Genomic DNA, 57,269 nt, shown 5'->3' on the forward strand with positions numbered 1-57,269 from the left:
CCGTTCCGTTTCGGTGAGGCGGTATCTAGGCCCCACAAAACAAACCCGCAAGTGCCTTTTTCACTGAAGTCACAAAATACTCGTGAAGATATGCGAAAAGCGTAATGAAATAAGGCAGATAATTCTGCGGCGCCGATCAGACCAAACCGGCCACAGCCCCGGCGCCAGACAGAAAGTTGCGCAATCAACCCCAGGTTCTGAAAGAAAAATCGGACGACTGGCAGATCTCGCCGAATCCCCGCCCCGGACAGACCGATGCCGGCGATCAGAGAGCCGTCAGTTCATCGGAGCTCCACCCTCAGCCTTGCGGCGACTGACGAAGCTGTTCAACGCCTCAAGAATACCGGCATCCATCGGCGGCGCCTCATAGTCCCCCAGCATCTGCTTCCACAATGTATTTGCGCGCTCGCGGGTCTCGACGGCACCGCGCTCAAGCCATTGTGGGTGATTGTCCCAGTTGGAGACCAGCGGACGATAAAAGGCCCGCTCATATCGCTCCATCGTGTGAGAAGTGCCGAAGAAGTGGCCGCCGGGGCCGACCTCGGCGATGGCGTCAAGCGCCAGAGTCGCCGGGCTGACCTCGATCGGGCGGAAATACTCTGCCATCATCTGAAGCATTTCAGCATCGAGGATCAGCTTTTCAAAGCTTGCAGTCAGCCCGCCATGCAGCCAGCCCGCGGCATGGTTCACCAGATGCGCGCCGCCCATCAGGGCCCCCCAGAGCGACATTTGCGATTCATACGCCGCCTGAGCATCGACCGCATTGGCAGCACAGACATTGGAGGAGCGGAACGGCACCCCGATATGGCGTGCCAGCTGGCCCGAGGCCTGGGCCGCGCGGGTATATTCCGGCGTGCCAAAGGCCGGCGCCCCCGAACGCATGTCAACATTCGAGGTGAAGCCGCCATACATCACCGGCACGCCCGGTCGCACCAGCTGGGTCAGCGCGATCCCGACCATCGCCTCGGCATGCTGCAGCGTCAGCGCACCCGCCAGCGTCACCGGGCTCATGGCGCCTGCCAGCGTGAAGGGGGTGATCACATTGACCTGGCCATGTTCGGCCATGGTGATCAGCCCCTCGCCCATCGGGATATCAAGCTGCAGGGGCGAGTTGGTATTGATGATGCCAAGCAGCGTCGGCACCCCGGTCAGCCCGTCGGGCGTGGTGCCCAGTGACAGCGCGGCCATTTCGATCCCGTCCATGGTGCGCTGGCGGCCAAGGGTCTGGGTCTGCCAGTTCTTGTCGAGGATGGTGATCTGCGCGAGGCAGATATCGAGGTGTCGGGTATGGGCGGGCAGGTCCAGCGGCTCGAACGGGCCGCCGCCCTCCTGGTGCAGGACATTGATCTGCTGCACGAGTTTGAGGAAATCACACATCTCGGCAAAGGTGCCGTCGCGCCGGCCGCGATCATTGTCCATCACATAGGCCGGTCCACCGACCGAGGCGAAGATATGATCGCCGCCGCCAAGCCGCAGATTGCGCGCCGGGTTGCGGGCGCGCAGCGTGAAATGCTCAGGGGCGGTTTTCAGGGTCTCTTCGATCAGGCCGGGCGGAAAGCGCACCGTCTCATCTTCGATCAGGGCACCGGCCTCGCGGAACCGCTCACGCGCGCCGGGCTCCAGCACCCGCATGCCGATATCGCGCAAGACGCTCAGCGCCGCCTCATGGATCTGCGCGACCTGATCGTCGGATATCACCCGGACCGGGTCATAGCTCCGGGGCTGCTGGCCGAAAGGCGGCTGGTCAAGCGCTCCGATCTGGCGGGCGGCGCGGCGGGTGCGGCGGGGGGAGGGGGTGGCATCGGTCATTCCGCAGCATCCGCCAGAAAGTCGCGCGGGGCAAAGGGCGCGTCGCGGCCCACCACTATCTGATGCGCCCCAAGGCCCAGCTCGCGCGCGGTGCGGTGCCCCTGATATGTCGCATGCGCAATCGCGCCCGGCGCATTGGCATCGCCGGTGAGATGCAGGCTGCGCACCCCCGCCGCCGCCAGGTCCGAAGCCGCGAGCGCTTCATGCAGCGCCGAGCCGCCCTCGCGCAGGCCAGCGATCACCAGCGACCGCGCGGCGATCCGGCTTGTTGCGCCGCTGAAGGTCTGGGCAAGGGTCAGGGTCTCGCCGTCAAAACCCGTCACCACCTCAAGCGTGCGATAGGCGATCTCGCGGCGGGCAAAGCTCTGATGCACCAAAGGCTGTTCATTCGTCATGATGCCCCAGGCCGCCGCCGCACCGGAATTGGTGATATAGGTAACGGCATGACCCTGATCGGCCAGCATCTCGGCAATCGCCGAGCCCATGTAATAGTTGTCATAATCGAACACCGCCACCGGCCCCTCGGGGCGGGCACCTGCCGCCAGATCATCAGGGGTATAGACACGCGGGCCCTCGATCCGGCCGGCGGGCAGCTCATTCATACCACAGGTCACCGGCAGCCAGCGCGCGCCGGTTGCGACCACCAGATGCTGCGCACCGAAGTCCAGCACATCCGCCGCCTGCATCGGGCTTTCGGGGAACAAAGACACATTCGGCAGCTGCGACAGGCGCCCGAGCCGGTATTCCGTCACCCGGTTCCAGGCCGAAAGACCCGGCAGCCGCGCCTCAAACCGCAGACGCCCGCCAAACTCGCGCGCCTGATCGGCAAGCGTCACCCGGTAGCCGCGTCGGCCCAAGGTCAGCGCCGCTTCCAGCCCAGAGGGACCGCCACCGACCACCAGAACGCTTTCAGCCTCCCCCTGAATGGCGGGCGCCGTCACCGGCACCTTTTCCGGATGCCAGCCGCGCCGCCACTCCTCACCTGCGGTGGGGTTTTGCGTGCAGCGCACCCAGACCCCGTCATGCCAGGACGAAATGCACAGGTTGCAGCCGATACATTCCCGGATCTCGTCCTCGCGCCCGGTGCGGATCTTTTCGGGCAGGAACGGATCGGCGATGGATGGTCGCGCGCCGCCGATGAAATCCAGCACCCCCCGCCGCAGCATCGAAACCATCGTATCGGGCGAGGTAAAGCGCCCCACCCCCACAACCGGCTTGTCGGTCAGCTGTTTGACGAAAGAAATCACCGCCTCATGGCTGCCCTCGGGCGAATAGCGCGAGACAGAGCAGTCGGTCGAAGAATAGTCCATCTTGACGTCAAACAGGTCAGGCGCATCGGCCAGAAGCGAGATCACCTCATGCGCCTCGCTTTCGGCAGAGTCGGACGGCCGGGCGCGCAATTCCTGCAGCGAGATGCGCAGCGCCACCGCCTGCCGGCCATGCGTCGCCTCGCGCACAGCGTCGATCAGCTCGATCAGCAGGCGCACGCGGTTGCGCGCGCTGCCCCCATAGGCATCGGTGCGTTTGTTGTAGTCGGACAGCAGGAACTGATAGGGCAGATAGCCCATACCGGCATAGACATAGAGGATGTCAAACCCCGCCTGTTCAGCCCGGACCGCCGCCTCCGCATGCCAGCGGATCAGATCACGGATGTCGGTGCGGTCCATCACCCGGGGCCGCGCCGAGGACATAAAGCCCGGATGCCCCGCCATCCAGGGCACGCCCGAGGGCGACAGCGAGGAGAGCCGCGTGGTGCGATTCATCGTCACCGCGCCGCCATGCCACAGTTCGACCCCGGCCAGCGCGCCATGTTCGTGCACCGCATCGGTCATCAGCGCATGGGCGCGGATATCGGCCTCATCCCAGAGCGTTGCCGCCGGAAAAGGGCTGTCATCCGACGACGGATGAACCGAGCAGGCGCCGGTCGAGATCACGCCCCAGCCGCCCTCGGCCTTCATGGCGCGGAAGGCCGCGCGCACATGCGGGGCGGCATTCGTCATGCCACTTGCATGCGGGACCTGGAAAAAGCGGTTCTTTGCGAGTTTCGGCCCGATCGCCAGCGGCTCAAACAGCACATCATAGCGCGGATTCCTGGCGGTTGGCTGCGACATCGGACCATCCTTGTTGAACATATATATAGTAGCGATGTAAATTTCAGCGGGTCAAGCCCGTTCGATGCAGTGATATAAGAATAATGCCTGATCAATTCCGTGAGAATATTAAGGCTGTCAGCACGCAAAAAATCGTTTGCCACTAGAAATTCTTTATTGCATTGTTGTTCAACAAAGGAGCCGCTATGCACGATCACAGCCAGTTCCAGTACCCGGTTCGCATCATCGAGAACCTGTTTATCCCGCTGAATGACGGGACCAGACTGGCGGCAAAGCTCTGGCTGCCGGTCGGGCCGGACGGGGCAGATATGCCCTCGCCTGCGGTGCTCGAATATCTGCCTTACCGCAAACATGATGGCACCCGCACCCGCGACAATGCCATGCATGAATATCTGGCAGGCCATGGCTATGCGGCGATCCGGGTCGATATCCGCGGCACCGGCGAAAGCGACGGCATCATCACTGACGAATATTCGGCGCAGGAACAGATCGACGGCTGCGAACTGATCGCCTGGATCGCCGCTCAGGGCTGGTGCGATGGCCAGGTCACCATGATCGGCATCAGCTGGGGCGGATTTAACGGGTTGCAGATCGCCGCGCGCCAGCCGCCGGCGCTGAAAACCGTGATCACCGTCGGTTCGACCGATGACCGCTTTGCAACCGATATCCACCGGGTTGGCGGCTGCCTGTCAAAGGATGATTTCGACTGGTCTTCGACCATGTTTGCCAATAATGACCTGCCGCCGGATGAGGCGATCGTCGGGCCGCGCTGGCGCGAGATCTGGATGCAGCGGATCGAGGCGAATTTCCCCTGGATGCTCACCTGGCTGCGCCACCAGCGCCGCGATGACTACTGGAAACAGGGCTCGGTCTGCGAGGATTTCTCAAAAATCACCATCCCGGTCTATGCGGTCTCGGGCTGGGCCGACAATTACTCCGAGGCGGTGCCGCGCCTGCTGGCCGGGCTTTCGGGGCCACGGCTGGGGCTGGTCGGCCCCTGGGCCCATTCCTACCCCTATGATGTGTCGGTCGCGCCCGCCATCGGCTGGTTGCAGGAAGTGTTGCGCTGGTGCGATCACTGGATGAAAGGCCGCGAGACCGGCATCATGGACGAGCCCCTTTACCGCACCTGGATGCAGGAGCCCGTGCCGCCGCGCACCTGCTACCTGGAGCGCCCCGGCCGCTGGATTGGCGAGCCGTCCTGGCCATCGCCACATGTCACGCCGCGCATCCTGCATCTGAATGCCGGCCACCAGCTGGGCGAAGAGGCCGGGCCGGTGCAGGGTCTGCCGGTCTGCTCGCCCCTGTGGGTGGGCCTGACCGCCGGAGAAGTCGGGCGTTATGGCGAGAATGCCGACTGGGCCACCGATCAGCGCATGGATGATGGCGGTAGCCTCGTGTTCCTTTCGGACCCGCTGCCAGCGCGGATCGAGCTGTTGGGCGCGCCGCAGGTCATGTTGCGGTTTGCGTCTGACAAGCCGATGGCGCTGGTCTCGGTCAGGCTTAATGATGTGGCGCCGGACGGATCTTCGACCCGGATCGGCATCGGCATCCTGAACCTCACGCATCGCAAAAGCCATGAATTCCCCGAGGCTCTGGTGCCCGGTGCCTTCACCGATGCGACCGTCGAGATGGAGGATATTGCGGTTGCGGTTCCTGCCGGTCACCGGCTGGCGATATCGATCTCGACCACCTACTGGCCGATTGCCTGGCCCTCGCCCGAGCCTGCGACGCTGACCATTCAGACCGGCGAGAGCCGTCTGATGCTGCCGGTCCGGGCACCGCAGGCGAGCGATGGTGCCCTGCGCGCGTTTGATCCGCCGGTAAGTGCGGAAAACACACCGCAAATCTCGCATCCGGTCGAGGCTGCGGCCCGGCGCGAGGTGCGCCATGATTTGCTGACCGGCCGCATGACCGTCGATTTTCCGCGCTGGACGGGGATCAGCGAGATGCCCGATATCGGCCATATCCACCGCGCCGAATGTCTGTCGCGCTACGAGATCACCGAAGGAGATCCGCTTTCAGCCACCACCCTCACCAAATTCCGGGTGGAGATCGAGCGCAAGGGCCTGACCGCAAGCCATGAAAGCGAGGGGCGGCTGACCTGCGACGCCAGCCATTTCCGTGTTGAGATGACGGTGACCATCCGCGAGAATGGTGCGGTGATCTTTACGCGCAACTGGGATGAGAGGATCGCTCGTGACCATCTCTGACCCCGAAGCTGATCCTCTGCTTTGCGCGCCGCTGCGCCGGGCCTGCGTTGAGGACACAAGGCCCGGACCTGACAGGCCCCTGCGCCAGAGGCACCGCAGATGCTGAGTTATGCCATCCGGCGCATCGGGCTTGCGATACTGATACTCGTGATCGTTATGTTTGCGATGTTTGCGATGGTGTTTCTGGTGCCGGGCGATCCGGCATCCCTGGCGCTCGGACCAAGGGCCACGCCCGAGCTGAAGGCCCAGCTCAACACCAGAATGGGCCTTGATCAGCCGGTGCTGACCCAGATCTGGAACTTCTTCTCGAACGCGTTGCGGGGCGATCTGGGCTATGACGTCTGGTCAAAGCGGCCGGTGCTGGATCAGATCCTGGAGGTCTTTCCCAATACGCTGATCCTCGGGCTGGTCGCGCTTGGTATGGCACTGGTGTTCGGCGTGGCGCTTGGCTGTGTCGCGGTGGTCTGGCGCGACACCTGGATTGACCGGCTGCTGGGGGTGCTGTCGGTTTCGATGATCGCTGTGCCCTCTTTCGTCATCGCGCTTTACTCGCTGCTGATCTTTGCGGTCTGGCTGAACTGGTTGCCCGCCATCGGCGCGGGCCAGGCCGGAGATCTCGGCAGCCAGATCCGCGCGGTGATCCTGCCGGCTTTTGCCATCGGCATCACCTGGGTCGGCTATCTTGCCCGGCTGGTGCGCGCCTCGATGCTGGAGGTGATGGGCGCCAGCCATGTCCGCACCGCCCGCGCCTTTGGCCTGTCCGAGACCAAGATCGTTACCCGCTACGCGCTGCGCCTCGCGATCATCCCGACCATTGCGATCCTGGCAGTCGGGTTCGGCTCTATCCTGTCATCGGCGGTCTTTGTCGAGACGGTGTTTTCGCGGCCCGGGATCGGCTCGCTGATCACCTCGGCGGTGGCAAAACGGAATTACCCGCTGGTGATGGGCACGGTCCTCTTCATGACCGCCTTTTACCTCTTTATCGTCACTGCTGCCGATCTGCTGATCGCGCGGCTTGATCCGAGGGTTCGCGATGTCTTCCGCAGCTGAACCGGCGCCCGCCGATCCCCTCTCTCGGGTGCGCCCGCAAGGCGCCTTCTCCAGGCTGATGTCGGATCCGATGGGCGCGGTTGGCGCGATCCTGGTGGGCAGCTTTCTGCTGATTGCGATTCTGGCCCCCTGGATCACCCCCTTTGATCCGCTGAAAATCGACGTGAAGTCAAAGCTCCTAGGCCCGAGCCTCACCCATCTGGCGGGAACCGATCAGCTGGGGCGCGATACTTTCTCGCGGTTGATCATGGGAACCCGCAACGCGCTGGCCATCGCCCTTGGCGCCACCGGAATCGCCGGGGCCATCGGCCTGATCCTCGGGCTGATCGCAGGCTATGGGCCGCGCTGGCTGGACGGGCTTCTGGTGCTGGTGCTGGATTCCCTCTCATCCCTGCCGATGATCCTTTTCGCACTGGCCGTGATCACCGTCATAGGCCCGGGCACCCAGACGCTGCTGCTGGTGATCGTGCTGGTCTCGATCCCGGGCTATGCAAGGCTGATCCGGGCGCAGGTTCTGGGCCTGAAGAACGCCGATTTCATCGAGGCCGAACGCACGATGGGCGCCTCGACTGCGCGCATCCTGTTGCGCCATCTCCTGCCCAATGTGGTCGGACCGCTGGTGATCGTGCTGTCCATGGATGTGCCGGTGGTCATCATGCTTGAGGCCGGGCTCTCCTACCTCAACCTTGGTGTCAAACCGCCAACGCCTTCCTGGGGCAACATCCTTTATGACGGCTATACCTCGCTCCGGCAGCAGCCGACGCTGGTGATCGCGGGCGGTATTCCTCTGGTTCTGGCAACCATCGGCTTCACTTTCCTGGGCGAGGGCCTGCGCGATGCGCTTGACCCGAAACTGAAGCGGAGGCAGGCATGAGTGCCCTTCTGGAAGTCACCGGCCTGCGGCTGTCCTATGGGCCGGTCCAGGCCCTGCGCGGCGCCAGCCTGACGGCGCGGGCCGGCGAGGTGATCGGCATCGTCGGCGAAAGCGGGTGCGGCAAATCCACGCTTGCCTCGGCCCTGATCGGCCTGCCGGCCCCTGGCGCCACCCTCTCGGGCGAGTTGCGGATCAGAGGGGAGGATATGATCACCACCACCGAGACGCGGCGGCGCGAGCTGCGCGGCGACAAGGTGGCGATGATCTTCCAGGACCCGATGAGCGCCTTCAACCCGGTGCTGACACTGGGCCAGCAACTGGTCGATTTCCAGCATCGCGCACGCGTGTCACGCGCGGAAAAGCTGGCTCGTGCCCGTGCCATGCTGGCAAGCGTCGGCATCCCCGACCCGGAGCTCGTGCTCAGGCGCTACATGCATGAGCTGTCGGGCGGCATGCGCCAGCGCGCGGCCATTGCGGCGGCGCTGATGATGCAGCCAGATCTGCTGATTGCCGATGAGCCGACCACCGCGCTGGATGTGACGATGGAGGCACAGATCATCCACCTGTTTCGCGAATTGCGCCGACAGTATCAGGGCTCCATCGTGATCGTCACCCATCATCTGGGCGTGGTGGGAGAGCTGTGTGACCGCGTCTATGTCATGTATGCCGGCGAGGTTGTCGAAGAGGGCACCACCGATGAAATCTACCACACTGCCCGCCACCCCTATGCCCGCGCGCTGATCGCCTGTGATCCGGCCCATATTCAGGGCCCGGTCGCGCGCCTGCCCACGATTCCGGGCCGCCTGCCCGATCTGACGGCACCGCCCGCCGGCTGCGCCTTTGCCAGCCGATGCCCGCAGGCAGCCCCGGGCTGTGCCCACCCCGTCCCGCGCGTGCGGCTGAGCGAAAGCCACGCGGTCCTGTGCCATCAGGTGACGCCATGAACGTGCTTTACGAGGTCAGCGATCTGCGCGTCGACATGGCGCTGCCGGGCGATCTCCTGTCGGCCCTGCTGCCCTTTCGCCGTCCGGTGATCAACATCCTCAACGGCATCACGCTGACCCTGAACCGGGGCGAGACGCTGGGGATCGTCGGCGAAAGCGGCTCTGGCAAGACCACCCTTGCGCGCACCATGCTTGGCCTTGTGCCCGCAAGCGGCGGCCAGCTGCGCTTTGACGGCGAGGCTGTCGGCCCCGCTCAGATACGCAGGCTGCGGCGCGAGACCGCGATGATGTTTCAGGACGCTGTCGCCTCGCTGTCGCCCCGGATGCGGATCGGTGACCTGATCACCGAACCCTTCGTGATCCATGGCCCGCCCCCCGCCAACAGGCAGGCGCGCGCACAGGAGATGCTGGCGCGCGTCGGCCTGCCGCCCGCCATGGCAGACCGCTATCCGCATGAACTGTCGGGCGGCCAGGCCCGGCGGGTCAGTGTGGCGCGCGCGCTGGCGCTTGATCCGGCTCTGGTCATTGCGGATGAGCCGACAGCGGGTCTTGATGTCTCGATCCAGGGAGAGATCCTCAACCTGCTCTCGGATCTCAAGGAAAGCCGCGGCGTCAGCTTTCTGATCATCACCCACAACCTGGCGGTGGTGCGTAATACCGCCGACCGCATCGCTATTCTCTATCTCGGTCGGCTGGTCGAGACCGGGCCTGCCGCAGCGGTCTTCGCGAGGCCCGCGCATCCCTATACGGCCAGCCTGATCGCCTCTGAGCCCGATCCCGATCCGCGCCGCCGCCGCGCCGATCTGGCGATCAAAGGAGAGATCCCCGGCCTCCTGCGGCGCCCGAAAGGCTGCGAATTCCACAGCCGTTGCCCGCGGGCGATGACCCTGTGCCGCGAAACGCGCCCCGCATTGCGTGAAATCGCCCCGGGGCGGTCTGTCAGCTGCCATCTCGCCGTCCCTGATTTGCCTGACTTGCCCGCAGCCCGGGCCAATTAAACAAAAACCGACAGTGGAGAGACATCATGACCTGGAGCACCGATCGCCGCAGCCTTCTGAAAGCCGGTGGCGCCTTTATGGCAACCCTGACCGCCGGGATCCCGAACCTCGCCTGGTCACAATCCGGCAGTACATTGCGCCTGCGGGTTGCCGGCGATTTTCAGGCCATTGATCCCTATAACATGCTCGGCGCAATAGACGACATCCTGCAACGCTGCTGCACGGTCACCCTCGTGCGGCTGCCCGACATGCGCGAGGTTCAGGCGGTCTCCCCCTATGCCGCCAGCCGTTACGAATGGACCAGCCCGACCACGCTGGAATTCACCTTGCATGACGGGCTGAAATGGACCGGCGATTTCGGCCCTGTCACCGCCGGGGATGTGAAATATTCCTTCGAGCGCCTGGCAGGCTCTGACAGCGCCTGGGCTTATCAGTTTGAAAAACTCGATCGCGTCGAGGTGACGGGGGAAAAGACCGGCATCATCCACCTGACAGACGCCTTCCGGCCCTTCGAAGTGATCGCCCTGCCCTATTACGGCGGTCATCTGGTCTGCAAAGCGGCGACCGAGGCGGCGGGCGGATCTTTCACCACCGAATTTCCCGCGCAATGCGGCCCCTATCTGTTCGACACATGGGAGCAGAACGCGAAGATCACCCTGCGCCGCAACCCGGACTGGCCGCTGGAAGCGCCCGCGTTCGAGAGGGTGGAATTCTACATCGTCACCGATGACCAGGCGGCGCTGCTGGCCTATGAGGCCGATGCCTTCGATTTCTCGGCCCTCGCGGTCAGCGGGTTTGCCGGCCTCAAGGCCGCGCCGCCCGCAGGTGCCAGCCTGATCGAGTCGCCCTCGACCCGCTATGCCTGGCTGACGATCAATATGAATGCGACCCAGCTGCAGGATGAGCGGGTGCGGCGCGCGATCCAGCTGGCCTATGATGGCGAGGCGGTGATCGAGGGCGTGTATGACGGGCTGACCAGCCGCGCGACCGGCGTCGTGCAATCGGGCGGCCAATATGGGCGCGCGAAGAACATCTATGATCCGCGCGATCCTGACCAGGCGCGCGCCCTGCTGGCCGAGGCCGGCGCCGAAGGGATCACTCTGCAGCTTTACTGCCTGACAGACCAGACCTCGCTTTCGACCGCGCAGATCATCCAGGCCAGCCTTTCCGAGGTCGGCATAAATATCGAGATCCAGCCCAGTGAGGACGCGGCTTACTGGGCGCTTGGCGACAAGACCGCCGGCGAGGGGTACAAGGAAATCGAGCTTGTGCTCATGAATTTCGCCGGCGGGATCGAGCCTACCGAGAATCTGGTCTGGTTCCGCCCCGATCAGATCGGCATATATAACTGGTCTTTCTTCAACAGCCCGGAGTATGAAACGCTTTACCAGGCCTCGCTGACCGAACAGGACATTGCGAAACGCAAAGAGATCTTCAACAGGATGGAGGATCTGATGGAACTGTCGGGCGGCTTTATCTTCATCTGTTTCGAGCCTTATCTTGCTATTCACGACACCGGGCTGAAGCCGGTCATTCTGGCGGACGGGCACCCGGACCCTACCCGCTTCACCGCCGGCTGAATGTCCGGACCGAACCATAGCTGAAAGGACGGGGGCGGCTGCCGCCCCCGGCAGGAATGACCCAGAGCACCGAAGGCCCCCGTTTCCGACGCTATTCCAGTGAGACCCGCGCCGCCATGCTGGTTGAAGCCGGGCTGGCCTGCCTTGCACGCGGCGGCATCACGGCCTTCACGATTGACAATATCTGTGCCGAGGCCGCGGTCTCACGCGGGCTGATCAACCATCATTTCGGCTCGAAAGACGGGCTGCTCGCGGCCTGCTATGCCACGATGTATGACAGGTTTACCAGCGCGGTAGCGCCTGACGCCTCCGCCCTTCGTGGTGAGACTTCCGGCCTTGTACATCTGGTCGAGGCCAATTTCGCGCCCGCAGTGTTCAACCCCGACAGCCTGCGGATCTGGCTTGCCCTCTGGGGGGAAATTGCCAATAACCCTGCCCTGCGCAATGTCCACCGCGCCCGCTATCAGGACTTTCTGTTCCAGGTCGCCCGCGCCGTCACAGAAACCGCCAGCAGCCGCGGCCTCACCGTCAATGCCCATTCCGTCGCGGTTCTGTTCATCGCGCTGAGTGACGGGCTCTGGCTGGAGCAGGGCATCGACCCCACCATGCTTTCGCGTGATGCGGCCCGCCGGGCGTGCTATCATTTCCTTGAAAGCTTCCTCGGGCCGCTTGATCCGATGAACCTGGCGAAGCCGCCGGGAGAGGCCCCGGCCTGACCTCACGCCGCAGGCAGCGTCATTCCAGACTATGATGAAGCGGCTCGCACAAGGGCCGGGCGCGCTTCAGCGACCGCGCCTTACCAGGTGACCGGGCGCCACTTCCTCAAACTGATCATCGTCGCCATGTTCTGGCAGAATATGGGGCGCCGATTTCGCGCCGGTCCGGCGATGATCAAGCCGTGGGACCGCTTCCAGCAGATTGCGGGTATAGGGATGTCCGGCCATGCGGATGACGGACGCTGCCGGTCCCTGTTCGACAATGCGCCCGCGATACATCACCGCCACCCGGTCACAAAGCCGCGCCACCACTGAGATGTCATGCGAGATGAACAGCCATGACAGCCCACGCCGTGCCTGTGTGCGGATCATCAGGTCAATGATCTGGGCCTGAACGGTCAGATCCAGTGCCGAGACGGGTTCATCCGCGACAATCATGCGGGGTTCGGGGGCAAGAGCGCGGGCGATGGCGACCCTCTGGCGCTGACCACCGGAAAACTCATGCGGATAGCGGTCGATATGGCCAGGCTCCAGCCCGGCATCAACAAAAAGCTCTGAAAGACGCTCGCGCAGGGCATCGCGCCCCAGGCTCTTGCGGTCGGTCAGCCCCTCGGCCACCTGCATTCCCACCGTCAGCCGCGGATTAACCGAGGAATAGGGGTCCTGAAAGATCATCTGAACCTTGCGCAGGACCGCCCGCTGCGCGCGCCCCCGCAGCCGGGCAGGTTCGGCGCCATCAATCAGCACCCTGCCTGCATCGGCCGTTTCAAGCCCGGTCGCGATGCGCCCGATGGTGGATTTCCCGGAACCGCTTTCGCCGACAATGCCCAGCGTCTCGCCCGCCGCCAGATGCAGGGACACGCCCCCCGCGGCTGTGACCACACGCGATCCGCTTCGGAAGGTGCGGCGAATATTTTCAAGTCGCAGCAATGGTTCGGTCATGGATCAGTCTTCCGCTCTTCGGCACGCATGGCAAGCGCCTCATTCACATCCAGATGGGCCGCCAGCAGTTTGCGCGTATAGTCGTGTCGCGGTGCAAACAGCACCTGATCCACCGGGCCGGTCTCGACGATGCGGCCGCGCTGCATCACGGCGACCCGATCAGCGGTTTCCGCCACCACTCCGATATCATGCGTGATCAGAAGGATACCCGAACCGCTGCGATGCTTCAGGGCAACCAGCAGATCCAGTACCTGCGCCTGCACCGTGACATCAAGGGCGGTGGTCGGCTCATCCGCGATCAGCAGGGCCGGTTTCAGCGCCAGCACCGAAGCGATCATCACCCGCTGCCGCATGCCGCCCGAAAGCTGGTGGGGATATTGTCCCATCACGGCCACAGGATCGGGAATGCCAACCTCTGCCAGCGCGTCACAGGCCAGTTTTTCTGCCGCAGCCCGTCCGAGCCCGAGATGGCGGCGCGGACCTTCGGTCATCTGACGGCGGATGGTCAGCACCGGATTGAGCGAGGTCATCGGCTCCTGAAACACCATGCCCATGCGCCGGCCCCGAAGATCCTCCAGCGCCCGGCGGCCAAGTCCGCTTACCGCAGCACCGCCAACGGTAATGCCGCCTGTCACCCGTGCCGCCTGCGGCAAAAGCCCCATGACCGCAAGCGAGGTCATGCTTTTGCCACTGCCGGATTCTCCGACCAGAGCCAGGATTTCACCGGGAGCAACCGTCAGGCTCACGGCATCTACAACCGTCAGCGCGTCTGTGCTGCCGCCGAATGTGACCGTCAGGTCACGGATCTCGAGCGCGCTCATGTCCGCCCCCGCTGGCGCGGATCGATCAGATCGCGCAGATTGTCACCGATCAGGTTCAGCGCCATGACCGTCAGAACGATGGCGAGCCCCGGGAAAATGAGGATCCAGGGGGCTTTGCTGATGTAGTTGCGCCCCGAAGACAGGATGGCGCCCCATTCCGGCGAGGGCGGCTGCACGCCAAGCCCGAGGAATGAGAGGCCCGCCGCCGAAAGAATGGCGGATGAAAAGCCAAGGCTGCCCATCACGATCAGGCTTTGGGCGATATTGGGCATGACATGCACCCGCACCAGCCTCGTGTGACCTATCCCGCCCAGCCGCGCCGCCTCGATATAGGGGCGTGCGGCCTCGGCTGCGGCCAGCCCATAGCTCACCCGGGCATAAAAGGGGACGAGTGAGATCGCGATGGCCAGTGTCGCATTGCCGATGCCCGGCCCGAGAAAGGCGACGAGCGACAGCGCGATCAGCGTGTCGGGGAAAGAGTAGAGCACATCCACCACCCGCAGCAGCGCCGCGCGGAGCCAGCCAGGCGCAAAGGCTGCGACAAGGCCGATCGTGCCACCGATCACCAGCCCGGACAGCACCGCCACCGCGCCGATGCCAAGCGAGAGCCGCGCGCCGGCGAGAACACGGCTGAACAGATCGCGGCCAAATTCATCCGTTCCAAACAGGAAGCTGGCATTCGGCGCCAGCAGCCGCTTTCCAACGCCCATCTTCGTCGGTTCATAGGGCGCGATCCAGGGGGCCAGCAGCGCTGCCGCAACCAGCAGCAACAACAGCGCTCCGCCCAGCCAAAGCCCGGGGGGAACCCTGCGCCTCATGCGTTTTGGGGCCGGAATGGCGGTCATGTCCGTCTCCGCATTCTGGGATCAAGGAGGGTGTAAAGAATATCGATCAGCGCGGTGATCACCACGACCGAGGTGGCAAAGACCACGATGAATCCCTGTATCATCGGGTAATCCCGCTCCAGCATGGCCTGCACCGCCAGCCGCCCGATACCGTTCCAGGAAAACACGTTTTCGATCACCACCTGGCCACCCATCAGATAGGCGAAGACAAGGCCAACCACGGTAACGATGCTGATCAGCGCCGGTTTCAGCGCATGGACCAGCAGCACCTGCCAGCCACGCAGGCCCCGGGCGCGGGCGGTGCGGATGTAATCTTCCGACAGGATCTCGACCAATGCCGAGCGGGTCATTCGCGCGATCAGCGCGGCATAGCACAGACCCAGCGTCAGCGCGGGCAGCAGGATGCCGCGCAGCCCCGATCCGGCGACCGGCAGCCAGCCAAGCTTCAGCGCGAAGACCTGGATCAGCACCAGCCCCATCCAGAAGCCGGGCACCGAGACCCCTAGCACCGCGATCATCATGATCGCCATATCGGTCACACGCCCGCGGTTCAGCGCGGCGATAAAGCCCAGCGGCACGCCGATCAGCAGGGCGGTGAACAGCCCGGCCGCCGCAAGTGCAAAAGTATTCGGCAGCCGAAGCAGCAGCAGTTCCGCCACCGGCTCGCCACCCCGGATCGTGGTGCCCAGATCACCTTGCAGCACATTGCCGACATAGTGCAGCACCTGTTGCCAGACCGGCAGATCCAGTCCCAGACGGCTGCGCATATCGGCCATCGCCTCGGGGGTTGCCGAGACCGACTGTGCCATCATCGCCGTCACCGGATCGCCGGGCACGATATGGATCAGCACACCCGACAATGCGATCACCACAAGGATGGTCGCAAAGGCAATCAGCAGCCGTCGGAGCACAAGAAACAGCATCGGTCACTTTCGTCGCGGAAGGGGTGAGGGAAGCCTGAGAAAACAACTGGCGCGCCGCCCGAAAGGCGACGCGCAGGGGCAGATCGCCTGTCCGTCAGTCGGCCAGAGTCACATCGTTGAAGACAAGCGACACCATATGGCCAAGCTTGAAACCCTCAACCCTGGCCGAAGAAGCCATGAGCCAGTTCCAGCCGGGCGAAACCAGCGGCACGGCATAGCCATTGCTCAGCAGGTATTCTTCGGCTTCCTGCACTTTCGCCGCACGGGCCTCGCCGGTCAGCCTGCGCTGCTCAACCAGGATTGCATCCAGCGTGTCATTGACACCCATGCTGACAAAGCCGGGCTGTTTCCACAGGAAATACATGTAATCGGGATCGACGCCGGACATGCCCATGGTCCAGATCGTCGGTTTGATATCCGTCTTCAGGTTTTCCTGGGTCATGAAGTCGAAGAAAGCTGCGACCTCACGCGTCTGGATCTCGGCCTCGACATAGATTTCTGCCAGGTCCTGCTGCATGATCTGGTGCATCTGGTCAAAGCCCGGCAGCTTGTGGACCTGCAGGTTCACTTTCAGCGGATTGGCGGCGGAATAACCCGCAGCCTCCATCACCGCACGGGCCGCATCAGGATCATAGGAAACGCCCCATTCGGCACATTTTTCCTGATCCACCGCAAAGAGATTGGGGGCGACGGTGCAATTCGTGGCCGATACCAGCCCTTCATAGGCGATTTCGGCATAGGCCTCTTTGTTCAGGGCCATGCCGATGGCGCGCCGGATCTCTGCATTGTCCAGCGGGGCGACCCGCCAGGTAAAGGCCGCCAGCACCTGCTGGCCGGAATACTCCGCCGCATAGACGCGGAAATCGGGATCATCTTTCAGATCGACCGCCTCTTCCAGCGAGGGTTCGACAATATCCACCTCGCCCGAGCGCAGCGCTGCCATCCGGGCCACAGCCTCGGGGATCACCCGCAGGGTCACCCGGTCGAGATGCGGGCGGCCCGGGTTTTCCACCAGCGGGTGCACATTGCTATAGGCTTCATTGGCCGTCAGCACGATGGCATCGTTGCGCACCCATTTTTCCAGCCTGAACGGGCCGGTACCAATCGGGGTGAACTCGCCCCCGGAGAGCGCCGAGGGGCAGAGGAAGCCCGCCTGAATGCTGGTCAGGAACGAGGCGAAAGGACCGTAAGGCTCGCTCAGCGTCACCACCAGGCTGTCGTCTTCCACCGCCGTTGCCACCACCGGGCCCCAGGCCGAGAGATTGGGGTTCAGTGTTTCGGGGTTGATCGCCCGGTCAAAGCTGATTTTCGCGGCGGCCGCGTCGAACGGGCTGCCATCGTGGCAAGCGACACCGTCCCGGATCGCAAAGCGATAGGTCAGCCCGTCTTCCGAGACCTCATACCCCTTGGCCAGCCCCGGATGGATGGATCCATCCGCCGCCATGGTCAGCAAAGTGTCATAGATCATGCTGGTCACTTGCAGTGACTGGGTGGTGCTGGCGCGATGCGGATCAAGGCTGTCGGCATCGACACCACGCGCCAGCGTGATCTCATCCGCGAGTGAAGGTGCGGCAGCAAGGATGGCAGAGAGGCTCAGTGCCGACGAAAGCGTCAGCAGGCGCTTACGGCTGTTAGGATGTGACATCGGGGTTCCCTGTTGGCGTTTCTTGATTTCAGGCGGCAAAGACGGCCGGACGGCGGTTCCACCACGGGCGGGCGGTTTCCAGCTGGCTGCCAAGGCGGATCAGCAGATCCTCACGCGCCGGGGCGGCAGCAAATTGCACACCGACCGGCAGCCCGGCGGCGTTCCAGTGCAGCGGGACCGAGATCGCCGGCGAACCGCTGATATTGTAGATATGGGTATAGGGCATCCAGGACAGGTAAAAGCGGTAGTGCTCGCGCATGTCCACATCATGGGGGAATTCATCATGACGCAATGGCGGGCGGGCCAGCGTCGGCGACAGGATGACGTCGAAACCGTCAAACATCCGGTTCACGGCCTGGGCCACGCCATGCACCGCCGCGGTTGCCATGCGCTGATCGACGGCAGAGAGCGCATTTCCGGCCGCGATCATCTCGTTCAGGGTTGCAGGGAAATCTGCCTCGGTCAGCGCGCGCCCGAGCTGGGCTGCCTCAACCCGCATATCTGCCGCATATTCCGTCAGGATATAGGCTTCAAAGCCCGGCCAGCCGTTTTCGGGCAGCCGCAGGCTGGCCGGAGCACAATCATGACCAAGACTGTTCAGCAGCCGGGTGGCGTCCTCAACGGCAGCGAGGCAATCCCCGTCGGTCGGTGCGCCATAAGGCGCATCGGTCAGCACGCCGATCCGCAACCGGCCGGGATCGCGGCGCAGTTCAGAGACGAAATTGCCACCCGATGGGCTGTTGTAGAACTGGCCCGCCGTTGGCCCAGCAGTTGCATCGAGGATCGCGGCACTGTCGCGAACTGAACGGGTCAGCACATGCTCGACCAGCATCCCATCCCATGTCTCGCCGGCCGGTGCGGCCGGATTGCGCCCGCGCGACGGTTTCAGCCCGAAGACGCCACAGCAGGATGCCGGCACCCGGATCGATCCGCCGCCATCATTGCCATGCGCCGCCGGGACGATCCCTGCTGCCACAGCCGCCGCCGTGCCACCGCTGGAGGTGCCGGCAGTATGTGCGGTATTCCAGGGATTGTTCGTCTCGCCATGAAGACGCGAGCGCGTGGTCCAGTCCATTGCCAGCTCGGGCACAGCCGTCTTGCCGAAGGTCACGAAGCCGGCCTTCTTGTAGCGACGCACCAGCTCGGTGTCCTCTGCGGGCTGGTGACCATTGCGCAACGGCGTTCCGGCACCGGTCGGCTGGCCAGCATAGTTTTGCGTCAGATCCTTGAGGAGGAACGGCACCCCGCGGAACGGCCCGGCCCCCAGATCCTGATCGATGAAACGGCGGGCTTCCTCAGGAAAAGTATGGACCACCGCATTCAGCGCAGGGTTCACCTGTTCGACGGCCGCCAGTGCCAGATCAAGAAGCTCTGCGGGAGAGACATCCCCACGGGCAACCAGTTCGGCCAGCCCGGTCGCATCATATCCGACATATTCCGCAAGTTTCACTTCAGTCGCCTCACTTGATCTTTCGCGTCACAGCATGGCGGACAGCCTAGCCAGACCTGATCTGCGACACATGATCCCAAAGGGTGGCCTTGCAAAAAATCTTCTCTCACCCGAAAGTGTGAGACGACAGGGAGGCAGCCATTCAGTGACACCTACAGGGCTCAGCGACAGAAACAGCACCGCGCCCCGGCTGCATTCCGGGCTGCTGGACCGGCCCCGCCTGAGCAATCATGCCCGTGACCTTGGACGCTATCGGCTGGTGGTGGTACATGCGCCGGCGGGTTCCGGCAAGACAAGCCTGCTGAGCCAGTGGGCCCATGCGCTGCGCGCGGACGGCCAGCCGGTTGCCTGGTATGCCGCCTCTGACCGGCATCGCGAGCATCTGCCGCTGGCAGATTGCCTGATGCATTCGATGAACCGGCTGGATCAGCCCGACGAGACGACATCTTCGACGCGCGATGAGGGGGCGGATGCTGATATGCGCCTGCTGGCCCGATTGCGGGATGCAGCCGGACCGGCAGGCGGCCAGATCCGGCTGACACTCATCCTCGATGACTTCCATCTGATCGAGGGAGATGCCGAAACCCGGACATTAACCCGTATTCTTGCAGCAGGATTTGAACACCTGACGCTGGTGGTCGCCGGGCGTAACCGCCCTGCCCTGCCGCTGGGGCGCTACCGGCTCGCCGGAGAATTGCTGGAACTGTCTTCGCGCGAGCTGCAATTCTCGGAGGACGAAGTCCAGTCCTTCTTTCGCTCTGGCATAGGGCAGGATCTGTCGCCTGAAGAGGCAAGGATCCTGCAGCAGTCAACCGAGGGCTGGGCTGCGGGATTGCGACTGACCTCGCTGATTGAAAACGCCCCGAACAGCAGTTTCCTGCGCAGCGCACCCGCCGGCAGTCAGCGCGAATATGCGGAGTATTTTCTCGACGAGGTGATCGCCGGCCTGCCAGAGCCACTGTGCCAGTTTCTGGAACTGACCTCGGTGCTGGAGGCGCTGACACCAGAGCTGTGCGATGCGGTGACCGGACAGGAGGGCTCGGCCGCGATCCTTGCCCGGATTGAAAGCGATCAGCTTTTCCTGACTGAAATGGCAGGGGCGCACCGCTGGTACAAGTATCATCAGCTGTTTCGCGAATTCCTGCAGGCCAGGTTGCGGGCCCGCGCGCCCTCCGAGCTGCCGGCCCTGCATCTGCGCGCCTCGGAATGGTTCATCCGCGCCAATATGCCGTTTGATGCTGTGCATCATGCCTTCCGGGCCAACCGCCCCGAACAGGCGGCAGCGCTGATTGAAGGCTATTGCACCTTCGACTATCTCAGCTACGGGCGGTTTGACACCTATTCGCACTGGATGGCGCAACTGCCGCGCGAAAGCCGCGAAGCCAGGCCGCTGCTCATGTTCCTGATGGTCTGGCGCTATATAAATCTGCGCCAGTTCCTGAAGGCAGAGCAGATATTGCAGACGCTGGCGCAGGGCCATCATGACCGCGGGCCCCTGGACGAGGCTCCTGAAAAAACGCGGATGAATATTACGGGCCGGATCGATCTGATGCGGGCCCTGATCGGGGCCTATGGCGGCGATATGGTGGCCGCGCGCCGACATATAGATGCCATCCCGGATGACGGGCTTGATGCCCTTCCTTTTGGCCAGGTCGACCTGTTGTCGATCCATGCCTATGTGGCTTTGCATGAGGGAGATCTTGAACGTGCCGAACGCCTGACCTGGCGCGCACATACCATATATGATGAGCTCGGCTGCCATTGGGGGCAGGTGCATTCCCTCTGCATCGCCGGCATTTCCTACCTCGACAGATGTCGGCTGGCAGATGCTGAAAGGGTGCTTGCGATGGCCATGACCATCGCAAGGCAACACTTCAGTGATACCTCTTATATGGTCGCACTCCCGTCCGCGCTGCAGGGGCAGCTCGCGCAGATGACGGGTGATGCTGCCAATGCCGAAGCCTTGTGGCTGGCCGCCTTGCAAAGTGAGAATACCCAGGTTCCGGGTCTTTGGGAAAGGAAGCTCATACCCGTGGTCGGCCTGGTCCGGCTTTATGACCAGCAGGGCCGTGACTATGAGGCGACAACGCTTCTTCGCCGCTTCCACCGTGCCGCGATCGAGGAAGAGGATCTGCGCATGGAGTTCCGCCTCAGTATTGAAGCTGCAGACCGGGCCTTACGTGGGGGCGATGTCTCTGCGGCGCAGGATGGGCTTGGCAGGGTGTTGCGGCAGGAAAGCGATGCGCGTCTGCGGTTTGGCCCCGATATCTGGCAGATCTGGGAGCCCTTTGGTGTCTTACTGGCGCGGGCGGCCCGGGCCGGCCTGCTCGGGGGCGATCCAGAGGGGCTGCTGACCACTTTATCTGCAACGGCAAAGATCCAGAGCCGCACCGCATCAGAGCTCTTTTGCCGGTCGGTGCTGGCCGGTCTGGTCGCGCAGCCCGACCATGAACTTGACCGGCTGCGGCATGACATCAGGTCGGTCGGGCTGAAAGAGGCCGTGCCGCTGTCTTGCGCGGCCCCACCCGTCCCGGCAGCCGTCGCTGCCGCAGCTGAAATGAGGCTTCCCTGGCGGCTGCGCGCGGCGGGGATAACCCCGCGCGAGATGGAGGTGCTGATGCTGATGCGATCAGGGGCGCCCAATCACGAAATCGGACTGGCGCTCGGGATCAACATCAATACGGTGAAGACCCATACCAAGAGCATTTTCGCCAAGCTGAATGTGCGCAACCGGACCGAGGCGGTCGTGTTGATTACACCCCTGCTGAAGGATGCCGGCGCCCTCGATCTGAGATAAGCCCTTGCAGAACCGCCTTCCGGATCTTTGCCAGGTGATCTGACTTGAATCTGCCTGCCTTTCTTCGCAATGAAGTGGCCCCGTCCCGCCGGCGCCCGGGCACGTTCTCAGGCGCGGCAGGCTCTGAAATTCAGGCCGCTGACCCGAAAGCCGCAGGCGAAGCCCTGCACCTGTCCATTGTCGGGCGACAGTCTTTTGCCGGTCAACCGCTCCATTCTTAATGGTCCGTTTTCTCTCCGCGGCCCGGGGCAGAGCAGGCCCTGAGAAGACGGTGATTGACAAGCCCGCCCTCGCCGGAGGGTTTCTTCATGCGCCCCCTGCGATGACAGGCCAACCGGATATCACGTCTGTGATCGTGCTGACATCAGTGGTGCAAAGCGCTTCGAGTAGTCATGCATGATGTTCTCAATCTCGCTCTTGTTCGGTGGCTCCTCTGGGCGCTTGCCATATAGCTTTCCCATCCCCCAGCCTGGCGGGTCGTAGGGCTCGTCAAAAATGGATCTGAGGGAAGTCGCAGCAGCTTTGTCGGGGCCCATGTCGGTACCTCCATGACGCCACAGGGAATACCTGCGGACGAAACCACAATAGCACAGCCTGAACGTAAAAGATATGAAGTCAGGTCATGCGGTCTTCGTCATGCCCCCATACCAAGGTCAGGGATATGCGTGACCATCCTGCGCCGGCAGATTTCGAGACAGCCGTCAGGCGCCCCAGCTGGTGGCCATGAACCAGGCACCGAGAACGGCCGCTGTCAGAAGCAGGATAATCCCTTGAGTTCTCATTCTCCGGGCCCTTCTCTGGGTTGAGGCGATATCGGCAAGAAACTGGTTTATGTGTCGATGGATCATTCTGTTGAGCTGGGGATCGCCTGTGTCCGTCACACGGCGAAACCATGGCGAAACTGAGTTCGCGCGGGAATGTGCCGGCTCCGGACCACAGTACCGGCACACTCCCGCCCGCCACTAACTCATGCCCGATCGGTCAAACAGCCGCTGCGCCGTATGCCGCTGCTTTTGCGGCATGGTCTGATCCGCCTCCAGCCAGCCCCTGATAATTGGAATGAAAGGATCGGGCTACGGGCGCGGGACCCGGGCTGTGCGCCGCTGACCTGGCGGAACCGAAACGACATCATCTTCCGAACCGAGTCCCGCGACACGCTGAGTAAACGCCTTGTTCTGTTGAAGGACGCAATCCAACAGGCGCATTCTGACGACCTGGTGCGGCCGCGCATTAAAGCCCTTCCCTGCGTCTTCCTGCATGACAGGCTGGGCCTTCGCGCTTTATATGCAACCTCTGTTACAAGTCCCTGCTTTTTGTTGGCCTGCCCCGGTTCAGCCGGGGTCTTCCGGTGCCCCCGGGTGCCACACATTGCTCCAAGGGCGACCGGACCCGGTGCAGAGTGCCTTACCCCACATCCAGGCCCGCCCGCGGGTCGCTCTGCATCTGCCGGATCCTGCGAAACGGGAGACGCGCCTCAGGATCCGCCTAACTGAACAGCGGACTTCTCATCATGTTCGCTGCGCGTATCTCCACCTCTGCTTTTGCGCTGCCGAAGGCGAAAAATGCTCCGAAACCCGGGTCGTGACAGGACCTCGTCATCGGCCAGACACGAGGCGCCGGCGGGCCTGCGCCGCAGCGGCACGGGTGACCGAGGGCAATTCGCCAAACATCTGCCGGTAATCGCGCGAGAAATACCCGAGATGCCAGAAGCCGAACTGCGTCGCGGCTTCGGTTACAGGACGGTCTGTTTGCAGCATCCGCCGCGCCTCTGACAGCCGCAGCGCGCGCAGAAACTGCACCGGGCTGAGGCCGACCACCTCCTGGCAGGCATTCTGCAAGGTGCGGCGCGACAGCCCCAGCTCGACCGTCAGCTCTGCGACCGAGACCGGGCAGGTCTGGCCATCGGCGACCAGATCGCGGATCGCATTGATCGTGTCCCAGTGCCGGATGGTGCTGCGTCCCGGCTCACCGGTGCCGGCGGGCTGCAACATGTCAAGGATCCAGCCCACAAGGCCGCGGCTGAAAGCAGTGGCGGCAGCCGGCAGTTCCTCAAGCCTGAGATCGAGCCCCTCTTCATGCAAGATCCCGTGCAGGAGCCGCCCGAGCTTGGCGGCCCGGGCGCCTGCTATCGGCAGGCTGCGGCGCCCGGAGGACAGGACCGTATCAAGCTGATGCAACATCGCCTCGAACACCGGATCGGCAAAGCCGTTCACATCGATCTCGATGCCCAGAAATTCGAATATATCGGGCGACAGGAATTCAAACCCCGACCGCCCGGAGAAAACGAGAAGACTGTTCGGCCCGACTTCTTCACCGCAGATGCAGCTGCGCCCCCCTGCCCTGACCGGCAGGCCAAAGGCCAGCCGCCCCGCCGGCAGCGCGCCGGTCTGCAAGACCGATCGGTTCATCCGTTCCGAAAACAGCCGGGCCGCGCCCAGCCGGAAGGTGCTGAGCGAGCCGGTAAAGGCCCCGGCATGCAGCTGGATGTAATCCTGTTCCCAGGCCTGCAACAGCGTGGCCTGGTGGTGAACATCCTCGCTGTGCCTGACGGATTGCACATTGCTACTCACAGCACCGGGCCCTTTCGATGGCGGCGGCCGCGCAGGCAGAAAATCCAGGGCAAAGCGAACCAGCCCTCCGATGGTTTCCGTGCGATGGTTTCTCCCGGCCCGTCGCGGATCCGGGATCATGGGCTCACGATAGGCGCAGGCTTTGGCTGTGGTCAATCTTTGTGACCGTCAAAGCCCGGACTGCCCGTCCTTAAAAATCCATTCAGCCGCCAAAAGACCCGTAAGCCGCAGGGATCAGCCCGGATCTTCGGCAAGAACCGCCCGCATCAGCCCGGGAAACCGCCGGTCGAGATCTTCAAGCCTGAGGCTCAGAAGCCGCCCGCGCCCTGCCGGTTCGTTGCGCATGACCCCCGCTTCGCGCAGCACTTTCATATGATGCGATTTGGTCGATTTCGGCGCATCCGGGTTCTGGAGATGGCAATGCGCCATTTCCAGCGCGCCGCTGGCGATCTGGCGCACGATCTCGAGGCGCGCCGGGTCGCTGAGCGCGAAAAGGATATCGGTCAGGACCAGATCCTCGCCGGGCGGGTGGTAAAGACTGAGAGGTGTGAAACTGTCTTGATCGGCCATGGTTCGAATATAGTTGAACAGTTGCAGGTTTGTCAGTAGAAATCCGTTCGAAGAATATCGAACCATCAAGGCCCGCCCGGCCACTCCCCCCTGAAGACGTCCACGAAAGCCCCCCATGACAATTTCCGCCCAGCCGGGCCCTGCCAGCTCCTCCCGCCGCCGCGCGGGGTTTATCATTGCGGCACTGGCGGGAGGGGTGATGATGTCCAGCTCCAGCGCGCCCTCGCCCTTTTACCCGGTGCTGCAACGCGAGATGGGGTTCTCCGCCACGACGCTGACCGCGATATTTGCCGTCTATGCGATTGTGCTGCTGGCGACGCTTCTGACCGGCGGCTCGGCCTCGGATCATATCGGGCGGCGCCCGGTGCTGAGTTTTGGCTTCGTGCTGCTGGCGGGCTCGATGCTGGGCTTTGCTCTGGCCACCGGGCCGCTGGGTCTGTTCATCGCCCGCGCGGTTCAGGGGATTGGCTGCGCGCTGTTGCTGACCTCGGCCTCAGCCGCCGTCACCGATCTTGAACCCGCGAACCGCCCGGGCCTCGCTCAGGTGTGCAATTCGGTCATCCCGCTGGCCGGTATGGCAGCAGGTGCGCCTCTGGCCGGTGTGGTGATGGAACATGCCATTGACGCACGCCTTGATGTCTTTCTTGCGATCGCGCTGATCTGCCTGGGGTTTGCGGCGCTCGTGTGGAAAATGCCCGAGACCTCGCCGCGTCATGCCGGACTTTTGCAATCCTTGCGTCCGCAGGTGGGCATTCCGGTGCAGACCCGCGCGGCCTTCTGGCAGAGCACGCCCGCCATCATTGCCGGCTGGGCGACCGGAGGACTTTATCTCTCGCTGGGCGCGCCGGTGATTTCGGTGTTTTTCGGGATCACCAGCTTTGTAACCCAGGCGCTGGTCGTGACGCTTTTGTCCGGCATGGGCGCGCTGGCCTGTTTCATTGCCCGCCGGTACACGCCGCGCCAGGTGATGCTGTACGGCACCTTCGCCCTGGCGCTTGGCACAGCGCTGACGCTGACCGGGATCTGGCTCCGGGTGCTGCCGCTTTACCTGATCGCGCTGACACTTGCGGGCACCGGGTTCGGCACCTGTTTCTATGCCTCATTGCGGACCATCGTGCCGCTTTGCCCGCCGGATGAGCGCGGCAAACTCTTTGCCGCCCTGTTCACGCTGAGCTACCTGGCCTTTGGTCTGCCGGTGGTCGCGGCCGGCTTTGCCATTCCCCGGATCGGGCTGGATGCGACAGTGCTGACCTATGGGCTGATCATCACCGTGATGGCGGCGCTGGCCTGGGCCTGGCGCCGGTTCGGCAGCCAGAGCTGACCCTCTGCCCTGGCCCGTCCCGAGGCCCGCCCCCGAAGCGGCGCAATCCCGCCGCTTCGCAACCATCTGATTTATCCGCATCACCGGTGTCACGGCGCGACCGCTGACATCCGCCTGGCACAGCAAGCGGAAAGCGGGGCGGCGTCAGCCGCCTGCCCCCGTCCCCATCCGCTGTGCCTGCCGGGTGATCAGGTGATCGACCGCCAGGCCAAGGAAGGCAACCGCCAGCCCCAGAACCATCCCTTTGCCGACATCGCTGGCCGAAAGCGCGCGTTGCAGCTCCTGGCCCAGATCCTGGGTGCCGATAAAGGCTGCAATGATCACCATGAACAGCGAGAACATCACCGACTGGTTCACCCCCACCAGCATCACCGGCGCCGCCATCGGCAATTGCACATGCCAGAGCATCTGTCGCCTTGTCGTGCCGCTCATATGCGCCGCCTCGATCAGTTCCGGCGCAACTCCGCGCAGCCCCTCGATCGTATAGCGCACCAGGGGCACCGCCGCGAATGTCACCACCGCCATCACCACGGCCACATCATTGACGCCGAAAAGCATCACGACCGGGATCAGGTAGATAAAGCTCGGGAAGGTCTGAAGCGAGTCGCAGACCAGCAGCACCCGGTTCGCGCGGGTCTCGGAGGCTGATGCCCAGATCCCCAGCGGAAAGCCGATCAGCGTCGCCAGGAAGACCGAGAAGCCGACCATATAGACAGTGATCATGGCCCGGTCCCACCAGCCCGAAAGGGCAATGGCGCCGATGAAGCCCAGCATGACCAGCGCCGATCTCCAGCCGCCGACGGCCCAGCCCGCCGCCGCAACCGCCAGCAGCACCGCGCTGAAGGGCAGCCACAGGATCGCATCGCGCAGCGGGATCAGCACCCAGGTGATCAGAAACCAGCGCAGCCAGGTCGTGACCGGATCGACCAGCCGGATCAGCCAGTCCACCAGCGCATCGACCGGGGCCGCAATGCTTAACGCGTCGCGGCGCGGCACCTGGGCCAGCAGCGGAAAGACCAGCGACAGGGCAAAGGCCAGGGCAATCGCAACCGCCCAGACCAGCAGAACCGGGTGACGCCGCGCCCAGGACAGCCCCTCTGCGTGATGCAGCGGCTGGCGTTTCGCCCAGGCCCGGCTCAGCCGGTCAAGCACCACCGCGATCAGCACAATGGTGATGCCGATCTCGACCGAAAGCCCGATCTTCAGCGCCTGCAACAATTGCAAAAGCTTTTGCCCCAGCCCCGGCATGCCGATGAAGCTTGCGAGCACCACCATGGCAAGGCATTGCATGATCACCTGGTTGACACCGATCAGGATGTCACTGCGCGCCGTCGGGATCCGCACCCGGGTCAAAAGCTGCCAGGGCGTGGAACCGGACATGCGGCCGGCCTCGATCACCTCTTCGGGCACTTTGCGCAGGCCCAGCCCGGTCATCCGGATCATCGGCGGCACCGAGAAGATGATGGTGACAATCGCCCCTGCTTTCGGGCCGACCCCGATAAAAACCACAACCGGGATCATATAGGCGAAATGCGGCAGGCTTTGCGCCACATTCAGGATCGGGTTCAGCACCCGCTGCACCGCCGTCCAGCGCCAGGCCATAATGCCAAGGATCAGCCCGGCAAGCACCGAGAACGGCGCCGCAACCACGATGACCGAAAGTGTCTCCATCGCCCATTGCCACTGGCCCATAACCGCGATCCAGACGAATGTGCCCCCCGCAAGCGCGGCAAGCTTCCATCCCCCGAGCCACCAGCCAAGGGCCGCCATCGAGATAGCCACCACCGACCAGGGCAGCGGGCCAAGCCTCGGCCAGCGGTTCTTGCCGTAAAGGATATTCGCCGTCACATCGAGCAGCCATTCCAGCATGGCGGCAAAGGCGCGGGTGACCTGCATCAGCCCCAGATCATCGCGCAGAAAGGCAAAGCCTGCGTTGATCCAATGCGCGAAAGGCACCACCAGCCAATCCGGCAAGCGCAGCAGCTCTGCGGGCAGAAGATCGCGGCCAAGGATCAGCACGGCTGCAAGGCCCAGCATCAGCCAGACGGCATGCGGCCGGGGCGAAGACGAAGAAAGGTCGATCCGGTCCACCATGCTCATGCCGCTTCGCCCAGCAAGATATCAAGGGCGTGGCGGCGCTCCAGCATACCGGTCACACGGCCGGTGCCATCCGCCACCGGGATCCAGTCGCGGCTGTCATTGACCAGCCGGCGGGCAAGGTCGCGCAGCGTCTGCCCCCCGGGCAGCGCGGGCCCCTCGATGGCGCGGCCCGCCACCGGGCCGGCAAGGCCCGAAACATGCAAAACCCGCGCGCGGTCGATCTCGGCGGTAAAGCGCGCGACATAATCTGTCGCGGGTTGCAGCACGATCCGGCCCGGCGTGTCGATCTGCTCGACCCGCCCGTCCTTCATGATCGCGATACGGTCGGCAAGGCGCAGCGCCTCGTCGAAGTCATGGGTGATGAAGATGATGGTCTTTTTCAGCATCCCCTTTAGGCGCAGGAATTCATCCTGCATTTCGCGCCGGATCAGCGGATCAAGCGCCGAAAACGGCTCGTCGAGGAACCAGATATCCGGCTCGACCGCGAGCGAGCGTGCGATACCGACCCGCTGCTGCTGGCCCCCGGACAGCTCGCGCGGGAAATAGCCCTCGCGGCCCTTAAGGCCCACCAGCGCCAGCATTTCGCGGGCGCGCTCGATCCGCGCCGCCCGGGGCTGGCCGCGCATCTCTAACGGAAATGCCACGTTTTCCAGCGCATTGCGGTTCGGCAGCAGACCAAAGCTCTGGAACACCATGCCCATCTTGCGGCGCCTCAGGTCAATCAGCGCCGCCTCGTTCAGCTTGCCGATATCCTGGCCCTCGATCAGGATCTCACCCGCCGTGATCTCATTGAGGCGCGACAGGCACCGGACCAGTGTCGACTTCCCGGACCCCGACAACCCCATCACCACCAGCATCTCGCCAGGCATGATATCGAGTGAGACATCATGCACCGCCGTCACATGCCCTTCGGGGCGCGCGCCCGGATCAGAGCGCAAAGCCGCCAGCGCGGCCTCGGGGCGGGGTCCGAACACTTTCCAGACATTGCGGCAGGAGATGACAGGAGCGGGGCGGGGCGGGAAATCGGTCATACGGGTCTCCGGGCTGAGGCAGCCCGCCCCTGAACGCCAGAACGGGGGCGGGCCTGAGAGGCTATCCTTGGGTCACAAAGCCTGTGGGCTTATTCCAGCCAGGGTTTCCAGATGGCCTCGTTCGCGCTCAGCCACGCGGCCGCCGCATCTTCCGGCTCCATCCCGTCGACATCGACCAGCTTGGCCATTTCCGCGATTTGCGGATTGGTGAAGCTGACCTTTTGCAAGACGGCATAGGCGGCCGGCCATTTTTCGGGCATCCCATCCCAGGCGGCGATCTTCAGATAGCCGTCTGCGGGGTTGCCGCAATCATAGACCTTATCGGCATGCAGCCCGACCGCCGGATCGGTGTCACAGCCCGGTTCCCATTTCGGGAATTCGACGAATTCACCCGGCCAGACGGCTTCGGCGAAATTCGGGGTCCAGTTGAAGAGCACGATCGGCGTCTTATCCTTTTCCGCCGCCGCAAGTTCCGCCCAGAGCGCCGCCGCCGAGCCGGCATTGACCACGGTGAAATTCATCGACAGCGCATCGACCTTTTCCGCGTCATGCTTCAGCCAGTCGACCGGTCCACCCAGAAAGCGCCCCTTTTCGCCGGTTTCGGGCGTGGCAAAGGCGCTGGCGCAGGCATTCAGTGCCTCCCAGTCGGGCAGGCCCGGGCAAGCCTCTTTGGTCCAGAGCGGATACCACCAGTCTTCGCGCGTCACCGCATTGTGGTTTCCGGCCTCGTGGATGCCGCCTTTCGCCACCGCCGCGTCGAAGGAAGCGCCGAACGCGCCCTCCCAGACCTCGACCTCCAGCGCGGCATCGCCCAGCCGGATCGCTTCATAGACCGCCTGGCTGTCGGTCGAGACATATTCGACGGAATTGCCCATGCCTTCGAAGATCTGACCCACGGCATGGCTCATGACGATCTGGCTGGACCAGTTATGGATCGGAATGGTGATCGGGTCTGAGGAATCTGCGGCTTGAGCCGCGCCTGCAAGGCTGGCGGCGACAAAGATCGGTGCAAGGGCAAGCCTTGCCGACCGCGACAGGCGGCTGGTTCTGGTCATCTGGTTTTTCCCTGTTGTGAGGCCCGCGCGGGTTTTCCCGCTGCGGCTGTGGTCGGGAGGTTCGGCCTCTCCTGACCCTCAGGCTAGCCAGAGGTTGTTACCAGGTAAGCCCTTTAGGATGAACAGACTGGATTAAATTGTGAAAGATTGTTAACAGAAAGAACTATCCCCTATTTCGGCCAGGAGCGAGATGACCGCCAGCCCCCGATCTGCGTCACAAGGCCCGCGTCCGCGGCCCGCGCATATCCTGATCGTCGAGGATGAGCCGGTCACCCGCAAAACGCTGGCCAGCTATCTCGAAGGATTCGGCTACCGGATCTCGGAATGCGATACCGCCGAAGAGGCCGAGTATCTGCTCGCCAGCGACACGCCCGATCTTCTGCTGGTCGATATCAACCTCTCGGGCCGCGATGGCCTGGAAATCACCCGGGATCTGCGCGCGCGCTCGGAGATCGGCATCATCCTGATCTCGGGCCGTACCGATGAGGTCGACCGGATCATCGGGCTGGAACTTGGCGCCGATGATTATGTCTGCAAGCCCTTCAACCGGCGCGAGTTGCTGGCACGGATCAAGAACCTTCTGCGCCGCACCCAGGCGCTGCGGCTGCTGGAGCGGAAATCGCTGCGGTTTGAAGGCTTTACCTTTGACCTTGCGACCCGTGCGTTGACCGGGCCTGAGGGGGCCGTGATCCCCCTGACCCGCGCGGAATATGAACTCCTCAGGGTTTTTGTCACCGCTCCGGGCCTTGTGCTGGACCGCGACCGGCTGGCATCGGCCATCTCGCCCCGCCGCAGCGGGGTGAATATCCGCAGCGTCGATGTGCTGGTGCAAAGGCTTCGGGTCAAGCTTGGCGATGACCCGCGCAGCCCCCGCATCCTCGCCACCGCGCATGGCGAAGGCTATTTGTTCACCGCCGCGCTGGACTGAGCCGACAAGGCCGCCAGATCCGCCCGCATCGCAGTTTTCGCCCTGGCCACTAGCGCGCCAAGCCGCTCCAGCGCCGGTCCCGGATCACCAGCCGCCCGCGCGGCACGCTCGATCTCCTGAAGGCAGCCGGTCAGGGAAGCGAGATCGAAATTCGCCGCAGCACCCGCCAGCTGATGCGCCTCGCGCGCGAGCGTGGCCATATCGCCGCGCGCCGCTGCCGCGCGGATCAGGGGCAGCGCAAGGTCAAGCCGGCCGAGAAAGAGCCCCGCAAGCTCGGTCACCACATCGGGCGGCAGATCGGCCAGCGCGCCCTGCAAAACCGGATCACCCTGGCGACAAACATCCGCCAGCGCCGCCATAAGCCGCTGCGGGGAAAGCGGTTTCGCCAGCATCAGCGCCATGCCGGCCTCAAGGCTCGCCTCGGTTTCGCGGCCCGCGATATGGGCCGAGATCCCGATCACCGGCACGTCAGCCCGGGCAGGATCAGGCAGCGCGCGAATGCGCCTGAGCGCCTCGGTGCCGGAGATGTCGGGCAGATCGACATCCATCAGCACGGCGTCATAATCGCCCGCCGCCGCCAGATCGACCGCCGCCAGCCCGGTCTCGGCCATCTGCAACCGATGCCCCAGCGGCGTAAGAATCGCCGCCACCACCATGCGATTGATCGGGTGATCCTCGACCACCAGCAGCGACAGCGGCCGCAGATCGACCGGAGCCGTCACAGGCGCGGGCGCCGGCGCGGCGGCGACTGGCAGCTCCAGCTCCAGCACGAAAACCGCGCCGGGCGGGGCCGCCTCTTCCAGCCAGAGCCGCCCTCCCATCTGTGCGGCAAAGCGCCGGCAGATCGCGAGCCCAAGTCCGGTGCCGCCGAATTGCCGCGCAGCGGGTGCCTCGCCACGCTCAAACGGCTCGAAAATCCGTTCGCGGGCCTCAGGCGCGATGCCGGGGCCGGTATCACTGACCCGAAAGCGCAAGGTCACCCGGCCAGGCCCCGCCGGGGTCGCGGTCACGGCCAGCGCCACATGGCCCCCGGGCGTATATCGGATCGCATTTGAGAGAAGGTTTACCAGGATCTGCCGCAACCGCCCGCGATCCCCGGTCACATGGCCGGGCAGATCCGGCGCCAGGGTGATCTGCAGCGCGAGCCCCTTTTCCCCGGCCACCGGCCTGAGCAGCCATTCCGCATCCGCAACCAGATCCGGCAGTGAGAAACCGGCGCTGGCCGCCCGCGCCTCATCGCGGTCTGGCCGGATGAAATCGAGAATATCGCCGAGGATCCCCATCATCCGCTCGCCAGACTGCTCCAGCGCCGAAAGCTGATCAAGCTGCTGCGGCGTCAGCCCGTCGCGCGGCAGCGAGCGGATCATCCCCTGCATCCCGTTCATCGGGGTGCGGATCTCGTGGCTCATCATCGCGAGGAATTCCGATTTCGCGCGATCCGCAGCTTCGGCCTTTTCCCGGGCGATATCATGCGCCGCGACCTCTTCGCGCAGGGCATGGGTCCGCTCGTCAACGAGGTCACGCAACTCATTCCGGTGCCGGTGCAATTCATCGAGGTGGCGCGCCCGCTCCTCCTCCAGCGCGTCATTATGGATCGCCTGGGCGCGGAACACCGCCACCGCGCGTTCCATCGCCGCAATCTCATCCTGACCCCGGGGCCGGATTTCCTCGCCGATTGCGCCCCCTGCCAGGCGCGTCATCGACAAGGACAACCGGTCGAGCCGGCGCGAGATATTGCCGCGCACATAGAACCAGAACACCGCAAGCGAGATGATCAGCGCGGTCACCGCCCCCCAGGCCTGCAGGCTTTGCGCATAGCGGATCGCCGACAGGACGCCCGTCCCGGCCTCGGTCGCCCGCGCGCTCACCGAGGCCGCAAGCACCCCGGTGCTCTTGTCGATCCGCCCCACCGCCTCGGTCACGCTATCCCCGGCCGAGGCGATGCGGCCCTCTAGCGTCAGGACCGCAGCGGTCGCATCCAGTATATCCGGGGCGCCGCGCGCCCTGGCGCCAGGCGTGCGCGGTGCCCCGGCGCGGATCACTGTCAAGAGCGCCAGCGCCCGGTTCGCCCGTACCGGATCGGCAATCGTCTGGACCCGGCGCGAAACGATGGCGAGGCGTTCCTCCATCACCCGGCGCAGCCCCGCAAGCTCTTCGATCGCGCCTGAGGGCCGGTCCGGCACGGTGGCGAGTCGGTTGAGCAAAAGCCCGAGTTCAGAGGCATGGGCGCGCATCTCGAACATCAGGCTCAGCTGGAAAAGATCGACCTCGATCAGCTTGTCGAGGGCGGCAAACCCCGCCTCTCCGCCAGCGGGGCCGATCTCGTAAAGGCTGGAAATCGTCGCCGATGCGGCGGCTTCGGCATTGGCGACCATCGTATCGGCAATACCGCCAAGCTCGGCGGCGGCGGCGATGCCCTCGCCGATATGCTGGCGCAGAGTGAGCCGCGCGAGAATGCGGCGCTGCACCACCAGATCCAGCACGCCAATCGCACCGCGCAGATCGCGGATCGCGATCTCAAGCCCGGCGATCGCTTCGCGGTCGCTGTTTCTGTAGGGCGCCAGCCGCCTGTTCAGCACATCCACCTGATCAAAGAGCCAAGCAGTACGCTCGCGCCGCTCGGCCTCGGTCTGCACCAAGGCCAGTTCCGGGGCCAGCGCCACGATACGGGCACTGGATTCGGCAAAGCCGCGCAGCCCGGCCAAAGCAGGAATCGTGCGCTCGCTGGCCTCTTCCTGGGCGCGGATCGTGCCGCTGAGTTCGAGCCAGCCGATCAGCGCCGCCGCCAGCGGCAGGCCCGTGATGACAAGAAAGGCCATCAGAAGCCGGGAGCCCAGCCCCCTGCCCCCTTTGCCCCCGCTTGCCGCCAGATCGCCCTGCATCACCTGAATCGCCTCTTTCCCTGCCTGGGATTTGCGCCGAAACTGGCACGTAACCGCCGCGAGGCCATCCGAAAAATGCATATGACCCGTCCGACAGCCGCCCTCATCGCCATGACAGGTGTGATTTTTGCCCTTAGCGGGTTGTTCGGCGCGTTGCGCGCCGAGCCGACCGGGGCACCCTGGTCCCTTCTGGTTCATGACCGCCCGATGGATGACGCGAGCCCGACCCATCCGCTCAGCTATCAGCCGCTGGATCACGCCGCTCAGCCCTGGCAGCTTTGCATCCTCTACCCGCATCTCAAGGATTCCTACTGGCTCAGCGTCAATCACGGCATGGCAGAAGAGGCACGGCGCCTCGGTGTCGGCTTCACCCTCTATGAGGCCGGCGGCTATCCCAATCTCGCGCGCCAGATCGAACAGGCCGAGGCCTGCGTGGCCACCGGGGCCGATGCGCTGATCATCGGCACAGTGTCTTATGACGGGATGACGCCGGCGCTGACCCGGATCGCCCGGACCATGCCGGTGATCGCCGCGGTGAATGACATCGCCCCCGAAGGCATCAGCGCCAAGGCCTCCGTGCCCTGGCGCGAGATGGGCGCCGCCGCCGGTCTCGCGCTGGCAGGGCGGCACCCGAAAGGCAGTGCCCCGGTCTCGGTCGCCTGGTTTCCCGGACCGGAAGGCGCGGGCTGGGTGCGTTTCGTCGATGAGGGGTTCCGGGCCGCGCTTGCGGGCAGTTCCGCCCGGATTACGACGGTGCGGCATGGTGATACCGGACGCGAAGAACAGGTGCTTTTGATCGAGGATGTGCTGGAGGCCGCGCCCTGGCCCGATTACCTCGTCGGCTCCGGCCCGATGGCCGAAGCGGCGGTGTCGATCCTGCGCGCGCGCGGGCGCGACGATATCGGCATCGTCTCGGATTACATGACCCATGCCGTGCATCGCGGCATTCTGCGCGGCAAGATCCTGGCGGCCCCTTCGGATTTCCCGGTTCTGCAGGGGCGGCTGGCGGTGGAAATGGCGGTCCGCGCGATTGAGGGCAAGCTTGAGGTCCGCCATGCCGGCCCGGCCATCGTCACCGTGACGCCTGAGACAATCCGCAGCTATGATGCTGATGCGACCCTCGCCCCTGCCGATTTCGCGCCGGTGTTTTCGTCAGAGCCAGACTAGGCCCCGCCCGGTATTTCCGCAGCATAACCAGCAGCCAGTTTCCTGAGCGTGAAATTACTTGACTTGAGACCGGGCCTTTGCCCTGATGCCGGCAGCCCCGAAACGGACAGCCATGCTGAAAAGCCCCCGCCCTGGCGGCGCGAACCGCCGCAACATCCTCACCGCCACCCTGGGCGCTACAGTCAGCGCGCTGACGGCCGGGCTCTGGCCGCGCGCCGCCGGGGCCGCTGAAGACCGGGTAAGGGTCGGCTTTCTCGGCCCCCTGAGCGGCCCGGTCGCCGCCTGGGGGCAGCCGGGTCTGGATGGAAGCCGGCTCTGGGCGGAATGGATCAACGCGGCGGGCGGGATCCGCATTGGCGGGCGCCAGCTGCCGGTCGAAATCATGGCGTTCGACGATGAATATGACCCGGCCCGTGCGAGGGTCGGCGCGCAAAAGCTGATCCGGCGCGATGGTGTCAGCTTTCTCATGATGCTGGGAGGTGACACCTGGCCCGGTGCGGCGCCCCTGGTGCAGGAGACGGGGATGCTCGCCTCGACCCTGCTGCCCTCCGATCTCAGCCCCGAGACCACAACACTCATCGCCCCGGCCGAGGTCCACCCGATCTATAATGTCACCGGCGTCGACTGGCTGGCGCGCAATCGCCCCGGGCTTCGCTCTGCCGCGATCTGCGCCCAGGATGATGTGTTCGGCCTGCCCTCGATCGCAACATACCTTGCCGCCTTTGCAGCAGCCGGGATCCGCATGACCGATGAGCCGTTCTTTTTCGACCCCGCCACCAGCGATTTTGAGCCGCTGGTGCGGCGGATGCTGTCGGGCGGGCCAGAGATCGTCTGCCTCGACACCTGTTATCCCGATTACATTCTGCCGATCTGCGAACAGCTTTACCGCCAGGGGTTTCGCGGCCAGATCCTCTCCTGCACGCTGGATTTCCACGACCGCATCATCGCCCATACTTCGCCGGACTTCCTCGAAGGCGCGATCTTCCAGTTCCCCGATTTCGACGACCCTGCCCTTGCAGCCCCCGAGGTGAACTTTCGCGAACCGGCGCGGTTTCATGCCGAATATGAGGCGCGTTTTCCGGGCCAGTGGAGTTCGGTCTCATGGCAATATGCCGCTATCCTGGATCTGTGGAAGGCGTCGGCCGAGGCCGCAGACAGCACCGCGCCGGATGCTGTGCTGGCAGCGATGAAATCGGGGCGGGGATTGCGTCACGTCTTCGGCCCCGCGCGCTGGTGGGGCGATGACCTGTTCGGCATTTCCAATGCCCTGGTCGGACACTGGCCGGTGGTCGAAATATCGGGCGGCAAGGCGCATATACGTGAATTCACCTCGGTGACCGACTGGTATGACCGCCACGGTGCCCTTTTACATCGGGAGATGGAGCGCTATGGCCAGCTCTGGAGCCAGCGTGTCTGAGCTTTTGCGCCGCCTCTGGCGCGCCTGGCGACGCCATCCCGGCCCCAGGCGCCCTGCCCCCGCGCGTGCCCGCAGTTCGCTTTTCCATCTCAGGATGGAGACCAGACATCGAGACACCTATCACCGGCTCTCAAAGGGCCGCGATCCGCACAATCCCGGCTGAATATATGGGTCATTCCGTCGCAGACCCATACACTGCCGGGATCTTGTCTTTATGATGAAACTGCCCTACATCATTGGCAACGGGCCAACAGCAGCGCCCGCAGGCTTCCGTGACCCGAGGACAGCATGACCGATACGTCGCATTCCGCCGCAGAGCTTCCTGAACGCCCGCTGAAACAGGCGATCCGCCGTGGCCTGATGTGCCGCTGCCCGGCCTGCGGTGAGGGCGCGATTTTCTCGTCATATCTCAAGGTGGTACGGCAATGCCCGGCCTGTGGCGAAGAACTCTGGCATCAAAGGGCCGATGACGGCCCGGCCTATATCACCATGCTGATCATCTGCCATATCGCCGGGTTCATGATCCACGGTCTCTTCAGCTATACCGACCTGACGCCGGGCATCGTCGGCCTGATCGTTTCGCTGACCGTGATCCCCCTGGCTCTGGTGATGCTGCCTTCGACCAAGGGCTTTATGGTCGCCATGCAATGGTCGCGGCGTATGCATGGCTTTGGCGAAAGCAGCGCACCGCAACTCTGATGTCAGGCGCCGCCCCGCTGCCGCAAGCGCGATGAGGGCGATCCGCCGCAATTGGCCAGGGCAGGCTGTGGAACCCGCACCTGTCCGGATCTATTCCTGTCCTCACCTCTTCGCGCCCTGGCCAATTGCGGTGGCTCGAACCGAGCGGCCGATAAACCGACTGATGTTCCGTCAGCGGCGTCCCGTCGTCATGGACGGTGAAAGGCCGGCAGTGCGGAACAGGAAGATCCCGGCATTCCACCGGAAGTTTCCCGCCTCAAACATGGTCGTCGCGCGTGCGGCATCCGGCTGTTCGACGAAATGAACGAGCCTTACCGCCACGCCCGCCTGTAATGCGCAGGCCAGTTCCAGACAGCCAAAGACGGTTTCGGCATCGTCAGGGGTCGCGGGTCAGGACCTTTTCACGGAGGTCCTCAGGCTCGGGCGTCCGGCGGTTTACGAGGATCAGATCCGGGCTTGAAAGCCTCCAGTTCGCGTTCGGCTTTCGATCCGAAAAACGCGCGCCCCTCCGGCGGCGGCTCGAAAATAACGACGCAGATCCCCTTCGCCTTGATCCGCTTCATGCTGCTTTGGATCGAGCTATCGCGGAAATTGTCAGAGCCCCTTTTGATCACCGGTCGGCAGACACCCACCACCTGCGGATTCAGCGCAATGGTCAGCCCCGCAAGGTAGTCCTTGCGTGTCCTGTTGGGATCGACAATCGCCGTGATCAGATTCTGCGGCACCTCGGAATACCTGGTCAAAAGCTGTTTGGTATCTTTCGGCAGACAATAGACGTCATAGCCGAAGGAGGAGTTGTTGCAATGTGCGGCGATCCGCCGGGATTGCAGAGACATCGACCGCGGTGACGTCATGATGGCGCGACAGCAAGACGGCATCGAACCGCCCGAATTAGGCAAGCCCGATGACGGCAAATTTCATTCTGCTGTTCTCCGTTCCGGCACGCGCCTCGAAACCGCTTCTGACATGGATCGGGAAACAGGTTTTCTCACCCGTTTTGCGGGGCTCTGACCAGGCTGTGCTTTCCCTGCCGCCCGGGTCATTATATCATCATGCCACCGGGCCGGAACATCCGTCCACCAAAGCGCCATTTAAGGGCCGCCATGAAGCCAGAACCGCGATCTTCCGATCTTTCTCTTGCGCCGGTCGCACGGCGCAAGCTGTCGGATTCGGTGGTCGAGCAACTGCGCGCCATGATCGCCTCGGGTCAGTTGCGTCCTGGCGATGCCCTGCCCTCCGAGCGCGAGATGATGGCGCGGATGGGTGTCGGCCGCCCCGCCGTGCGCGAGGCTCTGCAGCAGCTGCACACCCAGGGGCTGATCACGATTTCTCATGGCGAACGCAGCCGCGTCAATCCGCTGAACCCGGATCTGGCACTGCATCAGATCAATGATATCGCGAGCCTTCTGATCGCGGCAGAGCCGGGCAATCTCGGCCATCTGCGCGATGCGCGAAAGCTGTTCGAGACCGGGCTGGCCCGGATGACCGCCACAAAGGCGACGCCCGCAGATGTGGCACGCCTCCGCGGGCTGGTCGGCCTGCAGCGTGCGGCGCTTGGCGATACGGCGGCTTTCATGCGCGCCGATATCGATTTTCACACGGCGCTGGCCGCGATCCTTGGCAATCCGGTGATCACGGCGCTGTCACATGCGATGCTGGGCTGGCTCTTCAAACATCACAACACGCTTCTGCACTGGTCGGGCCATGAGACGGTGACGCTTGCGGAACATGAGGCGATCACCGATGCGCTCGCGGCCCAGGACCCCGATCTCGCGGCAGAGCGGATGCAAAAGCATCTCGACCGGTCGGAACGGCTTTACCCCCAGGGCTGACCCCACCGCTCTCAGCCGGGCTTTTGCGCCGTCAGGATAAAGCGGTCATAAACCCGGGTTCTGAGCCGGTTGCGCAGCCCGTTGACCCGCCGTTGCGCCCTGGCAATCGGCTCATGCGAATGGCGCGTGATGGCGGTGAAGCCCACCTTTTCCAGCAACGGCACCAGCAGTTCAAAGCGCAGGCCGGTGCCGAAAGGCAGCCCCGCCATGATCGCGGCGTGGCGCGCGCCCATCGCACCGTCATAAAATGGGTCGGGCGAGAATCGTTCCCACAGCGCCAGCACCCGCGCCGGCCAGCGGCCCGAACGCGCGGGCTGCGCCCAGTCACCATCATAGACCAGAAGTCTCCCGCCGGGTTTCAGCACCCGAAACCAGTCGGCAAAGCCCTCTTCCGGCCGGGTCAGCGTCCAGACCAGGTGCCGGCACAGGATCGCATCCTGACTGGCATCGGGCTCCATCGTGACCTGCGCATCGGCCAGCACAAAGCGCAGCTGCGGTTTGCCCGCATGTTTCGCGCGTGCAACCGCGAGCATCGCCTCGGAAAAATCCAGCGCCGTGACCTCATGGCCCAGATCATGGATCAGCCGCGTCACCTCGCCGGTGCCGCAGGCCAGTTCCATGATCCGCGCCGGTGCGGGCGGCAGGTGATCGCGCATCGGCTGCGCCCAGGCAGCGGCCTCGGCCCCTGGCGCTATCGCATGGCCGAATGCCTGGTCAAAGGTTTCCGAGCGGCGCGACCAGTAGTCACGGATCTCTTCAGCGAGATCGTGATTGATCACTTCTCAATTCCGGACAGGATCGTCTCGAACCGCTCACGTGCACGTGCCGGCAGGGTCTCGGGCAATACGGTTTCCGCCACATCGCCGACATGGATCAGCATCACCATCCCCATCGCCACATGCGGCGAACATTTGATCCCGTAAGCGCCCGGCACATCGAAGGTGACAGTGAAATCCTCATTGATCTTCGATCTGAACGGCGTGGCGCCTTCGGGGATCATATCATCAATGGTCGCGGCATTATGGCTCGGCTGGGTCGGGATAAAGCGCACGGAATCGCCCGGGGCGATCTTCAGATAGGATGGCTCATAGATCATCGGGCCGTTTTCCGACCGGTTATACATCTCCACCTCATGCGTTTCGGCCAGCGCGGGCGTGGCGATCATCAGAAAAAGGGCGGCAAGAGCGGATTTCATGGCTGATCCTCAAGGCAGTGGAAACGGAATTGCGTGACACCATCGGTCGGGTCGGTCAGCGTCCTGGCCCCGACGCGGAAAATGTGGGCAAGGCGGTCGGCGCTGAGCACTTCGCGCGGCGGGCCAAGGGCGGCAAGCCTGCCCCCCTCCAGCACCGCCAGCCGGTCGCAGCCAAGCGCCTGGTTCAGATCATGCAGCGCGATCACCACAGTCACCGGCAGGTCTGAGACCAGCCGCAACAGGGACAGCTGATGATGGATATCAAGATGGTTGGTCGGCTCGTCCAGCAGCATGACCTGCGGGCGCTGCGCGAGGGCCCGGGCAATATGGACACGCTGACGTTCGCCGCCTGAAAGGGTGGTCCAGGACCGCGTGGCCATGTCTGCCATGCCGACACGCGCCAGCGCCTCGGCGCAGATCGCGGCATCCTGCGCACCAAAAGGCGCCAGCGGCGAGAGCCAGGGCGTGCGGCCCAGCTCTACCGCGTCCTGCACGCGCAGCGCCTCGGTCGTCTGGGCCTGCTGTTCGACAAAGGCGATGCGCCGCGCAATATCGCGCCGGTTCATGCGCGACAGGGCCGTGCCGTCCAGGCTGACCGTGCCGCGCGCCCGCGCCGCGATCCCGGCAAAGAGCTTCAGCAGCGTCGATTTCCCGGACCCGTTCGGCCCGATCAGCCCGAGCGTCTCGCCACTGGCAACCTCCAGGGTGATCCCTTCGACAATCGGGCGCCCGCGCGCGGCCCAGCCAAGATCATGCGCCGCGATCTTCATCCGCGCACCCTCCCCCGGATCAGGATCAGCGCGAAGCCGGGCGCGCCCACCAGCGCGGTGACCACCCCGATCGGCACCACCTGGCCCGGGATCAGCATGCGCGAGACCACATCGGCCGCGATCAGGAATACGGCCCCGGTCAGGGCCGCCGCCGGGATCAGCCGCCCGTGACGCGGGCCGACAAGGAACCGCGCCGCATGGGGGATCACCAGACCGACAAAGCCGATGGAGCCGACAAGGCTGACCATCGTCGCGGTCATCAGGGTCACCGCGCCGATCAGCACGATCTGCACGCGGCGCACCGCGATCCCCAGTGATGAGGCGGCGTCCGAGCCAAAGGAAAACGCATCCAGCGCGCGCGCATGCCAGAGGCAGGCAAGAAACCCTGCGACCGCGACCGGCAAAGCCAGTGTCACATCGGGCCAGCGCACGCCCGAAAGATTGCCCAAAAGCCAGAACATGATGCCGCGCGCCTGTTCGGCATTGGCCGACTTCGCGATGAAGAAAGAGGTCAGCGCGTTGAAAAGCTGCGATCCGGCAATGCCCGCAAGCACCATCTGTGCAGGGCCGCCGCCCGCCGCGCGGGCCAGGGCCGCGACAAGGCCAAAAGCCAGAGCCGCCCCCAGAAAAGCGCCCCCGGAAATCCCGATGGCCCCGGCGCCGACGCCCATGATCGTCACCGCCACCGCCCCGGTCGAGGCCCCCGCCGAGACGCCCAGCAGGTAAGGATCGGCCAGCGCGTTTCTGACCAGCGCCTGCAAAACCACACCTGCCAGCGCCAGCCCCGCGCCGCATCCGGCGGCAACCAGGGTGCGCGGTACCCGATAGGCCCAGATGATGCCCTGATCGATCGGATCGACCGGCAGCCCGGCATTCCAGAGATTATTCGCCAATGCCGCCCAGACCGTCGACCAGGGCAGCGGCGTCTCGCCAAGGATCACGCCCGTCAGAACGGCGAGCGCCAGGATAGCCACCCCCGCCATGGCGCGCAAAGCGACATGGGTGGCAAGCGCAACAGGGGTGGCCGGGCGTTTCATCTCTGGCAGATCACTTCAGATCAAAGGCCGGCAGCGCCGCCGCCAGCTCTTCCAGCGCCACGATATTGCGGATCGACGGGTCCATTGCATGGGCGTCGATGATCACGATGCGACCATTCTTCACCGCCTCCATCTGGCTTACCACCGGATCAGACTTCAGGAATTCCAGTTTCTTTTCATGATCATCCGCCTCGAACCGGCGGCGGTCCATGCGTGCGATCACGATCACATCGGGATTGGCCCGCGCGATGGTTTCCCAGGACACGACCGGCCATTCCTCGGGGCTTTCAACCACATTCTTCAGCCCCAGAGACGCCATCATCCAGGCCGGAGCACCGCCGTTTCCGGCAACATAGGGGTCGATATCCATCTCGGCCGACGAGAACCAGAACACCGCCGAGGCCTCTTTCAGATCAAGCGCCTTCGCCGCCGCGACCGCCGCCGCCTCGCGCGCTTTCAGGTCAGCGACCACCTCTGTGCCCTTGTCGGTGATGTTGAAAATCGTCGCCAGCTCTTCGATGCCGAGATAGATCCCCGCCATCGTATAGGGTTCCAGCCGGGTGCCGTCCGAACCTGCGGTATTGTCCTTCCCGATGCAGTCGGACGGCAGGACATAGGCCGGAATGCCGAGATCGGCGAATTGCTCGCGCGTCGCCACGATACCTTGCGGGCCGACATGCCATTCATATTGCACGGTCACGATCCCCGGGCGTTTCGCGACAACACTCTCGAAGGAGGGGTCATTATCCGCCAGCCGCTCGATGCCGTCGTTCAGCTCTCTGAACTCCGGCAGGACTTCGGTGAACCAGACCGAAGTGCCCGCGACCTTGTCGCCAAGTCCCAGCGTGTAAAGGATCTCGCTCGTCGCCTGGCCGACCGTCACAGCGCTTTCCGGCGCCTTGTCAAAGCTCAGCTCAAGCCCGCAATTCTGCAGTTTCAGCGGGTAGCCGGTCTCGGCCAAAGCAGGCATGCCAAAGCAGAGCGCGGCCAGTGAAGCGGTCATCGAGAAACGGGTATTGGGGAAATATCGCATCCGGGATCTCCGTAGGGGATGGGGGATGGAGCGGATGGAGAGCGTGAAAACCGCGACGCACAAAGCTGGCCCGGCGCGGTTGGCGCAGGCTGGCGGCACGGGATGCGGTGGCGCATCTGCGGGTCAAAATCATATCTCGCCTCCCCGGACGCCCCGTCCGGGTCAAGTTGGTTACAGGAGTCGGCAGGTCTCCTGACTGGCGGGTCACTGGGTCTGCGCAGCCTTCCCATGGGCTCTCCCACAGTGGCATTGTCGCGCGGATCCTCGCCGCCTACAGTTGCGGGGGCAGTTCCGGTTCATCCCCCTGTAAAGGCGGATGACGGATTCCCTTTCAATTCCTTGCGGAAACCGACCTGCCCTGAGTATGGGCAAACCCGTCCCGCTTCAATGGCAAAGCATCGCGTTATGCGGATCAGCGCGCGCCCCAGGTGTCCGACAGCCGATACCCGCCGGGCCAGGGGTCAGATGGGTCGAGCATATGCTGATGGATGCCGGTGACCCAGCCACGCCCCGAGATTTCCGGCCGGATCGCCGCCGTGCCCGCCAGATCGGTGGTGCCGAGGATGCGGCCCTGAAACTCCGACCCGATCAGCGAGACGGTGGTCAGACGGTCGGCCTCAGACATCTGGCCACGCGCATGCAGCACCGCCATCCGCGCGGAAAGCGCGGTCCCGGTGGGCGAGCGGTCAACCTTGCCGGGCCGGATCGCCACGGCGGCACCGGCGCGCAGGTCATTGCCCTCGCGCGTGACCTCGCCCGCGAAAAGGCAGAAGGAGTAATGCCTCCAGTCCGGGTTTGTCGGGTGACGGAAACCGAGCTGTTCCGTCCCGGCATCCGAGATTTTCACCCCGAGCTTTGCAATATCATGCGCCTCGTCGGGGGTCAGGCTGAAGCCGAGCGCTTTGGCATAGACAAAGACGAAACTGTCGCCGCCCCAGGCGGTATCGACCGTCAATGTGCCAATGCCCTCGACTTCAAGCTTTGCATCCAGCCGTTCGGCGAAAGAGGGCAGGTTTTCGACAAAGATCCGTTCCGCCTTGCCATTGCGGCATTCGGCGCGGACATGGACCAGACCGCCCGGCGCCTCCAGCACCATGCGCGTTTCCGGCTCGACCATCGGGATGATGCCGCCATCAAGCAAGACCGTCGAGACACAGATCGAATTGGAGCCGGACATCGGTGGCGTATCCTCGGGCTCCATGATGATAAAGGCGGCATCGGCGCGCGGGTCTTTTGGCGGCACGAGCAGGTTCACATGGCGGAAGACGCCGCCGCGCGGCTCGTTCAGTACGAAATTCCTGAGCGTCTGATCTTCGGCGATCCAGCGCGACTGGGCCCAGATCGTGTCACCCGGCGGCGGGCGGACCCCACCCACTATGACATCGCCCACCTCGCCCTCGGCATGGGCGGAAATCACATGGATGGTCTTGATCGAGCGCATATCGGGCCTCAGGAAAGCCAGGGGGGAAGGGTTTTGGCAGCATGGCCGGTGAGGGCAGCGCGGGCGCAGGTCTCAAGACTGTCAAAGCGGATCTGCCGGCCCGAAAGCCCCGGCCCGTAATGGGCATATTTGCCGGAATTGGTCATCAGCGTGCGGGTCGCGGGCGGGAAGACCGGCTCGGAGATCGAGCACCAGCAGAGGTCAGGCAACACCTGCACACTGGCGGCTTCGAGGGTTGCGAGCGTGCCCTCGCCCGCCAGATCGGCAATGATCTGGCGCCCGGCGGTGATGATGGTCGGAACCTGCACCCGCCCACCGTTCAGCGCTTTCGCGAAAGCACGGCATTCTTCGCGCGAGGCATGAGGGCTGCCGATGGCGACAAGGTCGATCGCTTCGCCGCCCTGGTTCAGCTCCTCCCAGGCGCGGGCGAAATCGCTGCGTGTGATCCGGACATTGTCGGCATCGGGTGCGATAAGATGCGCCTCGGGCGTGACCCCTTCGACATGCAGCATCGGTGCAGCCGAGGTGGTGCCAAAGGCCGCGCACAGTGCCTGTAACTGCTCGCGGGATGCCGCGCCCACACCTCTGAGCAAGGGGATCCGGTCCGGCGAGGCGCGGCCCGCAAGCCAGCCCAGCAAAGGCCAGAAGAGATCATCCGTGTCAGGAATCGCCGCCACGTCAATGATGCGCTGCGCCGCCCGGTTCTCGTCCAGACAGACGCCGGCCAGTGGCGCACGCCCGGTCATCGCGATGAAAAGGTCCAGGAAATCCGGGTGTTTCGCCGTCCGCGCGCCCAGCACGGAATTGGCAAAGATCACCGCATTGCTTTCCGACCAGCCAATGGCTTCGCCTTCGGCCGGAGCGCTCTCCAGCAGATAGGGTGCGCAGGTGAAACTCGGCCGGCAGCCCATCGCCACATAGGCATCGGCAAGCCGCTGCGCCGGGGCGCCGAACAGATCCGGCACCCCCTGGGCACGCCAGTTCTCGCGGTCGACCGAAATCGCGTTCATCGTCGTAGGCACCCGCACCAGTGCCCCCATATCCGCCATCTTTGCCGCGAAGGTCAGATTGGCGGGGCTCGCATAGATGCAGCCGTCGATATGGCCCTGGGTCACATCAATCAGCCGGCTCGCCCCCTGATTTGCCGCCATTGCAACAAGGATGCGCATCGCCTGCGACACGGCCTCGCCTTCCGCGCCCGAAAGCATCGCCAGATCTGCCGCCGTCAGGGCCAGCGCCGATCCCGCGGCAGAGGCGACCGGCAGGGTCACTCCCGGGGCCTCGATGGCCCCTGGAATGACGGCCACCTCCTCCAGTTGCGAGACTATGTCGAATGCCGCGCGCTCCAGCCGCAGGACAGGCAGCGCCACGCCGAACATCTCGGCGGCAATCATCGCGCCGAGCGTCACCACATCTTCCGGCTCGCGAAACACCAGCGCCGCAGGCGCGAGCCCGTTCAGCGCCATATCCAGAAGCACCCCTGACCCGGTGCAGGAGCCCCGCGTCCCGGGCATCACCAGCACCCGCCCGGCAAGCGTCTCGCCATGCAGCGGGTGATGCGCATCAATCACCTTTGAGGTCGCGGGATCCACCCCGCCCCAGAAGCTCAGCGGCTCATCGGATGCCAGAACGCGACCCTTCGCCGTGCCCTCAAGAATGAACCGCGAGCCCATCATTTCACCACGAATCCATGCGCATAGGGGTCACGCTCATCGATGAAGATTGTGTTGATCCCGGTCTGCCGCGCCCAGCCGCCGATCGACGGAATGATCGCGGATTTGCCCGGCACCGCGTCAGAGGTCGCCTCGACCCGGCCCTTGAAGATCGAGCCGATGATGCTCTCATGCCAGAATTCATCGCCGACACTCAGGCGGCCCTTTGCCGCCAGCTGCGCCATCCGGGCCGAGGTGCCCGTGCCGCAGGGCGAACGGTCAATCGCCTTGTCGCCATAGAACACCGCGTTGCGGGCATGGGCGCCTTCGACCGTCGGAACCCCGGTCCAGAGGATATGCGACAAGCCGTTGATCCGCGCGTCGCCGGGATGCACGAATTCATATTTCGCATTCAGCGCCGCCCGCAGCTTCGGCGAGAACCCGATCAGCTCTCCGGCGGTGAAATCGGACATGTCGCGGAAATTCTTCTGCGGCTCGACAATGGCGTAGAAATTGCCGCCATAGGCCACATCGACCACGATCTCGCCCAGACCCTCGACCTCGGCTGTCAGCCCTTCGGCATAAAGGAAACCCGGCACATTGGTCAGCCGCACCTCTTCGACGAAACGACCCTCCTGGCGGTAAGAGATATCGACCTTGCCCGCAGGTGCATCAATCGACAGCTTGCCGGGCGAGCGCGGCTGGATCAGCCCGTTCTCGATCCCCATGGTGATCGTGCCGATCGTGCCATGGCCGCACATTGGCAGGCAGCCCGAGGTCTCGATGAACAGGACCGCCACATCGCAATCGTCGCGGGTCGGCGGATAGAGGATCGAGCCCGACATCATGTCATGGCCCCGCGGCTCGAACATCAGACCGGTGCGGATCCAGTCGAATTCGCGCAGAAAATGCGCGCGCTTCTCAAGCATGTCCTTGCCGATCAGACGCGGGCCGCCGCCCGAGACCAGACGCACCGGATTGCCGCAGGTATGACCATCCAGGCAGGAGAAAGTATGAACACTCATCATGAGCCTCAGAAGCGTTGGGGAGAGAAGGCAGATATGTCGATGGCGGGCGCGTTTCCAGTCACAAGGTCGGCAACCAGCCGCGCCGTGCCGGCCGATTGCGTCAGCCCGAGATGGCCATGACCGAATGCGTGAACAACGCGGGCAGAATTCTTCGAGCGGCCAATCGCCGGCAGGCTGTCCGGCAAAGACGGGCGAAAGCCCATCCATTGCACGCCGCCCTCAGGCTTCAGCCCGGGCAGGAAGGCTTCGGCCTTTTTCAGCATCGCCTCTGATCGTCTGAAATTCGGCGGCCGGTGCAACCCGCCCAATTCCACCGCACCGCCGACACGGATGCCGGTGGAGAGGCGCGAAACCACGAAACCATGGCCGCCAAAGGTCACCTGGGTCTTCAGATCGAAGGCCCCGCGCGGCAGGGTGGTGTTATAGCCACGCTCGGTTTCCAGCGGGATATGGTCGCCGACCGAACGCGCAATCAGATGCGAATGTGCCCCTGCCGCGAGCACGACATGGCCCGCATGGCGGATTTTCCCATGCGAAAGCACTTCGGCACCCTCGGTCAGGGGCCTGATCCCGGTGACCTCGTCGCGCTCCAGCACACCGCCATTGGCGCGGAACCTGTCGGCCAGCGCCAGGGTGTAGAGCTTCGGATCCGAGATCGAGAACCAGCCCGGCGTGAAAGTGCCATGGGTGAAACGAGGGCTGAGACCGGGCTGGATCCCGGCCATCTCGCCCGCATCCATATGGCGGAATTCGATCCCGTGTTCTTCGCGCGCGCGCCAGCCAGGCAGGCTCGCGTCAAGCTCGGCCTTGCTCTCATAGACCTGAAGATTGCCCTTTTTCTCCAGCATCGACAGCGTGCCGGAACGGCTCAGAAACGGCTCAAGCTCGGCCTTTGACAGATCCATCAGCGCGGTCTGTGCGACCGTCGACTGTTTCACCCGCGCGGGCGAACAGGCGCGCCAGAAGCGAAACATCCATGGCGCGATCTTCAGCGCATAAGGTGGCGGCACCGACAGGGGCCCCAGCGGGTCAAGCAGCCATTTCGGCGCCTTGCGCAGGATTCCGGGGCTTGCCAGCGGCAGGATATCGGTAAAGGCGAAAGCCCCGGCATTCCCGGCCGATGCACCCGACGCCGGACCTTCGCGGTCAATCACCGTGACGCGCAGGCCCCGCGCCTGAATGGCCAGCGCCGCGGAAAGACCCACGACGCCCGCCCCGATGACAATCACATCGGTCTCGTTCTGCATGTTACGTCTGCCTTAATGAGTGGCGGCGAGGAATTTCTGCAACTCGGCGGTTTTGGGTGCGCCGAACAGCTCTTCGGGCGGCGCGATCTCGGCCATGATGCCCTGATGGAAGAAGGCCACGCGGTCGGAAACCTCGCGCGCGAATTTCATCTCATGGGTGACGCAGATCATCGTCATGCCTTCCGAGGCCAGCAATCGGAGCGTGTCGAGCACCTCGCCCACCAGCATCGGATCCAGCGCCGAAGTCACCTCATCGAACAGCATGTAAGACGGCCCCATCGCGAGCGCCCGGGCAATTGCCATCCGTTGTTGCTGCCCGCCCGAAAGTCGCGCCGGATAGACCGAGAGCTTATCGCCCAGGCCCACATGTTTCAGCTGCTTTTCCGCCTCGGCCTCGGCCTCGGCTTTGGAACGGCCCAGCACCTTCCGGGGCGCCAGCATGACGTTTTCCAGCACGGTCAGATGCGGAAAGGCATTCCATTGCTGGAACACGATGCCGATCTTCTGGCGCAGCTTGTTGAGGTTCGTGGATTTTGCATGAACCTCGACCCCGTCGACGAGGATACGCCCGGAATCAATCGGCTCCAGCCCGTTGATACAGGTCAGCAGCGTCGATTTCCCCGATCCCGATCCACCGATCACGGTCAGAACCTCGCCTTTGGCCACCGTCAGGTCGATGCCCTTGAGCACTTCCAGCGGACCAAAGCTTTTGCGGACTTTTTCAATCTCAATCATTGGACCACCGTTTTTCAAGATAGCTGCCGAATCGGGCGACGGGGAAGCTGATCACAAAGTAGAACACACCGCAGAGGAGCAGCAGGAAAAGCGGCTCCTGCAGGCGGGTGATCAGATCTTTGGTGCTTTTCATCAGCTCGGACACATTGACCACATAGATCAGCGCCGAGTCTTTCATAACGCCAAGCGAAAGCCCGATCCAGGACGGAAGGGCGACCCGGCTGGCCAGCGGCAGGGCGATATAGCGCATGTCCTGCAGCCAGCTCATCCCCAGCGAGCGGCCCGCGCGCCGCGTATTCGGCGGCACCGATTCCAGCGCGCCGCGCACGATTTCCGAACAATAGGCGGCGGTATAAAGCGACAGAACCCCGCAGGCGACCGAGAACCCCGAGACCCGCAGTTTCAGCACCGCCGTGACAAAGGCGAAGGCCAGCGAGAGCTGGATCAGAAGCGGCACCGAACGGCACACATCCAGCACGAAGGTCACCGGTATCGCCCACCATGGCCCGGCCTGAAAGCGGAAGATGCCGCAGATCACCCCGACCACGGTTCCGATCGCGACCGAAATGGCGGTGACAAGCAGCGTCATCCCGGCGCCCTGGACCAGCATCCAGAAGTCTTTGGCGGTCATTGCTGTTTCAAACATGTCCCGCTCCCCTCAATATCTGAACAGCCGGGCTGCAATCAGCCGGGCGGAGAGCGTGACGACCTTGGTCATCACATAGAAAATGACCGCAGCAATGGCGAACATCTCGAAGGTGCGGAAATTGATCTTCACCAGATTGTCGGTGACGCCAAAAAGATCCGAATTCATCGAGATCACCGCGCCGAGCGAGGTCATCAGGATGGCCCAGACAAACTGGTTCGTCATCGGCAGGAAAGAGATCCTGAGCATCTGCGGCATCACCACATAGCCAAAGGCCTGCGGCGCGCTCATGCCCAGTGACCGCGCCGAACGGGTCTGGGTGTCCGGGATCGCCTTCAGCGCACCCCGGAAATTCTCATGCAGGTAGCCGGCATTGTTGAACGTGATCCCGGCGAGCAGCGCAACATAGGGCGAGAGCCGCAGATCGACGGCAAAGCCCAGATGCGGCTGCGTCCAGCCAGTGATCGCGATGCCAAGCCCCGCGAGACCGAAAAAGGCCATATAGATCTGGAAAAGCGCAGGCGTATTGCGCGCCACTTCGACCCAGGTGGTCGTGATGCCGCGCAGCACCCGATTGCCCGAGAGCCGGAACGAGGTGAGCAGAATCGCAAAAAGGATCCCAAGGATCATCGAAAGCACTGCGACTTCCAGAGTCACCAGCGCCCCTTGCAACATATCAGGCAGCGATTGGAACGCCTGATTCCAGCGAAAGCTGTAATTGAACATATCCGCCTCTCGGTCACTGAACGGAGAACGGCGCGGGGATCACCCCCGCGCCGCGTATGGCGGATGTGTCAGCGATAAACGCCGGTGATGGTCAGGTTCGCCGGAACGCCCTCACCAACCCATTTCTTGTAAAGCTCGGCGTAACGGCCGGTGCGGACCTGCTGGTTGATGAAGAGGTTCATGTAGTTGATCAGGCCATATTCTTCGCGCAGCGTGATCAGTGCAACATAGTCCGGCACCATCGGGGCCTTGTCGACAACCTTGATGTCACCGAAATTGCCCGAAGCGACGTTGGCATTGGCCACCTCCATCGTGCCGACCGTCGCATCCAGCTGGCCCTGGCTCAGCGCCAGGAAGACGTCAGCCTGGTTCTGGAACGGACGGAACTCGCCCTCGCCCCATGCCTTGACCTGACCTTCCAGCCAGATCGCCTCATAGGTTCCGGCGGTGGCGCCGACGACTTTGCCCTTCATATCTTCCCAGGATGCCATTTCCAGACCCGGGCGGGCCACGACGGCATTCTCGAACGCGTAATAGGGAACCGAAACGCCGACGGTCTTGGCGCGCTCCAGCGTGTCCGAGGTCGAAGCGACGGCCACATCAACGCGGCCCGACATCAGCGCCGGGATACGCTCGGGGAAGGTGGTTTCGACAACCTCGGCGGTGACGCCAAGGGCGGCTGCAAGGTCATTGCAGTAATCGACATCAAAGCCGATCGGATTGTTGTCAGCATCTTTCGACCCCATCGGCGGGAAGTCGAGGACAACTGCGCAGCGAAGCGTGCCCGATGCGATGATGTCGTCAAGTTTGTCAGCCATGGCCGGGCCGGCGAAAGCAGTGGCCGCCGTAAGGCCAAAGGCGAGGACTTTGGATTTCATGCAGGCTCTCCCTGAGTTGTTCTTGCTGTTGATTCACGTCGTGACACTATCATGTGTCATTGGTCTCGACGCAAATCAAAAATACAATTAGTATACAAGAGACCTGTCAGAGCAGAGAATGGAAGGCGATCCGGCTGCGTTTTGGGCCGATTCAGGCAGTCTTCCTGAAAACCAACGCGTGGAACCGGGTTTTTGATACACAACAAGGGTGAAGGGCCGCCGGAATGCCTGCCTGCAGGGATGGCGATTCTCGCGAAAGCCGCCCAGAATGACCATCGGCATGACCAACAGCACAGCCAGGAGCTGTCCCGCGATCCCTGAGATCACGGCCCGAAACGGAGAGCAGAGATGACCACCCCCCCCCTTTCGATCGAGGATCTCGGCGCCCGAATCGAGAAGGTCTTTGCCCATGCCGGCATGAATCCGGCGCAGGCCGGCGCCATGGCACGGGTGCTGACGGCGGGCGAACGCGACCAATGCAAATCGCATGGCATCTACCGGATCGAGGGTACGCTGCGCACGGTGAAGGCGGGCAAGGTGAACCCGCAGGCCGTGCCGGTGCTGGCACCCGATGATGGCACAGCACTTGTGCGGGTCGATGCGCAGGGCGGCTTTGCCAATGCTGCCTTCGAGCTGGCTTTGCCGGAACTTGCCGCCCGGGCGAAAAAGCTCGGCATGGCGGCGATGGTGATCAATGACTGCACCCATCTCGCCGCGCTCTGGCCCGAGGTCGAGGCGGTCACCGCCCATGGCCTTGCCGCGATGGTGATGTGCCCGAGCTATGCGACCGTCGCACCTACCGGCGGCACCGATCCGCTTCTGGGCACCAACCCCTTTGCCTTTGGCTGGCCGCGCCCCGCAGGCGACCCCTATATCTTTGACTTCGCCACTTCGGTCGCAGCGCGGGGCGAGGTCGAACTCCACCGCCGCGCCGGCAAAGCCCTGCCCGAGGGCTGGGCGCTGGATAAAGACGGCAATCCGACCACCGATCCCGAAGCGGCGCTTGCCGGTGCCATGCTGCCCTTTGGTGGCCATAAGGGTTCTGCGATCTCGACGATGATCGAGCTTCTGGCCGGGATCATGATCGGCGACCTGACCAGCCCCGAAGTTCTCGACTACCTCGGCTCGACCACGCTGGCACCGCGCCATGGCGAACTGATCCTTGCCTTCTCGCCCGAGGCCTTTGCGAAGGGCCGCCCCGGCGATCCCTTCGCCCGCGCCGAAACGCTGTTTGATGCAATCATCGGCCAGGGCGCCCGCCTGCCCTCACAGCGCCGCTTCCGCGCAAGGGCGGAATCGGCAGCGGAAGGCATCACGCTCAGCGCCGATGAGGTTGCCCAGCTGGAGCGATTCCAGCGGCTTGGCCTCGACGCTGTCTGAATCCTGCAGGCCCCGGCCCAGCCGGGGCTTTGCCCTGCACATATTCAGGTGAAACTAATTTTACCTATATGGTTTCTTTCAACATTTTTTCCGACCGATTTTTGGGCATTTCGCTTTTCTGATACAGGAAAGCGGAATGTTCGCATGACATTCCCCCCCTCCCGGGGCATAGGCTGACCCCATTCCCGGCGCTTTCCAGGAGACCTGTCGCCGCCCCTCCTTCACCCACCGGCCTGCCGCCGTCCCTCCTCCCATATTCCAGGCATGAAGATCGACAATGTCCAAACTCGCCCTCCGCGTCACCTGTTCCTCGACCCGCGGCATCGTCGCCGCCATCTCGTCCTTCCTCGCCGGTCAGGGCTGTAATATCACCGATTCCAGCCAGTTCGATGATGCCCATACCGGTCGCTTCTTCATGCGCGTGAGCTTTCGCAGCGAAGAGGGCAAAACGCTGAAAGACCTGCGCGAAGCCTTTGCCGCGGTGGCCAGACCCTTCGATATGGAAGCGGACTTCTTCGACGAATCCGCCAAGCGCAAGGTCATCGTCATGGTCTCGCGCTTTGGCCATTGCCTGAATGACCTCTTGTACCGCTCGAAGATCGGCGCACTGCCGATCGAGATCGTGGCCGTCATCTCGAACCATATGGATTACCAGAAGGTCGTGGTGAACCAGGACATCCCCTATTACTGCATCAGGGTCACCAAAGAGAACAAACCCCAGGCCGAGGCCGAGCAGATGCGGGTGGTGCGCGAAACCGGGGCCGAGCTGATCGTGCTGGCGCGCTATATGCAGGTGCTCTCAGACGAGATGTGCCGTGAGATGTCGGGGCGGATCATCAATATCCACCATTCCTTCCTGCCCTCCTTCAAAGGCGCCAATCCTTACAAGCAGGCCTTTGAACGCGGCGTGAAGCTGATCGGGGCGACCTCGCATTACGTCACTGCCGATCTGGATGAAGGCCCGATCATCGAGCAGGACATTGTGCGGATCACCCATGCCCAGTCGGGCGAGGATTATGTCAGCCTTGGCCGCGATGTGGAGGCCTCGGTTCTGAGCCGCGCCATCCATGCCCATGTCCATGGGCGGGTCTTCATCAATGGCGAGAAGACGGTCGTGTTCCCGGCCTCGCCCGGATCCTATGCCTCGGAGCGGATGGGCTGAGGACAGCCGGTCCGGCCATGACTGGCCGGAGGCCTCCGGCGGGGATATTTAAGGACAGATGAAAACAGCGAGGGCGCTCCTTTTATGGGAGCGCCCTTTGATTTGTGAAGCCGGGCCGGTTCAGGCCAGCCAGGGTTTGACTTCGTCGAGTTTCGACCATTCAGCATACCAGGTGTCGAACAGCACCAGTTGCTTTTCGATGAAACCGGCCTGGCTCGGCGACAGTTTGTCATCTTCGTTGAAATGGAGCGCGTATTCCGGGTTCCCCTTCAGCACCATCATATGTTTGAAGAAGAGGACCAGATCCGGGCCACCATCGACGCGGGCGAGCTCGTAGAAGGCGGTGTCGAGTTCTTTGGCCAGGCGGCGGGCTTTGACATCGCCGGTGGCGGCGGCCTTGCACAGATTGCCCAGCGTCAGGATCTCGCGCGGCAGCACGCAGCCGATGCCGGTGATCGCGCCAGTCGCGCCCGCATTGACATAGCCATGGAAGACCGAGGTATCGATGCCGATCATCAGGGTCACGTCGTCATCGGCCGAAGTGATGTTTTCGGCGGCATAGGTCATCGCGGCATCGCCGCCGAATTCCTTGAAGCCGATCAGGTTCGGGTGTTCGGCGCGCAGCGCGAAGAAGAGATCGGCTTTGGTCTCGAACCCGTAATAGGGGCTGTTATAGATCACGGCCGGCAGGTTCGGAGCGGCCGCGAGGATCGCCTTGAAATGCGCCTTTTGTGCTGCCGCGACCGAGCCGCGCGACAAGACGCGCGGGATCACCATGAGGCCATGCGCACCGGTCTTCGCGGCATGTTCTGCAAGCGCCACGGCCGAAGCCGTATTGATCGCGCCGGTTCCGACGATCACTTTGACACCGGCCTGCACGAGGCGCTCGACGCCTTCCATCCGCTGCGCGTCGGTCAGGAGCGGCCAGTCCCCCATCGAGCCACAATAGACCACAGAGGACATGCCAAGGCTGACAAGTTCTTTCGCCTTTTTCACGAGCGCATCGAAATCGGGGCTGCGATCGGCTTTGCAGGGCGTCATCAGGGCGGGGATGGTGCCGGTGAAGATATCGCTCATCTTGCTGGTTCCTCTGTTGGGGCCGCGCGAGAGGTATGGCGGCACGATTCCGTGGTTCAGCCGTGAGTATAGAGTTTGTATTTTATTTGTCGACATAAATTCCGTTCAGGCGAAGACCCGCGCGCAGCCTGGCCTCCCCCGGAAAGATCAGATGGAGATGTCCTGACGGCGGTCGCGGGTGATCGCTTTCTGGATCTGCCGGATGATCTGATCGGCATGGGCGCGCGCAACCTGATCGGCGGCGCCGATATCGCGGGCGGCAATCGCCGCGACCATCTGCTCATGTTCGCGCAGCCAGAGCGCCGGCATATCGCCTTCGAAACTGCTGTAATAGTAAAGCCGCAGCAGGCGGCGCCCCTCATCCAGCAAGCGGCTGAAGAGCGATAGGTAATAGCGGTTGCGCCCGGCCTCGGCGATGGTCTGGTGGAACTGGCGGTTGGTCGCGATCATGCCGATCTCGTCCCCTGCCGCACAGCGTTCTTCATAGGCGCGCTGATGCGCGCGGATGCGGTCGAGGTCTTCGGCCGTGTGATATTCCGCCGCAAGCCGTGTGGTGACGCGATACATCAGCGTCAGCGCGTCGAAAAAAGTGTGAAGATTGGCGAAGTCGATCTGCGACACCATGGTCGAGCGGTTCGGCAGCGTGTCGATCAGCCCTTCCGCCGCAAGCCGCACCAGCGCCTCGCGGATCGGCGTTCGTGACATGCCAAAGCGGTCGGCCAGCTGGATCTCATCGACGATAGAGCCTGGCGGCAGTTCCAGATCGAGGATCTGGTCGCGCAGCAATTCGTAGACCATCCGCACGCCGGAGCCGCGTTTGCGGTCATGCCCCGCAGGCGTTTCGCTGGCAGTCATCGGCGCGCATCCCCTTCATGTCGACAAAAGGAATACGCCACTGTTTTTCCGCGATCAACAGCGACAAGGCACCGGGGCGCGATCAGGCCGCCGAAAGCCGCGCATAGCGCCCGCCACTGACCGACAATTCGGCATGTGTACCCGTTTCTGTGATCCGGCCTTCCTCCATCACGATGATCCGGTCGGCATCGCGAATCGTCGCCAGGCGATGCGCGATCACCAGCGTGGTGCGGCCCTCGGCCAGGCGCTCCAGCGCGGCCTGGATCTCGCGCTCGGTCTCGGTATCCAGCGCCGAGGTCGCCTCGTCGAGGATCAGGATCGGCGGATTCTTCAGGAAGACCCGGGCGATGGCGACGCGCTGCTTCTGGCCGCCCGACAGCATGACACCGCGTTCGCCCACAATGGTGTCCAGACCCTGCGGCATCCGCGCGATCATCTCGGAAAGCTGCGCATGTTCCGCCGCCGCGATGATCTCGGCCTCGGTCGCATCCAGCCGACCGTAAGCGATATTCTCGCGCAGCGTGCCGCCGAACAGATATACATCCTGGCTCACGATGCCGATCTGGCGGCGTAAGCTGTCGAGGGTAAAACCAGCGATGTCATGGCCATCAAGCGTGATCGCCCCCGAGGCCGGCTCATAGAACCGGGGCAATAGCGCCAGAAGCGAGGTCTTTCCGGCCCCTGACGGGCCGACAAAGGCGAGGGTCTCGCCAGGGCGCACGTCGAAGGTGATGTCGCGCAGCACCGGGCGCGCCGGATCATAGCCGAAACTCACCGCATCAAAGCGTATCGCGCCGCTCAGCGCCGGGGCCGGGCGGGCATCGGGCTGATCGGCAATATCGGGCTCGGTCGCGAGCAGTTCCTGATAGCGGCGGAAACCGGCGATGCCTTTGGGATAGGTTTCCAGCACGGCGGCGATCTTTTCCAGCGGGCGGAAAAACACCGACGAGAGCAGCAGGAAGCCGACGAAACCACCCGCCGTCAGGCTGCCTTCCAGCACATAGCCCGCGCCCGCGACCATGATCAGCACCTGGACACCGCGCATCCCGATATAATTCAGCGCCTGGCTTGCCGCCATGATCTTATAGGCGTCGAGTTTCGTGCGCCGGTACATCGC

49 protein-coding genes, 1 pseudogene and 1 riboswitch (1 of these 51 running past the window's edge) are annotated in these 57,269 nt (G+C 63.8%); of the genes and pseudogenes, 17 read left to right on the plus strand and 33 right to left on the minus strand.

Features of this window, described 5'->3' with window-relative positions; translation table 11 throughout:
- Window positions 1-276: 276 nt before the first annotated feature.
- Complete coding sequence (locus tag AC4FS3_RS15805; protein WP_491021358.1) at window positions 277-1,809, minus strand: trimethylamine methyltransferase family protein; 1,533 nt, start codon at window positions 1,807-1,809, stop codon at window positions 277-279.
- The gene (locus AC4FS3_RS15810; RefSeq protein WP_491021359.1) at window positions 1,806-3,920 is read right to left on the minus strand and encodes an oxidoreductase; all 2,115 of its coding nucleotides are present in this window, start codon (window positions 3,918-3,920) and stop codon (window positions 1,806-1,808) included. The genes AC4FS3_RS15805 and AC4FS3_RS15810 overlap by 4 nt, the downstream gene beginning before the upstream one ends.
- Window positions 3,921-4,105: 185 nt before the next feature.
- Between AC4FS3_RS15810 and AC4FS3_RS15815 the strand changes: the two genes are divergently transcribed.
- The 7 genes from AC4FS3_RS15815 (at window position 4,106) to AC4FS3_RS15845 (ending at window position 12,295) form a co-directional block, all read left to right on the plus strand.
- On the plus strand, window positions 4,106-6,133 hold the full coding sequence (locus AC4FS3_RS15815; protein WP_491021360.1) for a CocE/NonD family hydrolase: 2,028 nt from the start codon (window positions 4,106-4,108) through the stop codon (window positions 6,131-6,133).
- A 99-nt stretch (window positions 6,134-6,232) separates the two neighbouring features.
- The gene (locus AC4FS3_RS15820; RefSeq protein WP_283179254.1) at window positions 6,233-7,183 is read left to right on the plus strand and encodes an ABC transporter permease; all 951 of its coding nucleotides are present in this window, start codon (window positions 6,233-6,235) and stop codon (window positions 7,181-7,183) included.
- The gene (locus AC4FS3_RS15825; RefSeq protein WP_491021361.1) at window positions 7,167-8,057 is read left to right on the plus strand and encodes an ABC transporter permease; all 891 of its coding nucleotides are present in this window, start codon (window positions 7,167-7,169) and stop codon (window positions 8,055-8,057) included. The genes AC4FS3_RS15820 and AC4FS3_RS15825 overlap by 17 nt, the downstream gene beginning before the upstream one ends.
- Window positions 8,054-9,001, plus strand: coding sequence for an ABC transporter ATP-binding protein (locus tag AC4FS3_RS15830; protein ID WP_491021362.1), 948 nt, complete (start codon window positions 8,054-8,056; stop codon window positions 8,999-9,001). Before AC4FS3_RS15825 ends, AC4FS3_RS15830 begins: the two co-directional genes overlap by 4 nt.
- Window positions 8,998-9,999 carry an ABC transporter ATP-binding protein gene (locus tag AC4FS3_RS15835; RefSeq protein WP_491021363.1) on the plus strand — a complete coding sequence of 334 codons (1,002 nt, stop codon included), beginning with the start codon at window positions 8,998-9,000 and terminating at the stop codon, window positions 9,997-9,999. Before AC4FS3_RS15830 ends, AC4FS3_RS15835 begins: the two co-directional genes overlap by 4 nt.
- A gap of 26 nt (window positions 10,000-10,025) precedes the next feature.
- Window positions 10,026-11,579 (plus strand): ABC transporter substrate-binding protein, encoded by a 1,554-nt coding sequence (locus AC4FS3_RS15840; protein WP_491021364.1) that lies wholly within the window; start codon window positions 10,026-10,028, stop codon window positions 11,577-11,579.
- Between the two features lie 56 nt (window positions 11,580-11,635).
- On the plus strand, window positions 11,636-12,295 hold the full coding sequence (locus AC4FS3_RS15845; RefSeq protein ID WP_491021365.1) for a TetR family transcriptional regulator C-terminal domain-containing protein: 660 nt from the start codon (window positions 11,636-11,638) through the stop codon (window positions 12,293-12,295).
- A gap of 66 nt (window positions 12,296-12,361) precedes the next feature.
- Here the strand turns inward: AC4FS3_RS15845 and AC4FS3_RS15850 are convergent, their stop codons facing one another.
- The 6 genes from AC4FS3_RS15850 to AC4FS3_RS15875 form a co-directional block, all read right to left on the minus strand.
- A complete protein-coding gene (locus tag AC4FS3_RS15850) occupies window positions 12,362-13,237 on the minus strand; it encodes an ATP-binding cassette domain-containing protein (protein ID WP_491021366.1) in 876 nt (291 codons plus the stop codon).
- Window positions 13,234-14,058, minus strand: a complete 825-nt coding sequence (locus AC4FS3_RS15855) for an ABC transporter ATP-binding protein (protein WP_491021367.1) — start codon at window positions 14,056-14,058, stop codon at window positions 13,234-13,236. Before AC4FS3_RS15855 ends, AC4FS3_RS15850 begins: the two co-directional genes overlap by 4 nt.
- The gene (locus AC4FS3_RS15860; RefSeq protein WP_283179245.1) at window positions 14,055-14,903 is read right to left on the minus strand and encodes an ABC transporter permease; all 849 of its coding nucleotides are present in this window, start codon (window positions 14,901-14,903) and stop codon (window positions 14,055-14,057) included. The genes AC4FS3_RS15855 and AC4FS3_RS15860 overlap by 4 nt, the downstream gene beginning before the upstream one ends.
- Entirely contained in the window at window positions 14,900-15,826 is a 927-nt protein-coding gene (locus AC4FS3_RS15865) for an ABC transporter permease (RefSeq protein WP_283179244.1), read from the minus strand. The genes AC4FS3_RS15860 and AC4FS3_RS15865 overlap by 4 nt, the downstream gene beginning before the upstream one ends.
- A 94-nt stretch (window positions 15,827-15,920) precedes the next feature.
- Entirely contained in the window at window positions 15,921-17,471 is a 1,551-nt protein-coding gene (locus AC4FS3_RS15870; protein ID WP_491021368.1) for an ABC transporter substrate-binding protein, read from the minus strand.
- A 28-nt stretch (window positions 17,472-17,499) separates the two neighbouring features.
- Window positions 17,500-18,921 carry an amidase gene (locus AC4FS3_RS15875; RefSeq protein ID WP_491021369.1) on the minus strand — a complete coding sequence of 474 codons (1,422 nt, stop codon included), beginning with the start codon at window positions 18,919-18,921 and terminating at the stop codon, window positions 17,500-17,502.
- Between the two features lie 145 nt (window positions 18,922-19,066).
- Between AC4FS3_RS15875 and AC4FS3_RS15880 the strand changes: the two genes are divergently transcribed.
- Window positions 19,067-21,718 carry a winged helix-turn-helix domain-containing protein gene (locus AC4FS3_RS15880; RefSeq protein WP_491021370.1) on the plus strand — a complete coding sequence of 884 codons (2,652 nt, stop codon included), beginning with the start codon at window positions 19,067-19,069 and terminating at the stop codon, window positions 21,716-21,718.
- A gap of 977 nt (window positions 21,719-22,695) precedes the next feature.
- Here the strand turns inward: AC4FS3_RS15880 and AC4FS3_RS15885 are convergent.
- From AC4FS3_RS15885 to AC4FS3_RS15895, 3 genes and pseudogenes are all read right to left on the minus strand, one after another.
- A pseudogene (locus tag AC4FS3_RS15885) lies at window positions 22,696-22,877 on the minus strand (IS21 family transposase); the annotation flags it as partial.
- Window positions 22,878-23,313: 436 nt separating this feature from the next.
- Window positions 23,314-24,276 (minus strand): helix-turn-helix domain-containing protein, encoded by a 963-nt coding sequence (locus AC4FS3_RS15890; RefSeq protein ID WP_491021371.1) that lies wholly within the window; start codon window positions 24,274-24,276, stop codon window positions 23,314-23,316.
- A gap of 246 nt (window positions 24,277-24,522) precedes the next feature.
- On the minus strand, window positions 24,523-24,924 hold the full coding sequence (locus AC4FS3_RS15895; protein ID WP_491021372.1) for an ArsR/SmtB family transcription factor: 402 nt from the start codon (window positions 24,922-24,924) through the stop codon (window positions 24,523-24,525).
- A gap of 49 nt (window positions 24,925-24,973) precedes the next feature.
- Between AC4FS3_RS15895 and AC4FS3_RS15900 the strand changes: the two genes are divergently transcribed.
- Window positions 24,974-26,179 carry an MFS transporter gene (locus tag AC4FS3_RS15900; RefSeq protein ID WP_491021373.1) on the plus strand — a complete coding sequence of 402 codons (1,206 nt, stop codon included), beginning with the start codon at window positions 24,974-24,976 and terminating at the stop codon, window positions 26,177-26,179.
- A gap of 144 nt (window positions 26,180-26,323) precedes the next feature.
- Here AC4FS3_RS15900 and AC4FS3_RS15905 read toward each other — a convergent pair whose 3' ends face one another.
- The 3 genes from AC4FS3_RS15905 to AC4FS3_RS15915 form a co-directional block, all read right to left on the minus strand.
- A complete protein-coding gene (locus AC4FS3_RS15905; protein WP_491021374.1) occupies window positions 26,324-28,279 on the minus strand; it encodes an ABC transporter permease in 1,956 nt (651 codons plus the stop codon).
- Window positions 28,276-29,310 carry a quaternary amine ABC transporter ATP-binding protein gene (locus AC4FS3_RS15910; protein WP_491021375.1) on the minus strand — a complete coding sequence of 345 codons (1,035 nt, stop codon included), beginning with the start codon at window positions 29,308-29,310 and terminating at the stop codon, window positions 28,276-28,278. The genes AC4FS3_RS15905 and AC4FS3_RS15910 overlap by 4 nt, the downstream gene beginning before the upstream one ends.
- An 89-nt stretch (window positions 29,311-29,399) precedes the next feature.
- A complete protein-coding gene (locus tag AC4FS3_RS15915) occupies window positions 29,400-30,365 on the minus strand; it encodes an ABC transporter substrate-binding protein (RefSeq protein ID WP_491021376.1) in 966 nt (321 codons plus the stop codon).
- 190 nt (window positions 30,366-30,555) lie between these two features.
- Between AC4FS3_RS15915 and AC4FS3_RS15920 the strand changes: the two genes are divergently transcribed.
- On the plus strand, window positions 30,556-31,293 hold the full coding sequence (locus tag AC4FS3_RS15920) for a response regulator (RefSeq protein ID WP_092902885.1): 738 nt from the start codon (window positions 30,556-30,558) through the stop codon (window positions 31,291-31,293).
- Here the strand turns inward: AC4FS3_RS15920 and AC4FS3_RS15925 are convergent.
- Window positions 31,266-34,256: an ATP-binding protein gene (locus tag AC4FS3_RS15925; RefSeq protein WP_491021377.1), complete on the minus strand. Its 2,991-nt coding sequence runs from the start codon at window positions 34,254-34,256 to the stop codon at window positions 31,266-31,268. The genes AC4FS3_RS15920 and AC4FS3_RS15925 overlap by 28 nt on opposite strands.
- Here AC4FS3_RS15925 and torT point away from each other — a divergent pair, their 5' ends adjacent.
- From torT to AC4FS3_RS15940, 3 genes are all read left to right on the plus strand, one after another.
- Window positions 34,257-35,342, plus strand: a complete 1,086-nt coding sequence (gene torT, locus AC4FS3_RS15930) for a TMAO reductase system periplasmic protein TorT (RefSeq protein ID WP_491021378.1) — start codon at window positions 34,257-34,259, stop codon at window positions 35,340-35,342.
- Window positions 35,343-35,454: 112 nt separating this feature from the next.
- Window positions 35,455-36,759, plus strand: coding sequence for an ABC transporter substrate-binding protein (locus AC4FS3_RS15935; protein WP_491021379.1), 1,305 nt, complete (start codon window positions 35,455-35,457; stop codon window positions 36,757-36,759).
- A 288-nt stretch (window positions 36,760-37,047) separates the two neighbouring features.
- Entirely contained in the window at window positions 37,048-37,458 is a 411-nt protein-coding gene (locus AC4FS3_RS15940; RefSeq protein WP_491021380.1) for a DUF983 domain-containing protein, read from the plus strand.
- Between the two features lie 171 nt (window positions 37,459-37,629).
- On the opposite strand, the gene AC4FS3_RS15945 is transcribed toward AC4FS3_RS15940, so the two are convergent.
- Entirely contained in the window at window positions 37,630-37,809 is a 180-nt protein-coding gene (locus AC4FS3_RS15945) for a hypothetical protein (protein ID WP_491021454.1), read from the minus strand.
- Between the two features lie 62 nt (window positions 37,810-37,871).
- Complete coding sequence (locus AC4FS3_RS15950) at window positions 37,872-38,294, minus strand: hypothetical protein (protein ID WP_491021381.1); 423 nt, start codon at window positions 38,292-38,294, stop codon at window positions 37,872-37,874.
- Window positions 38,295-38,310: 16 nt separating this feature from the next.
- On the opposite strand from AC4FS3_RS15950, the gene AC4FS3_RS15955 reads away from it, so the two are divergent.
- Both AC4FS3_RS15955 and nanR read left to right on the plus strand, forming a co-directional pair.
- Window positions 38,311-38,469, plus strand: coding sequence for a hypothetical protein (locus tag AC4FS3_RS15955; protein WP_491021382.1), 159 nt, complete (start codon window positions 38,311-38,313; stop codon window positions 38,467-38,469).
- A gap of 92 nt (window positions 38,470-38,561) precedes the next feature.
- Window positions 38,562-39,290 (plus strand): transcriptional regulator NanR, encoded by a 729-nt coding sequence (gene nanR / locus AC4FS3_RS15960; RefSeq protein WP_283179230.1) that lies wholly within the window; start codon window positions 38,562-38,564, stop codon window positions 39,288-39,290.
- Between the two features lie 11 nt (window positions 39,291-39,301).
- On the opposite strand, the gene AC4FS3_RS15965 is transcribed toward nanR, so the two are convergent.
- The 13 genes from AC4FS3_RS15965 to AC4FS3_RS16025 all read right to left on the minus strand — a co-directional run bounded on the left by AC4FS3_RS15965 (window position 39,302) and on the right by AC4FS3_RS16025 (window position 51,678).
- Window positions 39,302-40,069, minus strand: a complete 768-nt coding sequence (locus AC4FS3_RS15965; RefSeq protein ID WP_491021383.1) for a class I SAM-dependent methyltransferase — start codon at window positions 40,067-40,069, stop codon at window positions 39,302-39,304.
- Window positions 40,066-40,485 carry a pseudoazurin gene (locus tag AC4FS3_RS15970; protein WP_198835032.1) on the minus strand — a complete coding sequence of 140 codons (420 nt, stop codon included), beginning with the start codon at window positions 40,483-40,485 and terminating at the stop codon, window positions 40,066-40,068. Before AC4FS3_RS15970 ends, AC4FS3_RS15965 begins: the two co-directional genes overlap by 4 nt.
- The gene (locus AC4FS3_RS15975; protein ID WP_491021384.1) at window positions 40,482-41,255 is read right to left on the minus strand and encodes an ABC transporter ATP-binding protein; all 774 of its coding nucleotides are present in this window, start codon (window positions 41,253-41,255) and stop codon (window positions 40,482-40,484) included. Before AC4FS3_RS15975 ends, AC4FS3_RS15970 begins: the two co-directional genes overlap by 4 nt.
- Entirely contained in the window at window positions 41,252-42,238 is a 987-nt protein-coding gene (locus tag AC4FS3_RS15980; RefSeq protein WP_491021455.1) for a FecCD family ABC transporter permease, read from the minus strand. The genes AC4FS3_RS15975 and AC4FS3_RS15980 overlap by 4 nt, the downstream gene beginning before the upstream one ends.
- Before the next feature lie 64 nt (window positions 42,239-42,302).
- Window positions 42,303-43,295, minus strand: coding sequence for an ABC transporter substrate-binding protein (locus AC4FS3_RS15985; protein WP_491021456.1), 993 nt, complete (start codon window positions 43,293-43,295; stop codon window positions 42,303-42,305).
- A gap of 195 nt (window positions 43,296-43,490) precedes the next feature.
- A riboswitch (cobalamin riboswitch) is annotated at window positions 43,491-43,693 on the minus strand.
- A gap of 44 nt (window positions 43,694-43,737) precedes the next feature.
- Entirely contained in the window at window positions 43,738-44,766 is a 1,029-nt protein-coding gene (locus AC4FS3_RS15990) for a trans-3-hydroxy-L-proline dehydratase (protein ID WP_491021385.1), read from the minus strand.
- Between the two features lie 8 nt (window positions 44,767-44,774).
- Window positions 44,775-46,439, minus strand: a complete 1,665-nt coding sequence (gene lhpI, locus AC4FS3_RS15995) for a cis-3-hydroxy-L-proline dehydratase (protein ID WP_491021386.1) — start codon at window positions 46,437-46,439, stop codon at window positions 44,775-44,777.
- Window positions 46,439-47,443 (minus strand): 4-hydroxyproline epimerase, encoded by a 1,005-nt coding sequence (locus AC4FS3_RS16000; RefSeq protein ID WP_283179224.1) that lies wholly within the window; start codon window positions 47,441-47,443, stop codon window positions 46,439-46,441. The genes lhpI and AC4FS3_RS16000 overlap by 1 nt, the downstream gene beginning before the upstream one ends.
- Window positions 47,444-47,451: 8 nt before the next feature.
- Window positions 47,452-48,693, minus strand: a complete 1,242-nt coding sequence (locus AC4FS3_RS16005; RefSeq protein WP_491021387.1) for an NAD(P)/FAD-dependent oxidoreductase — start codon at window positions 48,691-48,693, stop codon at window positions 47,452-47,454.
- A 12-nt stretch (window positions 48,694-48,705) separates the two neighbouring features.
- Complete coding sequence (locus tag AC4FS3_RS16010) at window positions 48,706-49,428, minus strand: amino acid ABC transporter ATP-binding protein (protein ID WP_491021388.1); 723 nt, start codon at window positions 49,426-49,428, stop codon at window positions 48,706-48,708.
- On the minus strand, window positions 49,421-50,074 hold the full coding sequence (locus AC4FS3_RS16015; protein WP_491021389.1) for an amino acid ABC transporter permease: 654 nt from the start codon (window positions 50,072-50,074) through the stop codon (window positions 49,421-49,423). Before AC4FS3_RS16015 ends, AC4FS3_RS16010 begins: the two co-directional genes overlap by 8 nt.
- A gap of 12 nt (window positions 50,075-50,086) precedes the next feature.
- A complete protein-coding gene (locus AC4FS3_RS16020; RefSeq protein WP_491021390.1) occupies window positions 50,087-50,800 on the minus strand; it encodes an amino acid ABC transporter permease in 714 nt (237 codons plus the stop codon).
- A 68-nt stretch (window positions 50,801-50,868) separates the two neighbouring features.
- Entirely contained in the window at window positions 50,869-51,678 is an 810-nt protein-coding gene (locus AC4FS3_RS16025) for a transporter substrate-binding domain-containing protein (protein ID WP_491021391.1), read from the minus strand.
- Between the two features lie 348 nt (window positions 51,679-52,026).
- Between AC4FS3_RS16025 and AC4FS3_RS16030 the strand changes: the two genes are divergently transcribed.
- Window positions 52,027-53,058, plus strand: a complete 1,032-nt coding sequence (locus AC4FS3_RS16030; RefSeq protein WP_491021392.1) for an Ldh family oxidoreductase — start codon at window positions 52,027-52,029, stop codon at window positions 53,056-53,058.
- A 277-nt stretch (window positions 53,059-53,335) separates the two neighbouring features.
- Entirely contained in the window at window positions 53,336-54,220 is an 885-nt protein-coding gene (gene purU / locus AC4FS3_RS16035; protein WP_092902921.1) for a formyltetrahydrofolate deformylase, read from the plus strand.
- A gap of 120 nt (window positions 54,221-54,340) precedes the next feature.
- Here purU and AC4FS3_RS16040 read toward each other — a convergent pair whose 3' ends face one another.
- The 3 genes from AC4FS3_RS16040 to AC4FS3_RS16050 all read right to left on the minus strand — a co-directional run.
- Window positions 54,341-55,297 (minus strand): dihydrodipicolinate synthase family protein, encoded by a 957-nt coding sequence (locus AC4FS3_RS16040; RefSeq protein ID WP_491021393.1) that lies wholly within the window; start codon window positions 55,295-55,297, stop codon window positions 54,341-54,343.
- 147 nt (window positions 55,298-55,444) lie between these two features.
- Window positions 55,445-56,152 carry a GntR family transcriptional regulator gene (locus AC4FS3_RS16045; protein WP_283179217.1) on the minus strand — a complete coding sequence of 236 codons (708 nt, stop codon included), beginning with the start codon at window positions 56,150-56,152 and terminating at the stop codon, window positions 55,445-55,447.
- An 82-nt stretch (window positions 56,153-56,234) separates the two neighbouring features.
- Window positions 56,235-57,269 carry the 3' portion of an ABC transporter ATP-binding protein gene (locus AC4FS3_RS16050; RefSeq protein WP_491021394.1) on the minus strand. It continues 669 nt past the right edge of the window, so 1,035 of the gene's 1,704 nt are visible here — the last part of the coding sequence; its start codon lies off the right edge, out of view; it ends in the stop codon at window positions 56,235-56,237.

The sequence above is a fragment of the Pseudogemmobacter sp. TB195 genome, assembly GCF_058313095.1.

What these genes read in the sequence shown, in the direction of transcription:
- AC4FS3_RS15805 (WP_491021358.1), bottom strand. Translation starts at nt 1,809, where the DNA reads ATGACCGATGCCACCCCCTCCCCCCGCCGCACCCGCCGCGCCGCCCGC.
- AC4FS3_RS15810 (WP_491021359.1), bottom strand. Translation starts at nt 3,920, where the DNA reads ATGTCGCAGCCAACCGCCAGGAATCCGCGCTATGATGTGCTGTTTGAG.
- AC4FS3_RS15815 (WP_491021360.1), top strand. Translation starts at nt 4,106, where the DNA reads ATGCACGATCACAGCCAGTTCCAGTACCCGGTTCGCATCATCGAGAAC.
- AC4FS3_RS15820 (WP_283179254.1), top strand. Translation starts at nt 6,233, where the DNA reads ATGCTGAGTTATGCCATCCGGCGCATCGGGCTTGCGATACTGATACTC.
- AC4FS3_RS15825 (WP_491021361.1), top strand. Translation starts at nt 7,167, where the DNA reads ATGTCTTCCGCAGCTGAACCGGCGCCCGCCGATCCCCTCTCTCGGGTG.
- AC4FS3_RS15830 (WP_491021362.1), top strand. Translation starts at nt 8,054, where the DNA reads ATGAGTGCCCTTCTGGAAGTCACCGGCCTGCGGCTGTCCTATGGGCCG.
- AC4FS3_RS15835 (WP_491021363.1), top strand. Translation starts at nt 8,998, where the DNA reads ATGAACGTGCTTTACGAGGTCAGCGATCTGCGCGTCGACATGGCGCTG.
- AC4FS3_RS15840 (WP_491021364.1), top strand. Translation starts at nt 10,026, where the DNA reads ATGACCTGGAGCACCGATCGCCGCAGCCTTCTGAAAGCCGGTGGCGCC.
- AC4FS3_RS15845 (WP_491021365.1), top strand. Translation starts at nt 11,636, where the DNA reads ATGACCCAGAGCACCGAAGGCCCCCGTTTCCGACGCTATTCCAGTGAG.
- AC4FS3_RS15850 (WP_491021366.1), bottom strand. Translation starts at nt 13,237, where the DNA reads ATGACCGAACCATTGCTGCGACTTGAAAATATTCGCCGCACCTTCCGA.
- AC4FS3_RS15855 (WP_491021367.1), bottom strand. Translation starts at nt 14,058, where the DNA reads ATGAGCGCGCTCGAGATCCGTGACCTGACGGTCACATTCGGCGGCAGC.
- AC4FS3_RS15860 (WP_283179245.1), bottom strand. Translation starts at nt 14,903, where the DNA reads ATGACCGCCATTCCGGCCCCAAAACGCATGAGGCGCAGGGTTCCCCCC.
- AC4FS3_RS15865 (WP_283179244.1), bottom strand. Translation starts at nt 15,826, where the DNA reads ATGCTGTTTCTTGTGCTCCGACGGCTGCTGATTGCCTTTGCGACCATC.
- AC4FS3_RS15870 (WP_491021368.1), bottom strand. Translation starts at nt 17,471, where the DNA reads ATGTCACATCCTAACAGCCGTAAGCGCCTGCTGACGCTTTCGTCGGCA.
- AC4FS3_RS15895 (WP_491021372.1), bottom strand. Translation starts at nt 24,924, where the DNA reads ATGGTTCGATATTCTTCGAACGGATTTCTACTGACAAACCTGCAACTG.
- AC4FS3_RS15900 (WP_491021373.1), top strand. Translation starts at nt 24,974, where the DNA reads ATGACAATTTCCGCCCAGCCGGGCCCTGCCAGCTCCTCCCGCCGCCGC.
- AC4FS3_RS15905 (WP_491021374.1), bottom strand. Translation starts at nt 28,279, where the DNA reads ATGAGCATGGTGGACCGGATCGACCTTTCTTCGTCTTCGCCCCGGCCG.
- AC4FS3_RS15910 (WP_491021375.1), bottom strand. Translation starts at nt 29,310, where the DNA reads ATGACCGATTTCCCGCCCCGCCCCGCTCCTGTCATCTCCTGCCGCAAT.
- AC4FS3_RS15915 (WP_491021376.1), bottom strand. Translation starts at nt 30,365, where the DNA reads ATGACCAGAACCAGCCGCCTGTCGCGGTCGGCAAGGCTTGCCCTTGCA.
- AC4FS3_RS15920 (WP_092902885.1), top strand. Translation starts at nt 30,556, where the DNA reads ATGACCGCCAGCCCCCGATCTGCGTCACAAGGCCCGCGTCCGCGGCCC.
- AC4FS3_RS15925 (WP_491021377.1), bottom strand. Translation starts at nt 34,256, where the DNA reads ATGCATTTTTCGGATGGCCTCGCGGCGGTTACGTGCCAGTTTCGGCGC.
- torT (WP_491021378.1), top strand. Translation starts at nt 34,257, where the DNA reads ATGACCCGTCCGACAGCCGCCCTCATCGCCATGACAGGTGTGATTTTT.
- AC4FS3_RS15935 (WP_491021379.1), top strand. Translation starts at nt 35,455, where the DNA reads ATGCTGAAAAGCCCCCGCCCTGGCGGCGCGAACCGCCGCAACATCCTC.
- AC4FS3_RS15940 (WP_491021380.1), top strand. Translation starts at nt 37,048, where the DNA reads ATGACCGATACGTCGCATTCCGCCGCAGAGCTTCCTGAACGCCCGCTG.
- AC4FS3_RS15950 (WP_491021381.1), bottom strand. Translation starts at nt 38,294, where the DNA reads ATGTCTCTGCAATCCCGGCGGATCGCCGCACATTGCAACAACTCCTCC.
- AC4FS3_RS15955 (WP_491021382.1), top strand. Translation starts at nt 38,311, where the DNA reads ATGATGGCGCGACAGCAAGACGGCATCGAACCGCCCGAATTAGGCAAG.
- nanR (WP_283179230.1), top strand. Translation starts at nt 38,562, where the DNA reads ATGAAGCCAGAACCGCGATCTTCCGATCTTTCTCTTGCGCCGGTCGCA.
- AC4FS3_RS15970 (WP_198835032.1), bottom strand. Translation starts at nt 40,485, where the DNA reads ATGAAATCCGCTCTTGCCGCCCTTTTTCTGATGATCGCCACGCCCGCG.
- AC4FS3_RS15975 (WP_491021384.1), bottom strand. Translation starts at nt 41,255, where the DNA reads ATGAAGATCGCGGCGCATGATCTTGGCTGGGCCGCGCGCGGGCGCCCG.
- AC4FS3_RS15980 (WP_491021455.1), bottom strand. Translation starts at nt 42,238, where the DNA reads ATGGCGGGGGTGGCTATCCTGGCGCTCGCCGTTCTGACGGGCGTGATC.
- AC4FS3_RS15985 (WP_491021456.1), bottom strand. Translation starts at nt 43,295, where the DNA reads ATGACCGCTTCACTGGCCGCGCTCTGCTTTGGCATGCCTGCTTTGGCC.
- AC4FS3_RS15990 (WP_491021385.1), bottom strand. Translation starts at nt 44,766, where the DNA reads ATGCGCTCGATCAAGACCATCCATGTGATTTCCGCCCATGCCGAGGGC.
- lhpI (WP_491021386.1), bottom strand. Translation starts at nt 46,439, where the DNA reads ATGGGCTCGCGGTTCATTCTTGAGGGCACGGCGAAGGGTCGCGTTCTG.
- AC4FS3_RS16000 (WP_283179224.1), bottom strand. Translation starts at nt 47,443, where the DNA reads ATGAGTGTTCATACTTTCTCCTGCCTGGATGGTCATACCTGCGGCAAT.
- AC4FS3_RS16005 (WP_491021387.1), bottom strand. Translation starts at nt 48,693, where the DNA reads ATGCAGAACGAGACCGATGTGATTGTCATCGGGGCGGGCGTCGTGGGT.
- AC4FS3_RS16010 (WP_491021388.1), bottom strand. Translation starts at nt 49,428, where the DNA reads ATGATTGAGATTGAAAAAGTCCGCAAAAGCTTTGGTCCGCTGGAAGTG.
- AC4FS3_RS16015 (WP_491021389.1), bottom strand. Translation starts at nt 50,074, where the DNA reads ATGTTTGAAACAGCAATGACCGCCAAAGACTTCTGGATGCTGGTCCAG.
- AC4FS3_RS16020 (WP_491021390.1), bottom strand. Translation starts at nt 50,800, where the DNA reads ATGTTCAATTACAGCTTTCGCTGGAATCAGGCGTTCCAATCGCTGCCT.
- AC4FS3_RS16025 (WP_491021391.1), bottom strand. Translation starts at nt 51,678, where the DNA reads ATGAAATCCAAAGTCCTCGCCTTTGGCCTTACGGCGGCCACTGCTTTC.
- AC4FS3_RS16030 (WP_491021392.1), top strand. Translation starts at nt 52,027, where the DNA reads ATGACCACCCCCCCCCTTTCGATCGAGGATCTCGGCGCCCGAATCGAG.
- purU (WP_092902921.1), top strand. Translation starts at nt 53,336, where the DNA reads ATGTCCAAACTCGCCCTCCGCGTCACCTGTTCCTCGACCCGCGGCATC.
- AC4FS3_RS16040 (WP_491021393.1), bottom strand. Translation starts at nt 55,297, where the DNA reads ATGAGCGATATCTTCACCGGCACCATCCCCGCCCTGATGACGCCCTGC.
- AC4FS3_RS16045 (WP_283179217.1), bottom strand. Translation starts at nt 56,152, where the DNA reads ATGACTGCCAGCGAAACGCCTGCGGGGCATGACCGCAAACGCGGCTCC.